The 55,526-nt window shown below is 66.5% G+C and carries 53 protein-coding genes and 1 pseudogene (1 of these 54 cut by a window edge); 33 read left to right on the top strand and 21 right to left on the bottom strand.

Annotated features, from left to right (window positions below):
• From OGL92_RS08965 to OGL92_RS08920, 10 genes are all read left to right on the top strand, one after another.
• A protein-coding gene (locus OGL92_RS08965; protein WP_263142887.1) for a DUF4389 domain-containing protein crosses the window boundary here: on the top strand, positions 1-321 show its 3' portion. The gene continues 21 nt to the left of window position 1, outside the view; only the last 321 of its 342 coding nucleotides appear in the window; the start codon falls outside the window, past its left edge; it ends in the stop codon at positions 319-321.
• Positions 318-782: a histidine phosphatase family protein gene (locus tag OGL92_RS08960; protein WP_263142886.1), complete on the top strand. Its 465-nt coding sequence runs from the start codon at positions 318-320 to the stop codon at positions 780-782. Before OGL92_RS08965 ends, OGL92_RS08960 begins: the two co-directional genes overlap by 4 nt.
• Positions 783-1,025: 243 nt before the next feature.
• Positions 1,026-2,693, top strand: a complete 1,668-nt coding sequence (locus OGL92_RS08955) for an AMP-binding protein (protein WP_263142885.1) — start codon at positions 1,026-1,028, stop codon at positions 2,691-2,693.
• 100 nt (positions 2,694-2,793) lie between these two features.
• Positions 2,794-3,240 carry a hotdog fold thioesterase gene (locus tag OGL92_RS08950; protein ID WP_263142884.1) on the top strand — a complete coding sequence of 149 codons (447 nt, stop codon included), beginning with the start codon at positions 2,794-2,796 and terminating at the stop codon, positions 3,238-3,240.
• A gap of 198 nt (positions 3,241-3,438) precedes the next feature.
• Complete coding sequence (locus OGL92_RS08945; RefSeq protein WP_263142882.1) at positions 3,439-4,245, top strand: alpha/beta hydrolase; 807 nt, start codon at positions 3,439-3,441, stop codon at positions 4,243-4,245.
• Positions 4,242-5,105: an alpha/beta hydrolase gene (locus tag OGL92_RS08940; protein WP_263142881.1), complete on the top strand. Its 864-nt coding sequence runs from the start codon at positions 4,242-4,244 to the stop codon at positions 5,103-5,105. The genes OGL92_RS08945 and OGL92_RS08940 overlap by 4 nt, the downstream gene beginning before the upstream one ends.
• An 86-nt stretch (positions 5,106-5,191) precedes the next feature.
• Positions 5,192-5,851: a glutathione S-transferase N-terminal domain-containing protein gene (locus OGL92_RS08935; protein WP_263142879.1), complete on the top strand. Its 660-nt coding sequence runs from the start codon at positions 5,192-5,194 to the stop codon at positions 5,849-5,851.
• 8 nt (positions 5,852-5,859) lie between these two features.
• Entirely contained in the window at positions 5,860-6,669 is an 810-nt protein-coding gene (locus OGL92_RS08930; protein WP_263142877.1) for a DUF4892 domain-containing protein, read from the top strand.
• A 74-nt stretch (positions 6,670-6,743) separates the two neighbouring features.
• Complete coding sequence (locus OGL92_RS08925; protein WP_263142874.1) at positions 6,744-7,802, top strand: AI-2E family transporter; 1,059 nt, start codon at positions 6,744-6,746, stop codon at positions 7,800-7,802.
• 67 nt (positions 7,803-7,869) lie between these two features.
• Positions 7,870-9,405: a YdgA family protein gene (locus OGL92_RS08920; RefSeq protein ID WP_263142869.1), complete on the top strand. Its 1,536-nt coding sequence runs from the start codon at positions 7,870-7,872 to the stop codon at positions 9,403-9,405.
• Positions 9,406-9,530: 125 nt separating this feature from the next.
• Here OGL92_RS08920 and xopAW read toward each other — a convergent pair whose 3' ends face one another.
• The 3 genes from xopAW to OGL92_RS08905 form a co-directional block, all read right to left on the bottom strand.
• Positions 9,531-10,364 carry a XopAW family type III secretion system calcium-binding effector gene (xopAW, locus tag OGL92_RS08915; protein ID WP_263142868.1) on the bottom strand — a complete coding sequence of 278 codons (834 nt, stop codon included), beginning with the start codon at positions 10,362-10,364 and terminating at the stop codon, positions 9,531-9,533.
• A gap of 115 nt (positions 10,365-10,479) precedes the next feature.
• On the bottom strand, positions 10,480-11,505 hold the full coding sequence (locus OGL92_RS08910; protein WP_263142864.1) for an ATP-binding protein: 1,026 nt from the start codon (positions 11,503-11,505) through the stop codon (positions 10,480-10,482).
• The gene (locus tag OGL92_RS08905) at positions 11,505-12,224 is read right to left on the bottom strand and encodes a response regulator (RefSeq protein ID WP_263142999.1); all 720 of its coding nucleotides are present in this window, start codon (positions 12,222-12,224) and stop codon (positions 11,505-11,507) included. The genes OGL92_RS08910 and OGL92_RS08905 overlap by 1 nt, the downstream gene beginning before the upstream one ends.
• A gap of 300 nt (positions 12,225-12,524) precedes the next feature.
• Between OGL92_RS08905 and glsB the strand changes: the two genes are divergently transcribed.
• The gene (gene glsB / locus OGL92_RS08900) at positions 12,525-13,433 is read left to right on the top strand and encodes a glutaminase B (protein WP_263142998.1); all 909 of its coding nucleotides are present in this window, start codon (positions 12,525-12,527) and stop codon (positions 13,431-13,433) included.
• 57 nt (positions 13,434-13,490) lie between these two features.
• Here glsB and OGL92_RS08895 read toward each other — a convergent pair whose 3' ends face one another.
• Positions 13,491-14,504 carry a patatin-like phospholipase family protein gene (locus tag OGL92_RS08895; RefSeq protein WP_263142863.1) on the bottom strand — a complete coding sequence of 338 codons (1,014 nt, stop codon included), beginning with the start codon at positions 14,502-14,504 and terminating at the stop codon, positions 13,491-13,493.
• Between the two features lie 235 nt (positions 14,505-14,739).
• Here OGL92_RS08895 and OGL92_RS08890 point away from each other — a divergent pair, with 235 nt between their 5' ends.
• Positions 14,740-15,018, top strand: coding sequence for a hypothetical protein (locus OGL92_RS08890; RefSeq protein ID WP_263142861.1), 279 nt, complete (start codon positions 14,740-14,742; stop codon positions 15,016-15,018).
• A complete protein-coding gene (locus tag OGL92_RS08885) occupies positions 15,019-15,627 on the top strand; it encodes a flavin reductase family protein (protein WP_263142860.1) in 609 nt (202 codons plus the stop codon).
• 7 nt (positions 15,628-15,634) lie between these two features.
• On the opposite strand, the gene OGL92_RS08880 is transcribed toward OGL92_RS08885, so the two are convergent.
• Positions 15,635-15,943: a hypothetical protein gene (locus OGL92_RS08880; protein ID WP_263142859.1), complete on the bottom strand. Its 309-nt coding sequence runs from the start codon at positions 15,941-15,943 to the stop codon at positions 15,635-15,637.
• A gap of 480 nt (positions 15,944-16,423) precedes the next feature.
• Between OGL92_RS08880 and OGL92_RS08875 the strand changes: the two genes are divergently transcribed.
• The 5 genes from OGL92_RS08875 to OGL92_RS08855 all read left to right on the top strand — a co-directional run bounded on the left by OGL92_RS08875 (position 16,424) and on the right by OGL92_RS08855 (position 22,070).
• Positions 16,424-17,341 (top strand): AAA family ATPase, encoded by a 918-nt coding sequence (locus OGL92_RS08875; RefSeq protein WP_263142857.1) that lies wholly within the window; start codon positions 16,424-16,426, stop codon positions 17,339-17,341.
• A 13-nt stretch (positions 17,342-17,354) separates the two neighbouring features.
• Entirely contained in the window at positions 17,355-18,347 is a 993-nt protein-coding gene (locus OGL92_RS08870) for a DUF58 domain-containing protein (protein WP_263142855.1), read from the top strand.
• A complete protein-coding gene (locus tag OGL92_RS08865; RefSeq protein WP_263142853.1) occupies positions 18,344-20,344 on the top strand; it encodes a DUF3488 and transglutaminase-like domain-containing protein in 2,001 nt (666 codons plus the stop codon). Before OGL92_RS08870 ends, OGL92_RS08865 begins: the two co-directional genes overlap by 4 nt.
• A 48-nt stretch (positions 20,345-20,392) precedes the next feature.
• On the top strand, positions 20,393-21,154 hold the full coding sequence (locus OGL92_RS08860) for a CHAD domain-containing protein (protein ID WP_263142852.1): 762 nt from the start codon (positions 20,393-20,395) through the stop codon (positions 21,152-21,154).
• Positions 21,155-21,272: 118 nt separating this feature from the next.
• On the top strand, positions 21,273-22,070 hold the full coding sequence (locus OGL92_RS08855; protein ID WP_263142850.1) for a thioesterase family protein: 798 nt from the start codon (positions 21,273-21,275) through the stop codon (positions 22,068-22,070).
• Between the two features lie 28 nt (positions 22,071-22,098).
• Here the strand turns inward: OGL92_RS08855 and OGL92_RS08850 are convergent, their stop codons facing one another.
• The 3 genes from OGL92_RS08850 to OGL92_RS08840 form a co-directional block, all read right to left on the bottom strand.
• Positions 22,099-22,278, bottom strand: coding sequence for a hypothetical protein (locus OGL92_RS08850; RefSeq protein WP_263142846.1), 180 nt, complete (start codon positions 22,276-22,278; stop codon positions 22,099-22,101).
• Positions 22,279-22,783: 505 nt separating this feature from the next.
• Positions 22,784-24,265 (bottom strand): methyl-accepting chemotaxis protein, encoded by a 1,482-nt coding sequence (locus OGL92_RS08845; RefSeq protein ID WP_263142845.1) that lies wholly within the window; start codon positions 24,263-24,265, stop codon positions 22,784-22,786.
• A 143-nt stretch (positions 24,266-24,408) separates the two neighbouring features.
• Positions 24,409-25,221, bottom strand: coding sequence for a TatD family hydrolase (locus tag OGL92_RS08840; protein WP_263142844.1), 813 nt, complete (start codon positions 25,219-25,221; stop codon positions 24,409-24,411).
• A 246-nt stretch (positions 25,222-25,467) separates the two neighbouring features.
• On the opposite strand from OGL92_RS08840, the gene OGL92_RS08835 reads away from it, so the two are divergent.
• Together OGL92_RS08835 and OGL92_RS08830 are read left to right on the top strand one after the other, a co-directional pair.
• On the top strand, positions 25,468-26,886 hold the full coding sequence (locus OGL92_RS08835) for a transglycosylase SLT domain-containing protein (RefSeq protein ID WP_263142839.1): 1,419 nt from the start codon (positions 25,468-25,470) through the stop codon (positions 26,884-26,886).
• A gap of 96 nt (positions 26,887-26,982) precedes the next feature.
• The gene (locus OGL92_RS08830; RefSeq protein ID WP_263142836.1) at positions 26,983-27,417 is read left to right on the top strand and encodes a DoxX family protein; all 435 of its coding nucleotides are present in this window, start codon (positions 26,983-26,985) and stop codon (positions 27,415-27,417) included.
• Positions 27,418-27,465: 48 nt separating this feature from the next.
• Here OGL92_RS08830 and OGL92_RS08825 read toward each other — a convergent pair whose 3' ends face one another.
• Both OGL92_RS08825 and OGL92_RS08820 read right to left on the bottom strand, forming a co-directional pair.
• Positions 27,466-28,506 carry a lipase secretion chaperone gene (locus tag OGL92_RS08825; RefSeq protein WP_263142835.1) on the bottom strand — a complete coding sequence of 347 codons (1,041 nt, stop codon included), beginning with the start codon at positions 28,504-28,506 and terminating at the stop codon, positions 27,466-27,468.
• Between the two features lie 52 nt (positions 28,507-28,558).
• Entirely contained in the window at positions 28,559-29,500 is a 942-nt protein-coding gene (locus OGL92_RS08820; protein WP_263142834.1) for a triacylglycerol lipase, read from the bottom strand.
• Positions 29,501-30,039: 539 nt separating this feature from the next.
• Here OGL92_RS08820 and OGL92_RS08815 point away from each other — a divergent pair.
• Positions 30,040-30,345 carry a class I SAM-dependent methyltransferase gene (locus tag OGL92_RS08815; RefSeq protein ID WP_263142833.1) on the top strand — a complete coding sequence of 102 codons (306 nt, stop codon included), beginning with the start codon at positions 30,040-30,042 and terminating at the stop codon, positions 30,343-30,345.
• A 34-nt stretch (positions 30,346-30,379) separates the two neighbouring features.
• On the opposite strand, the gene greB is transcribed toward OGL92_RS08815, so the two are convergent.
• Genes greB through OGL92_RS08800 form a run of 3 tightly spaced genes read right to left on the bottom strand, consistent with a single transcriptional unit; the run spans position 30,380 to position 34,099 of the window.
• A complete protein-coding gene (greB, locus tag OGL92_RS08810) occupies positions 30,380-30,877 on the bottom strand; it encodes a transcription elongation factor GreB (protein WP_263142832.1) in 498 nt (165 codons plus the stop codon).
• 34 nt (positions 30,878-30,911) lie between these two features.
• The gene (locus OGL92_RS08805) at positions 30,912-33,416 is read right to left on the bottom strand and encodes an FtsX-like permease family protein (protein WP_263142831.1); all 2,505 of its coding nucleotides are present in this window, start codon (positions 33,414-33,416) and stop codon (positions 30,912-30,914) included.
• A complete protein-coding gene (locus OGL92_RS08800) occupies positions 33,413-34,099 on the bottom strand; it encodes an ABC transporter ATP-binding protein (protein WP_263142829.1) in 687 nt (228 codons plus the stop codon). The genes OGL92_RS08805 and OGL92_RS08800 overlap by 4 nt, the downstream gene beginning before the upstream one ends.
• Positions 34,100-34,109: 10 nt before the next feature.
• Between OGL92_RS08800 and OGL92_RS08795 the strand changes: the two genes are divergently transcribed.
• The 3 genes from OGL92_RS08795 (at position 34,110) to OGL92_RS08785 (ending at position 36,089) form a co-directional block, all read left to right on the top strand.
• On the top strand, positions 34,110-34,718 hold the full coding sequence (locus OGL92_RS08795) for an arylesterase (protein WP_263142827.1): 609 nt from the start codon (positions 34,110-34,112) through the stop codon (positions 34,716-34,718).
• 67 nt (positions 34,719-34,785) lie between these two features.
• On the top strand, positions 34,786-35,067 hold the full coding sequence (locus OGL92_RS08790) for a hypothetical protein (protein WP_263142822.1): 282 nt from the start codon (positions 34,786-34,788) through the stop codon (positions 35,065-35,067).
• Positions 35,068-35,138: 71 nt separating this feature from the next.
• On the top strand, positions 35,139-36,089 hold the full coding sequence (locus tag OGL92_RS08785; RefSeq protein ID WP_263142821.1) for a L,D-transpeptidase family protein: 951 nt from the start codon (positions 35,139-35,141) through the stop codon (positions 36,087-36,089).
• 65 nt (positions 36,090-36,154) lie between these two features.
• Here the strand turns inward: OGL92_RS08785 and oprI are convergent, their stop codons facing one another.
• The gene (oprI, locus tag OGL92_RS08780; protein ID WP_143488243.1) at positions 36,155-36,406 is read right to left on the bottom strand and encodes an outer membrane lipoprotei OprI; all 252 of its coding nucleotides are present in this window, start codon (positions 36,404-36,406) and stop codon (positions 36,155-36,157) included.
• Positions 36,407-36,744: 338 nt separating this feature from the next.
• Between oprI and OGL92_RS08775 the strand changes: the two genes are divergently transcribed.
• Both OGL92_RS08775 and OGL92_RS08770 read left to right on the top strand, forming a co-directional pair.
• Positions 36,745-38,016 (top strand): hypothetical protein, encoded by a 1,272-nt coding sequence (locus tag OGL92_RS08775; protein ID WP_263142819.1) that lies wholly within the window; start codon positions 36,745-36,747, stop codon positions 38,014-38,016.
• A gap of 17 nt (positions 38,017-38,033) precedes the next feature.
• Positions 38,034-38,315, top strand: coding sequence for a GNAT family N-acetyltransferase (locus OGL92_RS08770; protein ID WP_263142817.1), 282 nt, complete (start codon positions 38,034-38,036; stop codon positions 38,313-38,315).
• Between the two features lie 70 nt (positions 38,316-38,385).
• Here the strand turns inward: OGL92_RS08770 and OGL92_RS08765 are convergent, their stop codons facing one another.
• Positions 38,386-39,462 (bottom strand): 3-deoxy-7-phosphoheptulonate synthase, encoded by a 1,077-nt coding sequence (locus OGL92_RS08765; RefSeq protein ID WP_263142815.1) that lies wholly within the window; start codon positions 39,460-39,462, stop codon positions 38,386-38,388.
• 421 nt (positions 39,463-39,883) lie between these two features.
• Here OGL92_RS08765 and OGL92_RS08760 point away from each other — a divergent pair, with 421 nt between their 5' ends.
• From OGL92_RS08760 to cysB, 4 genes and pseudogenes are all read left to right on the top strand, one after another.
• Entirely contained in the window at positions 39,884-40,228 is a 345-nt protein-coding gene (locus OGL92_RS08760) for a thioredoxin family protein (protein WP_263142997.1), read from the top strand.
• Positions 40,228-41,195 (top strand): annotated as a pseudogene (locus tag OGL92_RS08755) (putative 2-dehydropantoate 2-reductase). The gene OGL92_RS08760 and the pseudogene OGL92_RS08755 overlap by 1 nt, the downstream one beginning before the upstream one ends.
• Before the next feature lie 192 nt (positions 41,196-41,387).
• The gene (locus OGL92_RS08750) at positions 41,388-41,888 is read left to right on the top strand and encodes a universal stress protein (RefSeq protein ID WP_263142814.1); all 501 of its coding nucleotides are present in this window, start codon (positions 41,388-41,390) and stop codon (positions 41,886-41,888) included.
• A gap of 155 nt (positions 41,889-42,043) precedes the next feature.
• Positions 42,044-43,018 (top strand): HTH-type transcriptional regulator CysB, encoded by a 975-nt coding sequence (cysB, locus tag OGL92_RS08745; protein WP_263142812.1) that lies wholly within the window; start codon positions 42,044-42,046, stop codon positions 43,016-43,018.
• Positions 43,019-43,082: 64 nt separating this feature from the next.
• Here cysB and OGL92_RS08740 read toward each other — a convergent pair whose 3' ends face one another.
• A complete protein-coding gene (locus OGL92_RS08740) occupies positions 43,083-43,703 on the bottom strand; it encodes a phosphoadenosine phosphosulfate reductase family protein (protein WP_263142809.1) in 621 nt (206 codons plus the stop codon).
• 146 nt (positions 43,704-43,849) lie between these two features.
• Here OGL92_RS08740 and thrH point away from each other — a divergent pair, with 146 nt between their 5' ends.
• Positions 43,850-44,467, top strand: a complete 618-nt coding sequence (gene thrH, locus OGL92_RS08735) for a bifunctional phosphoserine phosphatase/homoserine phosphotransferase ThrH (RefSeq protein WP_263142808.1) — start codon at positions 43,850-43,852, stop codon at positions 44,465-44,467.
• Positions 44,468-44,539: 72 nt separating this feature from the next.
• On the opposite strand, the gene pabB is transcribed toward thrH, so the two are convergent.
• The gene (gene pabB, locus OGL92_RS08730) at positions 44,540-45,892 is read right to left on the bottom strand and encodes an aminodeoxychorismate synthase component I (protein WP_263142807.1); all 1,353 of its coding nucleotides are present in this window, start codon (positions 45,890-45,892) and stop codon (positions 44,540-44,542) included.
• A gap of 260 nt (positions 45,893-46,152) precedes the next feature.
• On the opposite strand from pabB, the gene OGL92_RS08725 reads away from it, so the two are divergent.
• Complete coding sequence (locus tag OGL92_RS08725) at positions 46,153-48,756, top strand: LuxR C-terminal-related transcriptional regulator (RefSeq protein WP_263142994.1); 2,604 nt, start codon at positions 46,153-46,155, stop codon at positions 48,754-48,756.
• Positions 48,753-51,458 (top strand): LuxR C-terminal-related transcriptional regulator, encoded by a 2,706-nt coding sequence (locus tag OGL92_RS08720; RefSeq protein ID WP_263142802.1) that lies wholly within the window; start codon positions 48,753-48,755, stop codon positions 51,456-51,458. Before OGL92_RS08725 ends, OGL92_RS08720 begins: the two co-directional genes overlap by 4 nt.
• Before the next feature lie 358 nt (positions 51,459-51,816).
• On the opposite strand, the gene OGL92_RS08715 is transcribed toward OGL92_RS08720, so the two are convergent.
• The 4 genes from OGL92_RS08715 to OGL92_RS08700 form a co-directional block, all read right to left on the bottom strand.
• On the bottom strand, positions 51,817-52,314 hold the full coding sequence (locus tag OGL92_RS08715) for a DUF934 domain-containing protein (protein ID WP_263142798.1): 498 nt from the start codon (positions 52,312-52,314) through the stop codon (positions 51,817-51,819).
• Complete coding sequence (locus OGL92_RS08710; RefSeq protein ID WP_263142796.1) at positions 52,298-53,956, bottom strand: nitrite/sulfite reductase; 1,659 nt, start codon at positions 53,954-53,956, stop codon at positions 52,298-52,300. Before OGL92_RS08710 ends, OGL92_RS08715 begins: the two co-directional genes overlap by 17 nt.
• A gap of 479 nt (positions 53,957-54,435) precedes the next feature.
• Entirely contained in the window at positions 54,436-54,654 is a 219-nt protein-coding gene (locus OGL92_RS08705; protein ID WP_263142795.1) for a DUF2970 domain-containing protein, read from the bottom strand.
• 82 nt (positions 54,655-54,736) lie between these two features.
• Positions 54,737-55,498, bottom strand: coding sequence for an SDR family oxidoreductase (locus tag OGL92_RS08700; protein WP_263142793.1), 762 nt, complete (start codon positions 55,496-55,498; stop codon positions 54,737-54,739).
• Positions 55,499-55,526 lie beyond the last annotated feature (28 nt).

Below are 55,526 nucleotides of genomic sequence, written 5' to 3'. Positions count from 1 at the left end.
CAGCATTCCGAAACCCTCCTGCTGCGCATCCTGTGGATGGTGATTTTCGTCATTGTCTGGCAAGTGGCCGAACTGGTGCTCGTCGCCGTGGTCCTGCTGCAGTTGGGCCATCGCCTGATCTACGCCGCGCCCAACGCGGGGCTGCTCGGGTTCGGCGACAGCCTCAGCCAGTACCTGGCGCAGATCGGCCGCTTCGGCACCTTCAATACCGAGCGCAAACCCTGGCCGTTCGCCGACTGGCCCGCGCCGCGCCCGGTCGACGGCGATGCCGGCCAGCCGCCGCCCGCCGTTCCGGCGGCGGACGAGGCGCCCCGCCCATGACGGTCAAGCTCTGGCTGTTACGCCATGGGGAAGCCGAGGCGCAGGCGCGCAGCGACGCCGAGCGCCGCCTCACGCCCGCCGGCCGCGCGGCGGTGCTGCGCAGCGCGCGCCACCTGGAGGGCCGGCCGTTGCAGGCGATCTTCGCCAGCCCCTACGTGCGTGCCCAGCAGAGCGCGGCGCTGGTCCGCGAAGCCCTGGGCTTCCGCGATGCGGTGGTGACCCTGCCGTGGATCACCCCGGAGAGCGTGCCGCGCCAAGCGCTGGACCGGCTCGCCGAGTATCGTGCCGGGGAATGGTTGCTGGTCACCCATCAGCCCTTCGTCGGGTCTCTGCTGAGCTTGCTGTTGCACGGCCATGTGCAACAGCCGCTCCCCATGGGCACCGCCGACCTGGCCGAGCTGAGCGGCGAACTGCTGCTGGCTGGCGGCATGGATTTGCAGGCGCTGCATTCGCCTGACTGAGCCTGGTCCACCCTCCCTGTTCTGCCCGCCGTCCTTCCCCGACTCCGGGGATCGATCGGCCTGCGCAGCGCGCCTCCGTCAAAGGCGCCGTGCACGGCTGACTTGCCTCGATCCCCGCGCAGCGCCAGGCATCGGCAGCCTGCGGGCGGGCTACATTTCGTAACTTGCGCCTCCCTGGCCTGCGTGGAATATTCGCCCGAGCAGTTGCTCGGTCATCCCACAAAAATAACAAGGAGGACGCCTGTGAACCCATCACCCCGGTTGCCGTTGGACGTGTTCTACCAACGCGAAGCCCGCCATCCCCGCAAACGCTTTCTCGTCCAGCCTCTTGCCGATGGACGGGTGGAGGAGCTGAGCTGGGGCGAGGTCGGCGAACAGGCCCGGCGAGCCGCTTGCTGGCTGCGTGGACGCGAACTGCCCGCGGGCAGCCGGATCGCCCTGCTGTCGAAGAACTGCGCGCACTGGATCGTCGCCGACCTGGCGATCTGGATGGCCGGGCACGTCTCGGTCCCGCTCTACCCGAACCTCACCGCCGAGGCGATGCGCCAGGTGCTCGAGCATTCCGAGTCGGCGCTGGTGCTGATCGGCAAGCTCGACGACTGGCCGGCGATGGCGCCGGGCATGCCGGAGGGCCTACCCAGCGTGGCGCTGCCGCTGCACCCCGAGGGCCATTTCGATCACCACTGGGAGGCGTTGCAGGTCTGCGCGCCGATCCGCGACAACCCCAGCCCACCGGGCAATCGCCTCGCCACGCTGATCTATACCTCCGGCACCACCGGCATGCCCAAGGGAGTGATGCACGCCTTCGGTAACCTGGGTTTCGCCGCCGGGCACGCCACCGAACTCTTCGGAGTCGGCGAGGACGACCGCCTGTTATCGTACCTGCCGCTGTGCCACGTGGCCGAGCGCATGGTGGTGGAAATGGGCGCGCTGTACGCCGGCGAGACGATCTTCTTCGCCGACAGCCTGGATACCTTCCTGGAAGACTTGCGACGTGCTCGGCCGACGCTGATCTTCGGCGTCCCAAGGATCTGGAGCAAATTGCAGCAGGGGGTGTACGCCAAGGTCTCGGCGCGCCGGCTGGACCGGCTGTTGAGGCTGCCGATCATCGGCCGCCTGGTCGGCCGCAAGGTGCTCGCCGGCCTGGGCCTGGACCAATTGCGCTACGCCCTGTGCGGCGCCGCGCCGGTCCCCCAGGCGTTGTTGGAATGGTACCGGCGACTGGGGCTGGACGTGCTGGAGGTCTACGGCATGACCGAGAACTGCGGCTACTCCCACCTCTGCCTGCCGGGCCGGCAGAAGGCCGGCTGGATCGGCCAGAACTGTCCCGGCGTGGAGGTGCGCATCGCCGAGGACGGCGAGGTGCAGGTACGCAGCGGCACGGTGATGCAGGGCTACTACAAGGAGCCCTTGAAGACCGCCGAGGCCCTCACCGACGACGGCTTCCTGCGCACCGGCGACAAGGGCGAGCAGGACGCCGATGGCAACCTGAGGCTGACCGGGCGGATCAAGGAAATCTTCAAGACCAGCAAGGGCAAGTACGTCGCCCCCGCGCCCATCGAGAACCGCCTGGCCGCCCACACGCGGATCGAGCAGGTATGCGTGGTGGGCGATGGCATGCCGCAACCCCTGGCGCTTTGCGTGCTCTCCGAGGTCGGCCGGCGAGAGGCCGCCAACGCCGGGCGCGGCGCGCTGGAGAGCAGCCTCAAGGGCCTGCTCGACGAGGTCAATCGCGCCCTGGAAAAACACGAGCGGCTCCAGGGCCTGGTGCTGGTGCCGGACATCTGGGGCGTGGACAACGGTTTCCTCACGCCAACCCTGAAGATCAAACGCAACGTGGTGGAAACCGCCTATGGTGGCCGTTTCCAGGAATGGCAGGAACGTCGCGAGGCGGTGCTCTGGCATGAGTGAGCGCTGGCCGCTTGCCGCCCAGGCGCGGCATCATGTCCGGCTGGAGGGGACTGGCTGCCCCGACACCCTTCGGCAACCCGGTTTCTAGAGGAACGACCCCATGAGCCTGTGGCGACAAACCCCCGATCTCGATTCGCTCAACGCCTTGCAGAAAAACACCATCGGCGAGCGACTGGATATCCGTTTCGAGGCCTTCGACGAGCAGTCCCTCACCGCGAGCATGGCGGTGGACGCCCGTACCCACCAACCCTATGGGCTGTTGCACGGCGGCGCCTCGGTGGTTCTCGCGGAAAGCCTGGGCTCCAGTGCCAGCTACCTGTGCATCGACAGCAGTCGGTTCTATTGCGTCGGCCTGGAGGTCAACGCCAATCACCTGCGCGGCCTGCGCAGCGGGCGGGTGACGGCGGTGGCGCGGCCGGTACACGTCGGCCGTACCACCCATGTGTGGGACATCCGTCTGAGTGGCGACGATGGCAAGCTCAGTTGTATCTCGCGCCTGACCGTGGCGGTGGTGCCCCTCGGCGAGCAACCGCCGGCGCGGGACTGACCACAGCCTGCCGTCGCGAGGGCAGGCGGCGAGGTCCGCCGTGTGGCGGACCCTGATCGCCGTCCGCTCTCGCGACGCCGAACCGGCCTTCGACCATTGGATTTGGCCTTTGCGCCCTCATCAGTGGCAGTTACGGACGTTGCCTGGGCCCGGTGCCTGCTGGACAATCGCGGCAGCCTATCGAGCAGAAGTCCGATCATGTCCGAACCGATTTTCTTCGCCCACGCCAACGGGTTTCCCTCGGCCACCTACGGCAAGCTGTTCGCCGCCCTGGCGCCGGATTTCCACGTGCATCACCTGCCGCAGCATGGCCACGACCCGCGGTTTCCGGTGGACGACAACTGGGAGGGCCTGGTGGAGGAACTGCTGCTGCATCTGTCGGCGTTGGGCGAGCCGGTGTGGGGCGTGGGGCATTCCCTCGGCGGCGTGCTGCACTACCATGCCGCGTTGCGCCGGCCCGACCTCTACCGGGGCGTGGCGATGCTCGATTCCCCGGTGCTGACCTTCGCCGATCGCCTGGTGATCCGCGCCGCCAAACGCTTCGGCTTCATCGACCGCATCACCCCGGCGGGACGCACCCTGGGGCGTCGCGAGGTGTTCGCCGACCTCGACGAGGCGCGCCGCTACTTCGCCGGCAAGAGCCTGTTCCGCGCCTTCGACCCGGATTGCCTGGAGGCCTACGTGCGTCACGCCCTAGCGCCGCGAGCCGGGCAGCTTCGGCTGACCTTCGACCCGGAGACCGAAATCCGCATCTACCGCAGCGTGCCCCATCGCAGCCCCGGCCGACCGCGCCAGCTCAAGGTGCCGCTGGCGGTGGTGCGCGGCCATCACAGCCGGGTGGTATTGCCGCACCACGCACGGCCGGTGGCGCGCATTCCCCATGGCGAATACCTGACGCTGCCCGGTGGGCACATGTTCCCGCTCGAGCGGCCGCAGGAAACCGCCGAACTGCTCAAGGCGCTGTTCGGCCGCTGGCAAGGGCGTAACCAGGAGGCGACGGCATGAGCACCGTGGTCGAGGAAGTCCGCCTGAACCTGCCCCACATCGAACTGGCCGCGCGGCTCTATGGGCCCGAGCACGGCAAACCGGTGATCGCCCTGCACGGCTGGCTGGACAACGCCGCCAGCTTCGCCCGCCTGGCGCCGAAGCTGCAAGGCGTGCGCATCCTCGCCCTGGACTTCGCCGGCCATGGCTATTCCGCCCATCGCCCGGTGGGTTGCAGCTATTCCTTCTGGGACAACGTCCACGACGTGCTGGAAGTGGCGGCGTTCCTCGGCTGGGAGCGGTTCTCCCTGCTGGGGCATTCGATGGGCGCCATCGTCTCGGTGATGCTCGCCGCGGCGCTGCCCGAGCGGGTCGAACGCCTGGCTTTGATCGACGGCCTGATACCGCCCACCGGCGAGGCCGACCAGACGTCGCGCCGGCTCGGCGACGCATTGCGGGCGCAACTGGCCCTGCCCGGCAAGCGCAAGCCCATCTATGCGGAGCTGGAACACGCCGTGACCGCGCGGATGAAGTCCACCGGTGCGGTCAGTCGCGAGGCCGCCGAATTGCTCGCCCAGCGCGGGCTGATGGCGGTGGCCGGCGGGTATACCTGGCGCAGCGACCCGCGGCTGACCTTACCGTCGCCGCTGCGACTCACCCACGCCCATGCGCTGGCGCTGCTCGATGCCTTGCGCTGTCCGGCCCGGTTGGTGGTGGCGGAGCGGGGCATCCTGCTGGAGGAACCGCGGGTCGCCGGTTTGCTCGAGGGCTTGTCGATGGACATGCGCCGGGTGCCCGGCGGGCACCATCTGCACCTCGACGACGAGGCCGGCGCCGAAGCGGTGGCCGCCTGTTTCGAGGGCTTCTTCGAAGGCGCCTAGGCGGACAGGAAAAACCCTGTGGCAAAGGCGCCTTGACTTGCCTGGGGCAAGTGCGGAGGCTGGCGGCTCGGACAGGAGAGCCCCCGATGATCGACCTCTATACCGCCGCCACGCCCAATGGCCAGAAGATTTCCATCGCCCTCGAAGAGTTGGGATTGCCCTACGAGGTGCATGCGTTGTCGTTCGACAAGCAGGAGCAGAAGACCCCCGCCTTCCTGCGCATCAACCCCAACGGGCGCATCCCGGCCATCGTCGATCGCGAGGAAGACTTTGCAGTGTTCGAGTCCGGCGCCATCCTGCTGTACCTGGCGGAGAAGACCGGGCACCTGTTGCCGAGCGATCCCAAGGGCCGTTCCCGGGCGGTGCAGTGGCTGATGTTCCAGATGGGCGGGGTGGGCCCGATGCAAGGCCAGGCCAACGTGTTCTTTCGTTATTTCCCGGAAAAGCTCCCCGCCGCCATCGCCCGCTACCAGAACGAGACCCGGCGCCTCTACGAGGTTCTCGACGGGCGCCTGGCGGAAGCCGAATACCTCGCCGACAGCTACGGCATCGCCGACATCGCCACCTATCCCTGGGTACGGTTGCACGGCTGGGCCGGCGTCTCGTTGGAAGGCCTCGACCACCTGCAGCGCTGGATAGCGGCGATCGACGCGCGGCCGGCGGTGCAGCGTGGCCTGCAGATTCCCAAGCCGCTACAAGCGAGCGACGAGCTGGTTGCCAGCGCACAAACCATCCTGACGCGCTGAGGAGCACCATGCGTTCATACTTGCCGGCCCTGCTGGGGCTGCTGTCGCTCGCTTCGGTACAAGCGGCCGAGCCGCCGGGCAGCCACGACCCGGAGACGTTGCCGCGTTATCCCCAGGCGGAAATCGCCGTCTTCAAGGAAGGCGACGCGGTGGAGCGAATCTATCCGCTCGGGCCGATCCGCCGCATCAGCAACCAATTGCGCTACGAGCGGAAAGTCGATGTGCAGGGCCGGCAGACCGCCGTGACCTACCTGCTGCCGAGCGGGCATTCGGCCACCGAGGCCTTCGATTTCGCCCGCCAGGCGCTGCTCGCCCAGGGTGCGGAGCCGCTGTACTGGTGTCAGGGCCGCGACTGCGGATCGAGCAGCCTGTGGGCCAACACGGTCTTCGGCAATCCCATACTCTATGGTTCCGACGACGAACAGGCCTATCTGCTCCTGCGTCTGGCCAGCCCGCGCCAGGACAGCCTGCTGGCCCTCTACTCGATCACCCGGGGCAACCGCCGGGCCTACCTGCATGCCGAGCAACTGGATGCCAGCGCGCCCCTGGGCGACCTGCTGCCCAACGCCGCGACATTGCTGCGCGAGCTGCGCGCCAGCGGCACCCTGACCTTGCAGCAGGCCACGGGCGAGCCGGAGGCGCCCTGGCTGGAACTGCTCGCGCAAACCCTGCGCACCGACACTTCCCTGCGCGTGGCCATCGCCGGTCCGGCAGCCGAGCGCTGGCGCGAGGCATTGGTGGAGGCGGGTGTGCGCAGCGCCCGGCTGGAGCTGGACGAAACGCCCAGCGAGCGCCTTCGCTTGACCTGGTTGCGCTGATCGAGACCTGTGTCCCCCCTGGCGATGGCTAAGCCGCTAGCATAGCCCCGCCTTTCCGCCGCCCCGGAGCCATCATGTTCAATAACGACCGTCTGCTGGTGCAGATCCTGCTGCTTGGCCTTCTCGGCGCGTGCGTGTGGGTCCTGGCGCCGTTCTGGTCGGCGCTGTTCTGGGCCGCCGTGCTGGCGTTCGCCAGTTGGCCGCTGATGCGCCTACTGACCCGCGCGCTGGGCGGCCGGCACACCGCCGCGGCGGCGCTGCTCACCGCCGGCTGGACGCTGCTGGTGGCGCTGCCGCTGGTGTGGCTGGGGTTCAACCTGGCCGACCACATCCGCGACGCCACCGAGCTGGTGAAGAACATCCAGGTGGACGGCTTTCCGCAGCCGCCGGACTGGCTCGCCGGCGTTCCCCTGGTCGGGGGGCGGCTGGTGCAGCTGTGGCAGACCATCGACGAACAGGGCGCGGCGTTCTTCGCCAGCCTGAAGCCTTACATGGGGTTGATGGGCAACTGGCTGCTGGCGCGCAGCGCGCAGATCGGCGGCGGCATGTTGGAACTCGGCCTGAGCCTGGCCCTGGTGTTCTTCTTCTACCGCGACGGCCCGCGCATGGCCGAGCTGGTGCGCCGCGCCCTCGAACGCCTGATCGGCGAGCGCGCCGAACATTACCTGGCGCTGGTGGCCGGTACCGTGCAGCGCGTGGTCAACGGTGTCATAGGCACCGCCGCCGCCCAGGCCGCGCTGGCGCTCATCGGTTTCTGGATCGCCGGCATCCCCGGTGCCCTGGTTCTGGGCATCCTGACCTTCCTGCTCAGCCTGATCCCCATGGGACCGCCGCTGGTCTGGGTACCCGCCACCGCCTGGCTGTTCTGGCACGGCGAATACGGCTACGCGATCTTCCTCGGGATCTGGGGCACCTTCATCGTCAGTGGCGTGGATAACGTGCTCAAGCCCTACCTGATCAGCCGCGGCGGCAACCTGCCCCTGGTGGTGGTGCTGCTGGGCGTGTTCGGCGGGATCCTCGCGTTCGGCTTCATGGGGCTGTTTCTCGGCCCGACGCTGTTGGCCGTCGCCTACAGCCTGATCACCGACTGGCTGGCCGGAGAGCCGCGCCAATCGCTGCCGCCCACCGCGTGAGCGGCCCAACGCCGGCGCGTCCGCGCGGGCGTCCATCACCTCCAATGGAAACGTTCAGAGTCCTTTCATGAATAAATCAGCAGGAATCGCTGTAGGGATCATCGTAGTCGCCGGCGCGGCCATCACCGCCGCAGCCTGGTACACCGGCAGCCGCCTGGAAGGGGTGCTGCAGACCTCGCTCGTCCAGGCGAACCAGGCGCTGCAAGGTGTCATGCCGGGCGCCGGCCTCCAGCTGACCTCGCTGGAGACCGGCGTTTTCGGCAGCACCGCGCACTATCGCTTCACCTACAAGGGCGAGTTGAAGGGCGAAATGCGCGACGTCGAGCTCCTGCTCGTCGATGAGATCGACCACGGTCCCTTCCCGCTGTCGCGGCTGAAAGCCCTCAAGCTGATGCCGGTGATGGCCGCCAGCAACTATCGCCTGGAGCGCAATCCCCTGGTGGACAAGTGGTTCGAGGCCACCGGTGGAGCGTCGCCGCTGGTCGGGCAGGCGAGCATCGGCTACGACGAATCCGTGGAAGGCACAGGCAAGCTGCTGCCCTTCGACAGCGATCTCGATGCGCAGACCCACCTGACGCTTTCCGGCCTCGAGGTGACCCATTCCAACACCCGCGAGGCCCAGCGGATGAAGTTCGACGCCCGCATGGACAGCCTGCGTATGACGGCCCAGGAGTCGACCACCGGCCCGGTGGACCTCGCGATCAGCGGCTTGCAGCTGAGCAGCGACTACAGCAAGGGCCTCCAGGATCTCTACCTGGGTGCCAGCGAGGTGCGGATCAAGCAGGCGCAGATCGCCGCCCAGGGCAAGCCGCCGATCACCTTCCGCGATTTCGTCGAGAACGACAGCTTGCAGCAGGAAGGCGACAAGGTCGCCGCGCGGATGGGCTACGACATCGGCATGCTCGGCTACGACGGCAAGGACGTCGGCGCCCTGCAGATGATCTGGAGCCTGAAGAACCTGGACGGCGCGGCGCTGAAGTCCCTCGGCGAACTCTATACGGCGTACGCGGCGCAGACTCAGGTGAAGGGGCAAGAAAACGCCGAGCTCAGCGCCGAGCAAAAGGTCCGCCTGCAAGCGGACCTCAAGCGTCTGCTGGCCGCCAAGCCGAGCGTCGCCCTGGAGACGCTGTCGCTGAAAACCCCCCACGGGGAAAGCCGCTTCAACCTGTCGCTGAACCTGGCGCAGCCCGATTCCTTCGAGCAGCCCGCCGACCGCTTGGCCAAGCAGATCATCGAGAAGCTGGATGCGCGGTTGTCGGTGGCCAAGGGAAGCATCGGCGACCTGGCCGCCTTGCAGAGCGACAGCAGCGACCCGCAGGCCATCGCCCAGGAGGCTGCGGCGGCGACCGAGATGGCCAGCGGCATGGCGTTGGCCACCGGCATGGCGACCCTGCAAGGCGAAGACTTGGTGTCCAGCCTCGCCTACGCCGACGGCCAGGTGGATTTCAATGGCAATCGCTCCAGCCTGCAGGCTTTCCTCGACACCTTCCTGGGCATGGCCGGCGCGCCGGCCGGCGTCCTCCCGCAGGGCGCCGATGAAGACAGCGGCGAAGAACCCGACGAGCCGCCCTACGAAGACGAAGCGGCGCCGGAAGCCGAGTGACGGCTAAGCCGCGAACACCCGGCCGGACCTGAAGCGTCCGCTGGCGAAGCCTGGGGTAGGCGAAGGTCGGGACCCTTCCGTCGCGACCTTCGGGGCGGCACTCGTTTCACCATCTCCCGCCCACGTCAGGCCGACAGGTTCAACTGGCTACCCAGGCTGACCGCGCTATCGACGTCGCTCTGGTAGTGCTTGACCAGATTGGCCAGCAGCTTGGCGTAGGCCGAGCCTTCCTGGGAGGCGCTGCCGCTCTCATCCGTGCCGGCCGACGCGCCGCTGCCACTACCGCTGCCGCCGAACAGGCTGCCCAGCTCGTCCTGGCTGACGCTGCCACTGCCGTCGCTGTCCAGGGCGCTGAACAACTTGGACAAGCCGTCACTGTCCAGGCCGTTCGCGCTGGCATCCCGGGCGGGCGGCGGGGGAGGCGGTGCGTTCAACGCAGCGCTTTCGGTCTGACTCAGGCTGCCGTCGCTGTCGGTGTCGAGGGCGGCGAACAGCGAGGCGGCGTCGTTGTCGTCGCTGGCCACGCCCAGCGCGCTGCTCAACTCGTCCTGGCCGATGCCGCCGCTGCCGTCGGCGTCCAGGGCGGCAAACAGGTCCTGGTCGGCCTGCCCGCCATCGCGCGGCGGGGGTGGAGGCGGCGCCAGGGCGGCGGTCTCCGAGGTGTCGAGGCTGCCGTCCTGGTTCGCATCGAGCTGGCTGAACAGATCGTCGATATCGACGCTCAGGCTGCTGTCGCTCTTTTGAGCCGCGTCGATGGCGCTGCTCAATTCATCCTTGGCGACCGTGCCGTCGCTGTTGCTGTCCAGCAGGGCGAACAGCTTTTCCTGGATTTTTCCTCCTCCCGAACCGGACGCGCTGGTATTGCCGGTATTCGCGGCAGAGCGCGCCGTGGACGAGAGATTCGCGAGGGTCGAGCGATAGGCGCCGTACCCCGAACTGCCGCTGATACCACCGATCATGGCATTCGCTCCTCTAGACGTTGGCGAAACCGGAGAGGGTCCTCCGGTATTGCCAGGCTGCCCCCGGCGCATGTCGGCGATATGTGCAGTCTGTATCCGCTTTCATACAGGCGCCTCAGGAGCGGGGGAGGCACAGCACGGCGGTGAGGCCGCCGCAGGGGGTGTCCTCCAGGCGGATGTCGCCGCCCAGGCGCCGCGCGGCTTCGCGGGTGATGGTCAGGCCCAGGCCGACGCCCCCGGAGTTGCGATTGCGCGAGCCTTCCAGGCGGAAGAACGCCTCGAACACCGCCTCGCGCTGTGCCGCCGGGATGCCGGGGCCGTGGTCGATGACCCGCACGTCGATCCCGGCGTCGCGCTCGGCCAACTGGATGCGTACGCCGTCGCCGCCATAGCGCAAGGCATTGTCCAGCAGGTTGTTCAAACAGGAGCGCAGGGCCATGGGTTGCGCCCGCAGGGGCGCGCAGCGGCCTTCGACCTGGACGTCGAGGCCGCGCTCCTGGGCGTCCTCGGCCATCGATTCCACCAGCGCCTGCAGGTCGAACCACTGCGGCGCTTCGCTGGCGCGCTGTTCGTGCAGGTAGCTCAGGGTGGCGTCGAGCATCCCGACCATTTCATCCAGGTCCCGCGCCATGCGCTCGCGCAGCGGATCGTCGGCCACCTGTTCCACGCGCAGCTTGAGCCGCGCCAGCGGGGTACGCAGGTCGTGGGAGACGGCGGCGAGCATGCGCCCGCGTTGCTGCATCTGTTCGCGGATTCGCGTCTGCATGAGGTTGAAGGCGCGGGCCGCCTGGCGCGACTCCATCGGCCCGTCCTCCGCCAGCGCCGGGCTGTCGAGGTTCTCGCTGAGGCGTTCGGCCGCCTCGGACAGGCGTCGGATCGGCCGGCTCAGCAGGCGCGCGCCGTACCAGGCGGCAATCACCAGGGTGATCGACTGCAGCAGCAGCGGCAGCAGCGGGCCGCCCAATGGCGGCGGCGGGGGAGGCGGGCGTTGCGTCCATTCGCCCCGGAAAGCGGGCGGTGGTGGCGGGAAATGCGGCTTGGCATACAGGCTGAACCAGGCGAACGCCAGCAGGTGCGCCAGGACGATGGCCAGCAGCGAAAGGCCGAACAGGCGTGCGAACAGCGTATCGGCGGAACGCATCAGCCGATCTCGCGGGCGTCGAACAGGTAGCCTTCGCCGCGCACGGTCTTGATCAACCGCGGCGAGCGCGGATCGTCGCCGAGCTTCTGGCGCAGCCGCGACACCAGCAGGTCGATGCTGCGGTCGAAGGCCTCGATCGAGCGGCCGCGCGCCGCGTCCAGCAGTTGTTCGCGGCTCAATACGCGCCGCGGGCATTCGAGGAAGGTCCAGAGCAGGCGGAATTCGGCGTTCGACAGCGGCACCAGCAGGCCCTCCGGGGACTGCAACTGGCGCAGGACGCCGTCCAGTTGCCAGGCGTCGAAGCGGATGTGCTTGCCGTTTTCGCTGCGCGGTCCGTCGTCGCGGACGCGGCGCAGGATGGTCTGGATGCGCGCCACCAGTTCGCGAGGCTCGAACGGCTTGGCCATGTAGTCGTCGGCACCCAGTTCCAGGCCGATGATGCGGTCGGTGGGTTCGCAGCGGGCGGTGAGCATGAGGATCGGAATGCCGGATTTGCCGCGGATTTCCCGGCACAGCGCCAGGCCGTCCTCGCCTGGCAGCATCAGGTCGAGGATCACCACGTCGAAGCGGCTCTGGGCCATCGCGCGGCGCATGCCCTGGCCGTCGCCGACCGCCTCGCTGTCGATACTGAAGCGGCTCAGGTAGCCGCCGAGCAGTTCGCGCAGCTCGACGTTGTCGTCGACGATCAGCGCGCGGGTGGTTCTCGGGTTTTCCACAATGCCGAACTCCGAAGGACGCCCGCCCGAGGCGGGGCGGCTGGATGAGAAGCGGTTTCCTCGGCCCAGGAACCGGGTCGCGCGACTTCATGCTGTTGCGTCCAGGTATCCTCAAGGTGTCGTCTTTGTAACCTAGCGGATACAAGATCGCGCGCCTGGAGTTTTCGCCGGACGGCGAAACCCGCGCGTTTTCGCCCGGTCCAACTCCGCCGTCGCTAGCGGGCGGCCGTGATGCGCGGATCGCGGCGGGCGTCTAGCGATGACGCGCGGGTCGGCCGCGCCGAGTCAGGATGAATGAGCAGCATGCAGCAACTGTTGAACGAAATCCTCAGCGAGGTCCGCCCGCTGATCGGGCAAGGCAAGGTCGCCGACTACATTCCGGCGTTGGGGCGGGTGGAGGCGAGCCAACTGGGCATCGCTGTGTACAGCAACGACGGCGAGCTCTACAGCGCGGGCGACGGGCTGGTGCCCTTTTCCATCCAGAGCATTTCCAAGGTGTTCAGCTTGGTCCAGGCGATCCAGCATTCCGGCGAGGACATTTGGCGGCGCCTGGGCCACGAGCCTTCCGGGCAGCCCTTCAATTCCCTGGTGCAGTTGGAGTTCGAGCGCGGCATTCCGCGCAATCCCTTCATCAATGCCGGCGCCCTGGTGATCTGCGACATCAACCAATCGCGCTTCGCCGCGCCGGCGCAGTCCATGCGCGACTTCGTCCGGCGCCTGAGCGGCAACAGCCATGTGGTTTCGGACGAAGGCGTGGCGCGCTCGGAGTACCAGTTCCGCGCGCGCAACGCAGCGATGGCTTACCTGATGCAGGCCTTCGGCAATTTCAACAACGACGTCGAGGCCGTGCTGCGCAGCTATTTCCACCATTGCGCGTTGCGCATGAGCTGCGCGGACCTGGCGCGCGCCTTTTGCTTCCTGGCCAACCAAGGCTACTGCATGCACAGCGGCGAACAGGTGCTCAGCCCCCGCCAGGTCAAGCAGGTCAATGCGATCATGGCCACCAGCGGCCTGTACGACGAGGCCGGCAACTTCGCCTACCGGGTGGGGCTGCCGGGCAAGAGCGGGGTCGGGGGCGGCATCGTCGCCGTGGTGCCGGGGCGCTTCACCGTCTGCGTGTGGTCGCCGGAATTGAATCCATCCGGTAATTCGCTGGCCGGGCTTGCGGCCCTGGAGAAGCTGTCCAGCCGGATCGGCTGGTCGATCTTCTGAGCTTCATCGGTCTGGCAACGCCGGGCCGGCTCGCCCAGGCAGGCGTGTCCCGGCCGGTCAGTGATTGAGTTCGTAGGCGTCCAGGGTGTCGCGGGCGACCTGACGGCCTAGCTGGATCAGCTCGGGCGCCTTGTAGAACTCGAAGAAGCGGCAGACCCGTTTCGGCACGTTGATCAGGATGTCCGGGGGATAACCGGCGATCTTGTATTGCGCCAGGGACGTCTGCATCACCTCGAAACTCTGGTTGATCAGCTCCAGCAGCGAGGCCGGCCCGATGATGTCGGCGACCCGCGACCCGCTGGCGGATTTGGGAGCGCCTTCCCGTTGCGGGGCAGCGGCCGGTTGCTGGGCCAGGGGCGAGGCGGGTTCGTCCAGCCAGGGATTCGGCGCGACGACCCCGGCTCCGTCCAGCTCCTGTTCCCGGCGCAGGAAGGGCAGACGCGAGCCCAGCGAGCCGACCAGCAGGTCGATGCGGCTCTTGATCGCCGGCGGGCGCTCCAGCACCGGCAGGCGGTAGTGCTTCGGGTTGGTGGCGTTGAGGTTGACCGCGACGATCAGGTCGCAATGGCTGGACACCACCGGCACGATGGGCAGGGGATTCAGCAGGCCGCCGTCCACCAGCATGCGCGAGCCCTGGATCACCGGGGTGAACAGGCTGGGGATCGCCGCTGAGGCGCGCATGGCTTGGTGCAGGCAGCCTTCCTGGAACCAGATTTCCTGCTGGTTGGTGAGGTCGGTGGCGACCGCGGTATAGGGGATGCGCAGGTCCTCGATATCGATTTCGCCGACGATGTCGCGGATGCGCCCGAAGACTTTTTCGCCGCGTATCGCCCCCAGGCGGAAACTGACGTCGATCAGGCGCAGCACGTCGAGGTAATCCAGGCTTTCGGTCCACTCGCGGTATTCGCGCAATTTGCCGGCGGCGTAGATGCCGCCCACCACCGCGCCCATGGAGCAGCCGGCGATGCAGTCGATGCGGTAGCCGCGAGCCTCCAGTTCTTCGATCACGCCGATGTGCGCGTAGCCGCGCGCGCCGCCCGAGCCCAGTACCAGCGCCACTCGCTTGCCCATCTTCGCCCCCCTTGGTAAAGCGCTCGACCATACGCGCCCGCGCGTGGCCCGCCAAGGGTGGGGCCGGCCGACCTTGGTCGCGGGCGGATTCCCTGCGCGGGGTTTTCGCCCGCGCGGAACGTATCGGGCAGGCTCCAGTCAGAGACAGGCTGGCTCCCGGCCAGGCTTCCAGGCTGTACTGACCGTCATCGGACAGCGGCCGTTTTCCGTTTTCCGATACCGAAGGAGTGTCTCGATGAAATCCTGGATCGCGTTGTCGCTGGTCGCCCTGGTGCTGGGCGGCTGTTCGGCGAGAACGGCTTACCGCGACAGTTGTGCCAGCCAATTGGACAGCGCCTGGCAAGAACTGGACCTGGCCAAGGCCGAGGGCTTCGCCGGCACCATCAGCTATTCCAAGGCGCTGTCCCTGCTCACCGGGGCCAAGACCCAGCAGCAGTTCGAGCGCTTCGAAGGCTGCACCCAGAAGGCCGAGAAGGCGCGCTTCTATATCCGCGAATCCAGGGCGGGCCGCTGAATGCGTCTCGACTTCGCCTCCCTCTCGCCCCTGGACGCCTATCGCTGGCTGGCGTCCACCGTCACGCCCAGGCCGATCGCCTGGGTTTCCAGCCGTTCGGCGGCGGGCATCGACAACCTGGCGCCTTTCAGCTTCTTCCAGGTGATCAGCGACGAACCGCCGACCCTGATGGTCAACGTCGGCAACCGCGACGACGGTTCGCTGAAGGACACCCTGCTGAATGTGCGCGAGACCGGCGAGCTGGTAATCCAGTTGGTCGCGGCGGCTCAGGTCGAGGCGATGAATGCCAGCGCCGCTCTGCTGCCGTACGAAGTGAGCGAGTTCGAGCGTTGCGGCATCGCCACCCGCGCGGCGGAGCGGGTCGCGGCGCTAAGGGTCGAGGGAGCCGCGGTGGCCTTCGAGTGCCGGCTCGCCGAGATCCAGCCCTATCCGCGGCATGCGCCGAACTGCCACCTGATCTTCGCCGAAGTGCTGCTCGCCCATGTGGACGACGCGGTGCTGGATGCCAAGGGCCGGATCGACCCGCGCAAGCTGGATCTGGTCGGGCGCCTGGGCGGCAAGGCCTATACCTTCACCCGCGACACCTTCGAACTCGAACGGCCGGCGTGAGCCCGGCTCACCAGTAGAGGGTCACCTGGATCGGCGCGCCAGCCGTGCCGCCTTTTATGGGGTCGAGGTGGCGCTGAGCGCCGGATCGATCGATGTGCCTGCCGTCAGCGTCGTAGCGCACCCGGTAACTGCCGCGATCGGCACACGGGGGACTTCGCAGGGCGAGCCTGTCGGAGGTGGCGACGGCAGACACCTGACAGGCCTCGAGGATGGTCATGCGGATGTCCAGGTCGCCCTGGTTCTGGCCGGCCTGGCACACAGGCGCGAGGCACAGCGAGAGGGCGGCGATGATCGTCGTGAAGCGCATGGTACGCATGGTCTACTGCTCGAATTGACACTGCGGCGTCCATCCCTGTCAGGAGGGTATGGGCGGTTTTGCGCTCCCTTGCCGGTCTCCTTGACATGAAAGGCGGCACTCCCGTGCATCTGGTGCGCCTGATCGCTCCTAGCCTTGGTGCGAGAGTGAGTCTATCCATCTTCATCGGCTAATTGCCATCGTCTATACAGGTCATCGACCTTTTTTTCCCGTAACGATGTCGCCGATTGGCTTGGCCACAAGTAAGCAAACGGCTTTTTTGTAAGTGATCGACTTCAGACGGGGCGAGACTATCGCTGTACAGGCCCGAACCGCATGGCTTGCGGAAGCTGCACGAGCCGAAAAAGGCGAAACGTCCGGACTTGGCGGTTTCCAAACGAAGAGCGGCCGCGAACCCGTTTCGTGAGCAAAGGTTACATCCGGCTTTGCCCGCGGGCGGCCGGACAGTAGCATCGACAGTCTTTAACGAAGGAGCGAACGATGCGAACCAAGCTGGATGCCTGTCTGGACGCGGTGAATCGGGTGCTGCTGGGCAAGGAGCCCCAGGTCAGGCTGGCACTGGCCTGCCTGTTGGCGCGCGGCCACTTGTTGATCGAGGACCTGCCCGGCATGGGCAAGACCACCTTGAGTCACGCGCTGGCGAAGATCCTCGGCCTGAGTTTCCAGCGCATCCAGTTCACGTCGGACCTGCTGCCGGGGGACATCCTCGGCACCTCGGTGTTCGATAAGGACAGCGGCCAGTTCATCTTCCATCCGGGGCCGGTCTTCGCCGAGCTGGTGTTGGCCGACGAGATCAACCGCGCCACGCCGAAGAGCCAGAGCGCCTTGCTCGAAGCCATGGAGGAAGGCCAGGTGACCATCGAGGGCGCGACCCGGCCGCTGCCGGAGCCCTTCTTCGTGATCGCCACGCAGAACCCCGTCACCCAGGGTGGCACCTTCGCCTTGCCGGAATCGCAGTTGGATCGGTTCCTGATGCGCCTGTCCCTCGGTTACCCGGCCAAGGCCGCGGAGAAAGCCCTGCTGCTCGGCGAGGCCCGACGCGAACTGCTGCCGCGCCTGGAGCCGCTGCTCGATCATGCCGAGCTGGCGGCGCTGCAAGCCGAGGTGAGCCGCGTGCGCGCCAGCGACGCGCTGGTGGATTACGTGCTGCGCCTGGTGGAAGCCACCCGCAGCCAGGCGCAGTTCGCCTGGGGCCTCTCGCCGCGGGCGAGCCTGGCGCTGCTGGCGGCCGCGCGGGCCTGGGCGTTCCTCGGCGAGCGCGACTACGTGATCCCCGAGGACGTCCAGGCGGTACTCGGTGCGGTGGTGGGCCATCGCCTCCGTGAGCGAGCCGACGCCAGCGGGCACGGCGGGGGCGGCCTGGTGCAGTGGCTGCTGCGCGAAGTGCCGGTGCTGTGAGCCGGCCGCGTCCATGCGACCCCTGTTCCTCCCGGGGCGCGAGCCGATGGTGAACGCCCGCTTCTCGCTGCGCTGGAACCGCTGGCTGGCGCGGCGGATCCCGCCCGCGACCCGTGTCGCCCTGGATCGGCGACGCATCTTCATCATTCCCACCCGTGTGGGGGCCGCCTTCGGCCTGGCACTGCTGCTGATGCTGCTGGCGGCGATCAATTACCAGAACAGCCTGGCCTATGGCATGACCTTCCTGCTGCTGTCGGTGTTCATCGTCGCCATCCTGCACACCTATCGAAACCTGGCCACCCTGGTGCTGAAGGCCGGCGGCGGCAATGCGGTGTTCGTCGGCGAAGAGGCGCTTTTCCGCGTGCAGTTGGAGAGTGCCGGTCGAGCCCATCGGGCCATCGCCCTCGGCTGGCCGCCGCGACCCTTACAGGTCAGCGACGTGCCCCCGCGAGGCACCTGCGAATGCGTGCTCGCCTTGCCCGCGACCCGTCGCGGCTGGCTGAGGCCTGGCCGCTTGCGGGTGGAAACGCGCTTCCCGCTTGGGGTGCTGGTGGCCTGGAGCTGGGTGGATCTGGAACAGGCCGCGCTGGTTTACCCGCAGCCGATTCCAGGGGAGTTGCCGCTGGCGGCGGGTGGGCGCGACGACGATCAGGAAGGCGGAAGCCGAACCCAGGGCCAGGGCACCGACGATTACCAGGGATTGAAACTCTATCAGCCAGGCGATTCGAAACGTCGCCTGCACTGGAAGGCCTATTCCCGTGGCCAGGGGTTGCTGGTGAAGGATTTCGCCGCCTTGAGCGGCCGTGACCTGTGGCTCGACTACGACAGCCTGCAGGGCGATGCGGAGTTGCGCCTGGCCCTGTTGTGCCATTGGGTCTTGGCGTTTTCCGAGCGGGGCCAGGCGTTCGGCTTGCGCCTGCCAGGGCTGGAGCGCGCGCCGGATACCGGAGAAGCCCATCGCGACGCCTGTCTGCGGGCGCTGGCGCTGTGGGGCATCGAGTCATGAGCGCCGTACACACGATCCCGCGTGCCAGCCTGACCTGGCTGCTGGTGGCGCAATCCCTGGCGATCCTGCCGCATTTCTTGCACCTGCCGCCGTGGATGCTGCCGCTCTGGCTGGCCTGCCTGGCGTGGCGGGTGCAGATCTTCCGCATGCGCGCCGGTTATCCGACCGCCTGGGCCAAGGTCGGCCTTGTCGTTCTGGCGTGCGGCGGCGCCTATTTCAGCCGGGGAAGCCTGGTGGGACTGGACGGCGGTGTGGTGCTGCTGATCGCCGCCTTCATCCTGAAAATGGTCGAGATGCGCAGCCAGCGCGATGCCTTGGTGTTGGTCTTCCTGGGCTTCTTCGTGGTGGTCACCGCCTACCTGTTCGACGACGGTCTCCTCTCCGCGCTGTACAGCCTGCTGCCGATCACCGCCTTGCTGGCGGCCTCGATCGGCTTGCAGCAGAGCGCCGCGACCGCCGACCGGCCGACCGCGACCCTGCGCCTGGCCGCGACCCTGATGGCCCAGGCCTTGCCATTGATGTTGCTGCTGTTCGTGTTCTTCCCGCGGATGGGGCCGTTGTGGTCCTTGCCCGTGCCCAACGAAAAAGGCGTGACCGGGCTGTCCGACAACATGTCGCCCGGCGACATCGCCGAACTCAGTCGCTCGGCCGAGCTGGCCTTCCGCGCGAGTTTCGAAGGCGAGATTCCGCCGCGGCGCGAGCTCTACTGGCGTGCCCTGACCTTCGAACATTACGACGGGCGCCGCTGGTCTCAGGCCTACACGGCGCAGGCTTCCGGTCCGCCGCCCGCCTGGCGGAAACAGGGCGCGCCGTTGCGCTACAGCATCGTCATGCAGCCCAGCACGCAACCCTGGCTGTTCAGCCTGGATATCGCCGAGACCGACCTCGAGGGCGCGCGGCAGATGTCGGATTTCCGCTTGCAACGTCGTCGCCCGATGGACCGCTCGCTGCTCTACCGGGTCACCTCCTGGCCCCAGGCGGTGCGCGAAAGCGGGGTACCGGCGCAGAGCCTGCGTCGCGACCTGCAATTGCCACCCCAGGGCAATCCGCGTAGCCGAGCCTGGGCCGCTGAATTGCAGACCCGTTATCCCCAGGTCCCGCAGCGGGTGCAGGCGGTGCTGGAGCATTTCAACCGGGAGCCCTACGTCTATACCCTGCGGCCTGGCGAAAGCGGGCCGGACGACATCGACACCTTCCTCTTCGATACCCGCCGCGGTTTCTGCGCCCACTACGCCGGCGCCATGACCTTCGTCCTGCGCGCCTCGGGGGTGCCGGCGCGGGTGGTGACCGGCTATCAGGGCGGCGAACCGAACGCCTCGGGCAAGTATGTCCAGGTTCGTCAGTTCGACGCCCACGCCTGGGTCGAGTACTGGCAACCCGAGGTGGGCTGGACCAGCGTCGACCCCACCTTTCAGGTGGCGCCGGAGCGCATCGAGCTGGGCCTGGAGGAGGCGCTGGCGGCGGAAGGAAGCTTCCTCGAGGAGTCGCCGCTGTCCCCCTTGCGCTATCGCAACCTCGGTTGGCTCAACGCTGCCCGCATGGCCTGGGACGAGCTGAACTACGGTTGGCAGCGCTGGGTGCTCGGTTACCAGGGCGATCAGCAACTGGAGTTCTTCCAGCGCTGGTTCGGCGGTATGGACGCGCGGGTGCTCGCCTCGGGCCTGGTGGGCGGCGGTGGGCTGGCGCTCGGGCTGCTGGCGCTGCTGCTGTTCAAGCCCTGGCAGGGCCGCCAGGACCCGCAGGTGCGTCTGTTCCTGCGTTTCGAAAGGCTGCTGGCCCGCCACGGCCTGCATCGCCAGGCGGGCGAGGGTCCGCGCGCGTTCGCCGAGCGGGCGACCCGGGCCCTGCCGGAACAGGCGACGGCCATCCAGGCGTTCGCCGACGCCTACGAGCGGCAGCGCTACGCCGGCCAGGCGGTACGACCCCACGAACTGAAACAAGGCCTGCGTAGGCTGCGCCGGGCCTTGCCCTGGCGCCTGACCCGCATCGAGCGCTGAGCCGCCGCGCCAGGTCGCCACCGGACAATCGATACAAGGAAGACAAGTATGGCCAAGTTGATCGACTCGCTGATCGCACGGATCCTCACCGAGGAAATCCGTTTGCGCAGCTGTCGCGCCCGGTTGCGCGCCCGTACGGACGAGGAGGGCCTGCACGACCTGCGCGTGTCGCTGCGGCGCCTGCGCAGCCTGCTGCGGCCCTTGAAGAAACTGCCGATGGTGCAGCCCCTGTGCGAGGCGGCGCGCGAAGTGGGAGGCCTCGGCGGACCGCTGCGCGATCTGGAAGTGCTCACCGCGGAACTGGAACGCCATGGGCAACACGAGGCGGCGGTGCGCCGGCGGGCCCACCTGGAGCGTGGCTATCCGGTGCTGCTCTCCAGCCAGGCCTTGCAACGCCTGTTCGTGACGCTTGACGCGTTGCCGTCGTTCTGGCGCTTGATGCAACGGGAGGGCGACCTGCACGGGCTGCACAAGCGTCTGCTCAAGCACCAGTGCAAACAGCAGCTGCGCCTGCTCGATGCGCTGCATGACCCGCAGTTCGACCGGCATCACCTGCGCCTGTTGATCAAGCGGGTGCGTTACGGCGCGGAAACCTACCCCGACATCGCCGATCTGCCCGCCAGCGCGGCAGCCCTTCTGAAGAACGCCCAGGCTGCCTTGGGCGATTGGCACGATCGCCATGAATGGCTGCTGCGCGCCGATGGCGAGGCCGATCTGGCGCCCTGTCGGGCGGATTGGCAGCGGGGCATGCGCGCGGCGGAAAAGCGCGCCGACGCATCGGTGAAGGCCCTGCGCAGGGCCTTCGCTTGAGCGCTGGCGCGATACGGCGCTTTTCCCAGCCGATGTGGCGGGAGCGGCGCCTGTTGCGCCTTCCGGTGCGCTCGCCGTTTCCCCTAAGATCCAAGGATCTTTCGCAGAGCGCCTCGACATGAACTTTTCCGAACTGATCCAGGCGGTGCGCCTGACCCCGCAATCCATGGTCCTGCCCAGCGTATGGGCGCAGGGCCGGGCGAGTTTCGGCGGCCTGGTCGCCGCGCTGGTTTACGAGACCATGGCGTCCCGCGTGCCCGAGGGACGCCCGGTGCGCTCGCTGGCGATCACCTTCGTCGGTCCGGTGGAGCCGGGCGTGCCGGTGAGCTTCGAGGCTGAAGTCCTTCGCGAGGGCAAGGCGGTGAGCCAGGTGCTCGGCCGCGCAGTGCAGAACGGCCAGGTGGTGACCCTGGTGCAGGGGAGCTTCGGTGCGCCGCGGGAATCCGCGGTGCGGGTCGAAGCGGAGCCGGCGCCCTCGATGAAGGCGGTCGAGGCCTGCCAGGAGCTGCCCTACATCAAGGGCGTGACCCCGGAGTTCACCCGTTACCTGGCGATGCGCTGGGGTCTCGGCGGGATGCCTTTCAGCCACGACCGCTCGCGGGAAATGGGCGGCTGGGTGCGACTGAAGGAAGAGCACGAGGCATGCCCGGTCAGCGAAACCCACCTGCTGGCGCTGGTGGACGCCTGGCCGCCCGCGTTGCTCTCCCATCTGCGTTCGCCTGCTCCGGGGAGCTCGCTGACCTGGACCATCGAGTTCGTCCAGCCGGTGGCGACCCTGAGCACCGCCGACTGGTGCCTGTATCGCGCGATCATCGAGCACGCGGCCGACGGCTATGGGCACATCGCCTCCGGCTTGTGGTCGGCGCGTGGCGAGCTGCTGGCGATCAGTCGGCAAACGGTGACGGTGTTCGGCTAAAGGCGCCGATCGGGTCCTGGGCGCTCGCTCAACAGGTCCTGGCGGCATTCAGGCCCTGGACGGCAGCGTCGGCTTGTGTCGAACCCATTCGCAGCCCCCGGGCCGCCAACAGCGCCAGGGCACCGACCACCGAGGGCACGAAGCCCGCTTGCACTGTGCCCAGCGCCAGGCTCAGGCCTCCGAGCAGGAACAGAGGCCAGGACAGCATCCGAATGACTTCGGTGTGAAATGGCGGGATTCTTCGCGCGTGTGCATGGGCATTCGTCATGTCGTATTCCTCCTGTAGGACGCGGGCAGTCTAGGGCGGTTGCGAAGGTGGGCGAAAATCGTTCGTGGCTATCGCCTGGATAGAGAAGCGGACGCTCGGCTCGGGTGCGCTGATCGATTCCCGACTTCGCAGGGCAGATGGGCCTTTCGTCCGCCGGATCACGGGCAGGGCGGCTCGGCTTCGTCGTTGCGGATGTAGGCAGCCGTGATGGAGGGTGCGGCTCATCCACCCTACATCCTTACGCCTAGCACCCTTGGAGGCGCGCCAATATGCGGGGAGATCGATTCTTCGTGACAGGCAGGGGCGTAGTGGATGGAGAAGGTCATCCACCCTAGGGTGAGCGTCTGGGGTGGACGCGATCGGCTAAGCGTCGGGACGGTGGGGCCGTTTCGTGGCAACGGGATCGCTACCAGAGAGAGATGCCTCCACCCCGGGTTCTGCGCGGCTACAGCTTGAGCTGGCGGATCGCCTTGGTCAGCTCGGCGGCGAGGGCGGCGAGTTCGCTGCTGGTGTTGGCCGAGTCCAGTGTCTGGCGAACGGTGAGTTCGGTGACGTCGCGGATACCCACTACCGAGCGGGTCATTTCCTCCGCCACCAGGCTCTGTTGCTGGGCGGCCACGGCGATCTGGGTATTGCTTTCGCGCATCTGCGCCACCGCTTCGGTGATCGCCGACAGCGCGCTGCCGGCGGCGTGGGCCTCCTGCACGCAGTCGTCCGCCTGCAACGAACTCTCGCGCATGAATTCCACGGCATCGCTGGTGCCGGATTGCAGGGTGGCGATCATCTGGGTGATTTCGTCGGTGGAGTCCTGCACCCGCTTGGCCAGGTTGCGTACCTCGTCGGCCACCACCGCGAAGCCGCGGCCCATCTCGCCGGCGCGTGCCGCTTCGATGGCGGCGTTGAGGGCGAGCAGGTTGGTCTGTTCGGCGATGCCGTGGATCACGTTGACCACGCCGCTGATCTTGCGGCTGTGCTCGGCCAACTGGCCGATCATCTCGGCGGTCTGCTGCACGCCCTTCGACAGGCTGGCGATGGATTGCTCGACCTTGCCGACCACCTGCTGGCCGGCGCCGGCGAGGCGGTCGGCGGTCGCCGAGCGGTCGCGGGTGTCGCCCGCGTGCTGGGCGATGTGGTGCACGGTGTTGGACATTTCGTCGATGGCGGTCGCGGCCTGGTCGGTCTCGCTCTGCTGGCCGAGCATACCCTGGCGCACTTCCTTCATGCTCTCGGCGAGGCGCCCGGCGCCTTCGTCCAGGCGCGCGGCGGCCTGCATGACCGTGCCGACCACCCGTTGATAACCGATCTGCATGGCGTTGAACGCATTGGCCATCTGGCCCACTTCGTCGCGACTGTCCAGCGGCACTCGCGCGGCGAGATCGCCCGAGCGCTCCACGTGGAGCATCACGTCCTTGAGGGTGTTGAGGTGGGAAAGCAGGAAGCGGATGAGCAGTTCGGAGGCGCCGAGCAGCACCAGCATCAGCACGCAGACCGCGCCCGCATAGTGCAGGGCGCGGCCGGCGAATACCTGGGTCAGGCTCTGGCCATGGGCGAGAACCGCCAGGCGCTGACCGTTCTGCAACTCCACGACCTGGGCGCCGAGCAACGGGTCTTCGCCGAACAGGCGGTCATGGGGCAGGTCGACCCAGCCGCTGGTCCTGCCCAGTTCGGGGGAGTCGGTACCCGCCACGCGGGGGGAGGTTCCGGCGGCGAACACCAGCCAGTCGCCGCTCTGCGGCAGGGCCGACGGCGACGGCCAGCTTTTCAGCAGGTTGGCCTGGATCAGCGCGTTACGCCGGGTTTCTTCCGCACGGGCGTCCTGTTCCAGGTGCATGGCGTACAGCACCAGCGCGAGGGTGGTGAAGAAGGCCACGGCGTTGACGGCCCAGAACTTGTACTTCAGGGAAATATCGCGAATCCAAGCGCCCATGATTGTTCTTGCTCTCGGCTAGAAGGGACTGTAGGCAAGGTGCCAGCAGTCTGATGAGAAACACTGCCATCTCGTTTGATCTTTATCAACGGAAAGCCTTTCAGTCGAGGCGAACCGCTACGAAGCAGTATATCGGCCCCTATTCAAAGGGCCGCCGGCACCGGCAGGCCGAAGAAACTTCGTGCGCAGTCGCGGGTGTGGCGGGCCAGTTCCTGCTCCGTCTCGCCGCGGTGACGCGCCACCTCCCGCAGCACCTCGACGAGGAAGGCCGGTTCGTTGTGCCCGCTCTTGGGTTTCGGCCGCAAACTGCGTGGCAATAGGTAGGGCGCGTCGGTTTCCAGCATCAGGCGGCCCGCCGGGATTTCGCCCACCAACGCATGCAGGTGGGTGCCGCGGCGTTCGTCGCAGATCCAGCCGGTGATACCGATGTGCAGGTCGATATCCATGTAGCGGTACAACGCGCGTTTCTCGCCGGTGAAACAATGCACGACGGCGGCCGGTAATCCGTCGCGGAATTCGCGGAGGATCGCCAGCAGGCGTTCGTCCGCATCGCGTTCGTGCAGGAAAACCGGTTTGCGCAGCCGAACAGCCATGGCGAGTTGGGCTTCCAAGGCCTTTTCCTGCAAGGGCCGTGGAGAGAAGTCGCGGTTGAAATCCAGTCCGCATTCACCTACCGCGCGCACTTCGGGCTCGCGCAGCAGGGCATCCAGGCGTCCCGCGACAGCGTCGTTCCAGTGGCGCGCCTCATGGGGGTGGACGCCCGCGGTGCTGAACAGGCGCGCGCCATCGGAGTCGAGGGACCGGCACAGCTCCAGCGCCAATTCGCTGTCCTCGGCGTCGGTGCCGGTCAACACCATTTGCTCGACCCCGGCGGCGAAGGCCCGCTCCACCAGCGCCTGGCGCTGCCCGTCGAAGCTGGGGTGGGTCAGATTGACGCCAATGTCGATGAGTTGCATGGTGCTACCTCGAACTTGTAGCAGGGCAGCATATCAAAGCTCGGGGCGATTTTAATAAAGTCAATGTTTACAGTAGCTTGTGGACTTATCCTGATGTCATTACTGGCCCGGGACTGGTAATCGGAAACCTCCTGTGAGACCCTCCGAGCCCCGAACGCAACAGGGAATACATGGGGCAAGGACTATTTAGGGCGTGCTGTTGAGTGGGTTTCGGCCCGCGCCGGCATCTTTGGCCCTGGAGAACAGATGACCCGAACGTTACCGATCATATTCTGTGTGCTGGCGTTGCTGCCCTTTCCGGCGGCCGCCCGTCTGGTGGGCCCACCCGAGGCCTGGCAACAGCCGAGCAACGCCCGTGACCTGGCCGAGATCCGCCGCAGCGGGGTTCTCCGCGTGCTGGTCAATCAGAGCCGCAACAGCTCTGGAGAGGTCAACGGCGAGGCCATCGGTGTCGAATACCACCGCCTGCGGGCCTTCGAGCAATACCTCAACCGTGACGCCCAGGGACGCCGGATCAGCCTGAAGCTGATTCCCAAGGCCAAGGATCAACTGCTCGCCGCGCTCCAGAGGGGCGAGGGCGACGTGGTCGCGCCGGGCGAGCTCATCGGCCTGCACGGCGGCCCCGATATCCGCGCCAGCGCGCCGATTCGCCATGATGTTCCGCTGGTACTGGTCAGTCGCCAGGGCGAGCGACGCTACAAGCGGCTCGAACAGCTCGCCGGACGCACCCTGACCCTGCCCGCGGGCAGCGCCGCCGGCGATGCGGTGCGCGACGTGAACCAGCGCCTGGCCCTGCGCAAGCTGGCGCCGATCAAGGTGGAATGGGTCGATCCCAGCTTGGCGGTGGAAGACGTGCTGGAGATGGTCCAGGCCGGCATTTTCTCCGTCACGGCCGCCGAGCAACCGATCGCCGAACGTTGGGCCAAGGTGATGCCGAAGCTGCGCATCGAGCGCCATCTGGTTCTCGATAACCGCGGCGACATGGTCTGGTTCACCCGGCGCGACGCCGGCATCCTGCACGCGAGCATCGATCGTTTTCTCAACGGCTATCGCACGCCGGCGGATCAGGACGTGGTCTTCCAACGGGTCTATCGACGCCTGTACAAAGTCCATACGCCCCTGGAACGCGCCGATCGCCAGCGCCTGGAAAAATTGCGGCCGGTCCTGCAGCGTTACGCCGGGCAGAACCAGCTGGACTGGTTGAACCTGGCGGCAGTAGCCTTCAAGGAGTCCAGCCTCGATCCCAAGGCCCGGGGCGCCAGCGGCGCCACCGGCCTGATGCAGATCACCTCCAGTGCCGCCAACAGCGTGGGCGTCAACGACATCCACAGCCTGGAAAGCAACGTGCAGGCTTCTGCCAAGTACATGGCCAAGCTGCGGCGCATGTTCTTCGGCAGCCCCAAGCTCAATGAGCGCGAGCGCATGGCGTTCGTCCTGGCCGCCTACAACATGGGCCCGGAGCGGGTGCAGAGCCTGCGTGCCGAAGCCCGTCGGCGGGGCCTCAACCCCAACCAGTGGTTCTTCCAGGTCGAGCGCATCGCCGCCGAGCAGGTGGGGATGGGTGTGGTCAGCTACGTGAACAGCGTAAACAAGTACTACTTGGCGTATGACCGGGATCGCGAGCGTCTGGAACCCGCGCAGAAATTGGCCAGTCGTGACAAATGATTGAATAAGTCGATATTAGAGCCGGGTTTTTTGCGGTTTTAATATCGGCCCTCTTGAATAGAATGGCGACACATTCCCTTTCACAGGTTTTTCGCCATGTCCATCGCTCTCAAATCGCTGTTCGCCACCCGTGCCGGGTACGGCATTGCCCTGCTCCGAATCGTCACCGGGCTGACCTTCATGGCCCACGGTTCGCAGAAATTGTTCGGCTGGTTCGGCGGCTATGGCCTGGCCGGGGTCGGCCAGTGGATGGAATCCATCGGCCTGAGCCCGGGTTACCTGATGGCGTTGATGGCGGGCAGCGCCGAGTTCTTCGGTGGCTTGGCGCTGCTGGTCGGCTTGCTGGTGCGTCCGGCTGCGGTTGCCCTGATCGTGGCGATGTTGGTGGCGATCGCCAGCGTCCATTGGGCCAACGGCTTCTTCATTACCGAAAACGGCTTCGAATACGCGATGATCCTGGCGTTGATCGCCGCCACTCTCCTGGTCGAGGGCGCAGGCCCGCTGTCGCTGGATCGTCGCCTGTCCCGCTGAGTAGCGCCAGGCACACGGACGCGGGTCGCCGCGTCCGTTACCTTCGCGTCAAAGTGGGCGCGCTCTCGAGGTCGCCAGTTCCTCCGCCGCGGACAAACGCAGGCGCTCTCGCTCGTCGAAGCCTTCTTCCGCCAGACGCTGGAGGGCGGCGTTTCGATCGCTTTCGCTCAGGCCCGGGTTAGCCTGCAAGCGGGCCTTGTCGTCGCGATAGCGTTGCAGGCGCGCCTGCCAATCGCTGCGCCGACGATCCAGGGCTTCCAGGCGCACGGTTGCCTCGGCGCCCACGGCCTGCTGGCGCAGTTCGCGGATCTGCGCCGCGCTCGCGCCCTGGGCCTGCAACTCGGCGGTGCGTTGGCGCAAGTCGCTGTGCAACTGCGGCAGAACGCTGGCTTGGGCCTCCTCGGGCAGGCTCTCGCGCAAACGGTCGATGGCGGCCGCCTTCGCCTGCGGGTCCAATCGCTCGTCGTGCAGGATCGCCAGGCGTTCGAGGCTGAAGCCGTTATAGGCCTCTTCGCCGGCGAAGAACGCGCGGTGCGCTTCCTCGCTGAAAATCCGCGCGCGCAATGCCCGCACCGCGGCCTCCCGCTGGCGCAGGATATCCAGGTCGGGACGCTGGGGCAGGTCGCGCTCCAGGCCCACCAGTTCACGCTTGTAGTCGAGGTACTGACCGAGCAGTGCCTGGGCCTGCTCGCGCGCCGGAGACTGCAACTGGCGGTCGATGTGGGCGCGCAAGCGGTCGAGGCTGGTCTTCAAGGGCTCCTCGCCCATGGCGCTGAGGAAGTAATCGAAGATGTGCCGGATTTCCTCGCCGATCAGCAGGTTGCCCGCCGCGTCCAGTTGGAACTGCCCATCCACCTGGGTGCCGCTGAAGGAGGCGGGTAGGGGAGGCGCCTGTGGCTTGCCGGTTGACGCCGCCTGGACGGTTTCGCCCGTGGCGGGAGCAGGCGAGCCCGACGTGGACGGACGCGGGGCTGGGGTAGCCGAGGTGGCGGCGGGTGCCGGATTCGGCGCATCGGCGAGGGGCAGGTAAAGCAGTACGGCAAGGCTGATGCCGAACATCAGCGGAAGCAGAATCAATAGTTTTTTCACGGGCAGGGCTCGGCTAGGACGCCGGAGCCGAATCGGCTCCGGCGCTTCGGGGCTAGAGGCCTTCGTTTTTCAGGCGGTTCAGGTGCTGGCGATAAATGCTGACCGGATCGCTCTCGAACAGGCTGGTAAGGCCGAAGGTCTGGTTGACCTCGTCCAAGTGGTTCATCCGATAGTCATCGCGGATAACCTTGCCCAGGTGGGAACTGCAGCGGCCCACCAAGCCATCGTTGGCTTCCTTGAAGGTCAAGGAGGTCGCGCCCAGCAGGATGTCGCTGGGGTCGAGCACATGGGTCAGCGGACTGGTGCCGCCCCAGGAGTAGTAGCGCACGCCGTTCACCTGGTAGGCGCCTTCGCCGCAGGCGCTGGTGGGCACACCCTGCGGATACTTGGCGTTGAACGCCGCCGCCCCCACGCTGTTCAGCGATTCCAGAGAGCCCAGGGCATTCTGCGGCGTGGTGGTGGCGCTGCCGGAGAGGAAGTTGATCAGCGTACCCAGTCCGTTGACGATGCCCGCCAGCAAGGCTTCTCCGGCCGAGCCGGCAGGCACCTTGCGCAGGAAGTCGGCGGTGGCTGAGCCCTTGTGGGGCGCGCCGACGCTGCTGACGGAGGCGATCAGGTCCGGACGGATCGCGGCCACATAGCGAATGGTCGGGCCTCCGTGGCTGTGGCCGATCAGGTTGACCTTGCCCTTGCCGGTGATCGCGGTGATTTCCTCCACTTGTTCCAGTAACTCCTCGCCGCGCGCTTCGGAGGTGTTCAGTTGGCTGACTTGGGTGACGTAGACGCTGGCGCCATCCTTGCGCAAGGCCGAAGGAATGCCGTACCAGTAGTCCACGCCGAGCATGCTGTCGAAGCCGAGCATGCCGTGGGTGAGCAGAACGGGATATTTGGTTTGTGTATAGCCGGAAGACTTGGACCAGGCAGCTTGAGTCGGGACGGCGGCCGTCAGGCCTAGTCCGACGAAGAGGGCGAGCAGGGCTTTTCTATTCTTCATGGCAGTCTCATAAAAGAATGAAGGGGCTTTCCGTGCATGGCGGCGCGGCTATCCCAGCCTCGCGCTTCCAAGGCGGCAAGCGCAGAAAACATGCCAATTGCATTCAACGGCTCTGCGCTGCTGGTTTCGAACACCTACTCTTGTGGAGACGAAAGAGGCGGCCGGGATTTTGTTACGAGGCGAAACGCCCAGGCGTAGCCGAAGGAAGCCCGGTGGCGTTCCGCGTCCCGCTGGAAATCGTCGCCGAACTCAGTGCGCAAGGCGTGGAGCCGTTGGTGTGGGGCCATCGCCAAACGAAAGGTAGGGGGTAAAGCGCTGGTGAAGACCTTCGTTATTTCTCAGGCCGGGCACCCGCGTGACGCTGGCGCCTTGACAGTATCGCGTCGGCTTATCTAGGATCCCGCCATGCGCCGATTTAAACAGCTACTTGCGGGGCGCCCGGAGCTTCCTGCGAGGCACCGAAATACCGCTAAAGCGCTGGTTCGGTGTCGCCTCCCACCGCTGCCCAGCGGGTTCGACGAGGCGGAAACTTGCCATCCATGACACCCCAACCCTTCATACGCCTGGCCCCGATTACCACCGGCCTGATCCTGCGCAATCCACGCATACTCCTCGGCGGGGATCACCAACCGACGCTGCTGCGTTACCTGGACGGCTGGCCGAAGCGCTGGTCCGGCCCTTCCACCTTCCTCATCCAGTTCGTCCGCGAGGGCGAATCCCTGCGCCGTTTCCCCCGTGACAGCTTCGATCTGGCGGTGATCCAGTCACCCGACGCGGAACACCTGCACGAGGTCGTGAGCGAACTGGTAAGGGTCGCGCGCCAGGGGCTGATCACCCGGCGCTGAGCGCACGAGATGGCATTATCCTGAAGCGGTGGGCTCAGGGGTAATCGATTGCCACGACGTACCAACACTTCTCGCCATTCGGTGTGGCGACCCGCACTTCGGCGTCGAGTACCTTGCCGACCAAGGCGCGTGCCAATGGAGAGTCGATGCTGATGTGGTTGTGTTTCAGATCCAACTCGTCGGGGCCGACGATGCGATAACGGGTTTCTTCGCCTTCCTCGTCTTCCAGAGTCACCCAGGCGCCGAAATACACCTTGTTCGGATCGCTCGGGCGCTCGCACACCACTTTCAGGTTTTCCAGTCGCTTGGTGAGGAAGCGCACCCGGCTGTCGATCTCGCGCAACATCTTCTTGCCGTAAATGTATTCGGCGTTTTCCGAGCGATCGCCGAGGGCGGCGGCTTCGCTCACCGCCTGGGTCACTTGCGGTCGGCGCACGTGCCAGAGTTCGTGCAGTTCCGCCCGCAGGCGCGCCTCGCCTTCGGGGGTGATCAACGGCGTGCCGGCGGAGCGGGGCGGGCGATAGCGACTCATGGCGGTCCTGGCGGAAAGCGGAGCGCGAAGCCTATCAGGCTTCGCGCAGCACCGTCAGCGGGCTGGCGTTCAGCGCCCGGCGGGTGCCGAACACGCCGGCGCCCGCCACCAATACGGCGCCCAGCAGTGGCAACAGCAGCAGCCACGGATGGAGGTTCCAGTGCAGATCGAAGGCGTAGGTGTAGAGCAATGCACTGACCAGTTCGCACCCTACCGCTGCGAGCAGTCCGCTGGCCGCCCCGAGCAGGGCGAACTCGGTGCGGCGTGCACGTACCAGCAGGCGGCGTTCGGCGCCCAGGGCGCGTAGCAGGGCGCCTTGCCGGATGCGCTCGTCGAGGGTTGCCTGCAGGCCGGCGAACAGCACCGCCAGACCTGCCGCCAGCACGAACAGCAGGACGAACTCGATCGCCAGGGTGACCTGGGCGAGGATGCTGCGCAGTTGCGCGAGGATCGCCTCGACCTGCAGCAGGGTGACCGTCGGGAAGGCGCGCGACAGCTCGATCAGCTCGCGGTCGTGCTGGGGTGGCATATAGAAGCTGGTCATGTAGGTGGCCGGCAGGTCCGTCAGGGTGCCAGGGGCGAAGATCATGTAGAAGTTCGGCTGGAAGTTGTCCCAATTCACTTCCCGCAGGCTGGTGACCCGCACTTCCCGATCCGATCCGCCAATGCTGAAGCCCAGCCGGTCGCCCAGTTTCAGGCCGAGGTTCTCCGCCAGCTTGCTTTCCACCGAGACGCCGGGCAGGTCGCCCGGTGCAGCGGCCGTCCACCAGGTGCCGGCCGTCAGGCGGTTCTCGCTGGGCAGTTCGGCCGCCCAGGTCAGGCTGAGGTCGCGCTGGATCGCCCGTTCGCCCTGGCTGTCCTTGCTCACCCGGCGCTTCACCGGTTCGCCGTTCACCCGCACTAACCGGCCGGGTACCACGGGATAGAGCGGCGCGGGATGCGACGACAAACCGGCCACGCGAGCGGCGAAGGCATCCTTGTCGGCGGGCAGGATGTTCAGGGCGAACTGGTTGGGCGCATCAGCCGGCAATTGGGACTGCCAGGTGTCCAACAACTCGCCACGCAGCAGCGCGATCAGCGCCATCGCCAGCAGGATCAAGCCGAACGCCAGAGATTGCCCGGCCGCCGCCAGCGGGTAGCGCAGCAATTGTCCCAGTCCGAGGCGCCAGGGCAGGCTGGCGCGGGACAGCATGCGACGCAACACGCGCAGGCCGAGGAGCAACAGCCCGCCGAGCGCCAGGCTGGCGAGCAGTCCGCCGCCCAGCAGGGCCAGGGTCAGGCGCAGGTCGAGGCTCAGGCGCCACATGATCAGGCCGAGGGCCAGCAGCGCGGTGCCGTACACCAGCCAGGAGCTCGGCGGGACCGGCAGCAGGTCGCGGCGCAGCACCCGTAACGGCGGCACGCGGCCGAGGGCGGCCAGCGGCGGCAGGGCGAAACCCGCCAGGGCCACCAGACCGGTGGCGATACCCGCCGCGGCGGGCCAGAAGCCCCCGCCCGGAATGCTCGCCGGCAGCAGGTCGCCGAGCATCATGAACAGGCCCTGCTGGGCCAGCCAGCCGACTATCGCTCCGCAGAGGCTGGCCAGGCCACCGAGCAGCGCCAGTTGCAGTCCATACAACTGCAGGGCTTCGCGCCGCGATAGGCCGAGGCAGCGCAGCAGGGCACTGGCATCGAAGCGGCGCGCCGCGAAACGGTTGGCCGAGAGCGCCACCGCGACACCTGCCAGCAGGACCGCGGCCAGGCTGGCCAGGTTAAGGTAGCGTTCAGCACGCCCCAGGGCGCCACCAATCTGGCGATTGCCCTGGCGGGCGTCTTCCAGGCGCTGGTTGGCGGCCAGGCCCGGTTCGATCGCCTGGCGATAAGCACTGAGGGCCTCCGGCGTACCGCTCCAGAGTTCCCGGTAGCGTACCCGGCTGCCGGGTTGCACCACGCCGGTGGCGTCCAGGTCGGCAAGGTTGATCAGGACACGCGGGGTAAGGCTATAGAAATCGCCCGCGCGGTCGGGTTCGTAGGTGAGGACGCGACTGAGGCGCAGGGTCTTCATGCCCACCTCTATGCCGTCGCCGATCTTCAGATCGAGGGCGCTGAGCAGGCGGCCCTCCACCCAGGCTTCGCCCGGTTGCGGACCGCCTCCCGACGTTTCCACGCCGTAGGGTTGCGCGGCGCTTTTCAATTCACCGCGCAGCGGGTAGGCGCCGTCCACGGCCTTGACGCTGCTCAACTGGATACCGGCGTTGCTCGCCACCACGCTGGAGAACTCCACGGCCCGCGCCTGTTTCAAGCCCAGGCGCACGCCGCTGTCCAGCTGTTCGGTCGTTGCCGGCGCCGACCCGCTGAGCACCAGATCGGCGCCGAGAAACTCGGTCGCGCGCAAGGCCATCGCGGCGTTCAGCCGCGCGCCGAAATAACCGATGGCGGTACTGGCGGCGACCGCCACGAGCAGGGCGAAGAACAGCACGCGCAGTTCTCCGGCGCGCGCATCGCGCCCCAGTTGACGGACCGCCAGGGTCGCCAGGCGGGAAAACGGCAAGCCGGTCATCGATCCTCCACTTCGGCCACCAGGCGTCCGCCTTCCAGGCGAATCGAACGATGGCAACGCTGGGCCAGGCGTGTGTCGTGGGTCACCAGCACCAGTGTGGTGCCGCGTTCCTGGTTGAGCTGGAACAGCAGGTCGCTGATGCGTTCGCCGGTATGGCTGTCGAGGTTGCCGGTGGGCTCGTCGGCGAACAGCACGGCCGGCTCGGCGGCGAATGCCCGGGCGATCGCCACCCGCTGCTGCTCGCCACCGGACAACTGGCGTGGGTAATGGCTCAGGCGCTGGCCGAGGCCGACCCGGGCGAGCAGGTCGGTGGCGCGGGCACGGGCGTCGTCGCGGCCTTCCAGCTCAAGGGGCAGCATGACGTTTTCCAGGGCGTTGAGGCTGTCGAGGAGCTGGAAGGACTGGAAGACGAAGCCGACGTGCTCGGCGCGCACCCGGGCGCGCTGGTCTTCGTCCAGGCGCTCCAGGGCATGGCCGGCCAACTCGACGCTGCCGGCGCTGGGCAGGTCGAGACCGGCGAGCAGGCCGAGCAGGGTGGATTTGCCCGAGCCGGAGCTGCCGATGATGGCCAGGCTATCGCCGCGCGCCAGTTCCAGGGTGAGATCGTGCAGGATGGTCAGTTCGCCTTCCGCACTGGGAACCACTTTGCTAAGGTTCCGCGCATTGAGAATGCTTGCGCCCATGGAGAATCCGATGCGTAAAGGGTTGATGCGGGGCTGCCTGGTGGCGTTCTTGTTGCTCGCGCAGCAGGCAGTGGCGGGGACCGTACTGGTCGTCGGGGATAGTATCAGCGCGGCTTTGGGCCTGGATACCAGCCAGGGTTGGGTCGCCCTGCTGGAGCAGCGCCTGCGCAAGGAGGGGTTGGAGCGCAAGGTGGTGAACGCGTCTATCAGCGGCGACACCAGTGCAGGCGGCCTCGCGCGGCTGCCGGCGCTGCTTGGCGAGCATCGGCCCGAGGTGGTGATCCTGGAACTGGGCGGCAACGATGGGCTGCGCGGGCAGCCCCCCGCGCAATTGCAACAGAATCTTGCGTCGATGATCGACGATGCGCAAAAGCAGGGTGCGCGCGTCCTGTTGCTGGGCATGCGCCTGCCGCCCAACTATGGCGCGCGCTACACTCGGGATTTCGCCCAGGTCTACCAGACATTGGCGGACGGCAAGAACGTGGCGCTGGTGCCGTTTTTTCTCGACGGCGTGGGTGGGGTTCCCGGCATGATGCAGGCCGACGGCATCCATCCGGCCGCCACGGCCCAGGCGAAGTTGCTCGACAATCTCTGGCCTACCCTGAAACCCTTGCTCTGACCCGCGCTCGAGGCTTTTCCGGGCGCGCCCTTTCGGCTAAGGTTGCGCGCCTTCCACGGAGCCTCCCATGCCACGCCCCGCCTGGTCCTTACAGGGCTATCAGTTGATCGAGCCTGACGAGCAGTTGGATCTGTTCGCCTGCCGGGAAGTGCGCCTGCACCTTGCGGCGCGGCAACTTGAGCTGGGCGGGCACGCCGATCGCACCCTTTGCGGGGGGCTGCTCCCGGCGAATCCGCGCTGGCGCCCGCTGGACCGGCAAGCCTTGGCCGATTCGCGGCTGTGCACGAATTGCCTGGCACGCCTGCAGGCGCAACGGCGGGGCGAGCGTCCGGGCTGGAGCGACGTCTGAGCCTCCCCGGGCGGGATGGCGCACGTGTACAATCGCCGTCTTTCCCGCCACCGTCATCAAGGATCTTCCGGATGTTTCCGCGCGTCCCCGTCGTCGCCCGTTGCTTCTCCCTCGCCCTGCTGTGTGTCGCCGGTACCACTTCTGCACTGGAGTTGCCTCTGCCGCCCGAAGGCGAGGACATCGTCGGTCAGGTCCGCGTGGTCAAGGCGAAATACGAAGACACCTTCGCCGATATCGGCACGGCCAACGATCTGGGCTACCTGGAAATGGTCGCCGCCAACCCGGGCATCGACCCCTGGTTGCCCGGCGAGGGCGCCGATATCGTCCTGCCGACACGCTACATCCTGCCGCCGGGTCCCCGCGAAGGCATCGTGATCAACCTGCCGGAATACCGCATGTACTACTACCCGAAAGGGCAGAACGTGGTGCACACCTATCCGCTGGGGATTGGCCGCGAGGGCTGGGGCTCGCCGATCATCACCACCTCGGTGATCGCCAAGACCAACAATCCCGCCTGGTATCCGCCGGAATCGATCCGCGAAGAGCATGCCGCCGATGGCGACCCCTTGCCCACCATCGTGCCCCCGGGTCCGGACAATCCGCTGGGGCCCTTCAAGTTCACCCTCGGCACCCCGGGTTACCTGATCCACGGTTCGAACAAGAAATTCGGTATCGGCATGCGCGTCAGCCACGGCTGCTTCCGCATGCTCAACGAAAACGTGCTGGCCCTGGCGGCAATGGCGCCGGTGGGAACGCCGGTACGCATCATCGACGAGCCCTACAAGTTCGGCATCAGCGGCGGCAAGGTCTACCTGGAGGCGCATACCCCCCTGGACGATCACGGCCAGCCATCCTCGGTGGTCGACAAGCATGCCGCGGTGGTCAATGCCCTCTTGAAGCGTGAGGACCTGGGCCGCGATCCGCGACTTGACTGGGACGTCATACGCGATGTCGTGGCGGCGGAGGATGGATTGCCGGTGGAAATCGGCGAGCCCGCAGTTGGCGCTTCGCCGGCGCCCTGATCGCCCTGCCAAAAGACAGGCAATAAAAAGCCGACCCGAAGGTCGGCTTGATAGCCCGGGGGCTATTACTTGCGGCTGGCTTTTTCCAGCATACGCAGAGCGCGCTCGTTAGCCTCGTCAGCGGTCTGCTGGGCTTTCTGAGCGGCCGACAGCGCTTCTTCGGCTTTGCGATAGGCTTCGTCGGCACGGGCTTGCGCACGGGCAGCTGCATCTTCAGTTGCAGTCAGACGAGCTTCGGTTTCTTTGGAGGCGCTGCTGCAACCGGTAGCCAGAACGGCGGCCAGGGCCAGAGCAGAGAATTTCAGAACGTTGTTCATCGTGTTCCCCTTCAAGGTGGTCTTTTCCATAAAAGCAATTCCCCGAGCGTGGGAAATTAGCCGGCATACATACTACCCGTAACCTGTAGTAAGTAAACTCACTGCGTGCAACCGGGAGGAATTTTTTCTGGATTCCCCGGCACTTGCGAACATAACGCCAAACCAGCCGGATGAAAACGGCTCGACTTGACTGTTCTTTGATCAACTTCCTTCCGGGCGGGCACGACATTAAAGCCGCGCATTGGTTTCAACTATAATGCGCGACCTTTTCATATTGCCCATCGGGCAAGCCGCCTTCCCAACGCTTCTTTTCTCGCCCGCGCCAGGAAAACCCGCCGATGTCCAAACTGCTGAAATGGGCCGTAGTGGCCGCCCTGTTGATCGCGCTGATCATCAAGTTGTCGCTCTGGCTTTCCGTTCGCTCGATCATGAACGACGCCATCGTGCGTCTGGCGCCGATCATGGACATCAGCTACGGCGGCATCACGTCCTCGTTCGATGGGCGGGTCGGCCTGGAGAAACTGAAGGTCCAGGTCCCCAGGGCGGGTGACTCGGTGACCATCGAGCACGCCGAACTGCGCTTCAAGGGGCTCGGCGACCTGCTCCGGTTCAAGGAAAGCCTGGCCGAGGGTTCATTTCCCAAGCAGTTGGCCCTGAGCCTCAAGGGCATCGCCCTGCAAGTGCATGGGCCTTTCATGCGCCAACTCTACGATCAGCCCGCGCCCCGCAGCCTGTTCACGGCGATGAGCGAGGTCGCCTGCGGCAAGGTACGCCACATCGGTACGGACGAATTGCTCGAAATGGGTTACCGCACCTTCGAAACCGATGCGGAATTGTCCTATCGCTTCGTGCCGGGCGCCAACCAACTGGTTCTCGACCTGAGCGCCGACACACGGGATACAGGAGTGCTGAAGCTGGCGCTGTCGCTGGCCAACATGTCGGACAAGCCGGGCGACCTCATCGTCAATCCGCCCCGGGTGACCCACATCCTGTTCGAAATGAACGACAACCAGTACCAGCGCAAGGTACAGGCCCTCTGTGCAGGCAGGCTGCGACAGAGCGCCGAGGTCTATCTGCAAACCGCCATCGATCAATTCGACCGGGTCATGCGCAGCCAGAGGATCGCGTTGGAGCCGGCTTTGCTGCAGGCCTATGGGCGTTATCTGAAAGATCCGCAGTCGCTGCGGGTGGAATTCGCTCCGAGCGAGAGCATGAGCTGGCAGGGGCTGGAGTTCTACCAGGCGAAGGATGTGGTCGCCATGCTGCATCCCCAGGTGATGGTCAACCGCGAGGTGGTTCAGTCGGTCGGGTTCGAATGGTTCGATCCGAACCAGGCCAAGACCTATGGCGCCACGGAAATGATCACCTCGGAACAACAGCCCAAGGAGGCGCCACGTGCCTCTGCGCAATATGAATTCGTCAAAGTGACGGATTTGCCGCAATATGCGGGGAAACGCCTGCAGTTCATCACCTATGATGGCGCCTATTATCAAGGCATCCTGCGCAAGGTGCAGAACGGCAAAGCTTTCATCAGTGTCCAAATGGGCACGGGTTCGGCGGAGACGTTTCTCCGCTTGGAAAAGATCAACAAAGTAAGGGTCATGTTATAGGCCCATTAGGAGCGAAGATGAGCGAGGCGATGTCCATTCACCATGACCAGGCGGGTCACCAGTTCGAGACCACCGTGGACGGTTACCGGGCTTATCTGGCTTATATGGACCTGGGCAAGCAGACGCTGGACATCTACCGCACCTTCGTTCCCAACGAGCTGCGCGGCCGCGGGATCGCCGCGGCTCTCACGGAAACCGCGCTGAAATACGCCGAGCAACGGGGCTATACCGTCATCCCCTCGTGCTCTTACGTAGAACGCTACATGGAGCGTCGCGAGGGCCAGGCGAAGGGTGCCTGATTCCGTGTTTCATGCATGAAAACGCCGGGCAAGCCCGGCGTTTTTCGTTATCTCGACCGCCGGCCGACGTTCAGCCGCGCTGGCGCTTCGGCAATACGTCTTTCAGCTTCGCGTGCATGCCTCGCAGGGTCTTCTCGGTGCTCGCCCAATCGATGCAGGCATCGGTGATCGACACGCCGTATTTCAGGTCGCCCAGGTCCTTCGGTATCGACTGACTGCCCCAGCCCAGATGGCTTTCCACCATCAGGCCGACGATGGAATTGTTGCCTTCGAGGATCTGGTTGGCGACGTTGTCCATCACCAGCGGCTGCAGGGCGGGATCCTTGTTGGAGTTGGCGTGGCTGCAATCCACCATGATGTTCAGGGGAATGCGTGCCTTGTTCAATTCCTGCTCGCAGATCGCCACGCTCACCGAGTCGTAGTTCGGCTTGCCGTTGCCGCCGCGCAGGACCACATGCCCGTAGGGGTTGCCCTTGGTGGTGACGATGGACACGCCGCCTTCCTGGTTGATGCCGAGGAACCGGTGCGGGCTGGAGACCGACTGCAAGGCGTTGATCGCCACGGTCAGGCTGCCGTCGGTGCCGTTCTTGAAACCGACCGCGGAGGACAGCCCGGAAGCCATCTCCCGATGGGTCTGGGATTCGGTGGTGCGTGCGCCGATGGCCGACCAACTGATCAGGTCCTGCAGGTATTGCGGGGAAATCGGATCCAGCGCTTCGGTGGCGGTGGGCAGGCCCATGTCCGCCAGGTCGCGTAGCAGTTGCCGCCCGATGTGCAAGCCATCCTGGATCTTGAACGAGTCGTCGAGGTAGGGATCGTTGATCAGACCTTTCCAGCCGACGGTGGTCCGCGGTTTTTCGAAGTACACGCGCATCACCAGGAACAGGCTGTCCGCCACCTCGGCGGCCAAGTTCTTGAGGCGCGCGGCGTACTCGTGGGCGGCCTTGATGTCGTGGATGGAGCAGGGGCCCACCACCACGAACAGACGATGATCCCTGCCGTCCAGGATGTCGCGAATCACCTGGCGTCCGTTCACCACGGTGCGCAGGGCGGTCTCGGTCAGCGGAATCTCGCGTTTCAGTTGCTCCGGCGTGATCAGGGTCTCGTTGGAGGCAACGTTAAGGTCGTCGATCGGTAAATCAGCCATCGTTCACTCGTCAGTCACGGGGTGCCGGCCGCCTGCCTGAACCCGTGCAGCGGAGGGCAGCGATTTTAGGCGCAACGGGAGCGGAACCTTAGCGCGTTAGGGGGCGCCTCGACAATGGCGAAAGGCTTTTACTCCGCTCCAATCAGGCGTTTCATCCGGTCGGATCCGCTGGCCGATGGTGCGGGCATTCCTTTCGGGGCCTGTCTGGCCCAACCGGACACTGGAGTCCTGTGTCGCCTTGACCATCCTCCATGCCCATGACCGGCGAGCGACCCACCGTGCCTTGCGTGCGAACGCCGCTTCGCCGATCCTCTGGTGCCTACAGGGCCAGGGTGAAGGCCCCTCCAGCGGCCCGACGGATATTCTCCTGACCATGGCGATACCTACACGCGAAACCGGCGTCATCGCTGACCTCGTCGCCATGGACTCCGTCCCCGGCTTCGAACTGAGCGATTTCGACGCGGATCGGCGTCTATTGGACTGGCGCGGCGTTTCCCTGGTGGTTTTCACCAGCCAGGGATGCAGCCGTTGCCGCTGGGCGAGGCAAGTGTTGCCACGTTTACGCTTGCCGGTGCAGCGCCTCTGCTGGATCGACGCCGGGGACAACGGCGGTCTGGTGGAGCGTTACGAGGTGCTCCAGCTACCGGCTCTGTTCCTGGTCCGCGAAGGTCGCTTCCTCGGCGCCCTGCCCATGGAATTGCAAGAGGCCTCTCTCATCCACAATCTGGCGGCGGCCTTGCAAGGAACCGCCGAGGAGCTTCCCTGATGGAGACGAAGACCACGCCGCGTATCGGTATCCTGGGCAGTGGCGCCATCGGCGGGTTCTACGGCGTAATGCTGGCGAACGCGGGATTCGACCTGCACTTCTTGTTGCGCAGCGAGTATGACGAGGTGCGCGAACGGGGTTTCCGGATCGACAGTGCCGTGCATGGCCCGCGCGTTCTGCAGCCGGCCCAGGTCTATCGCGACGCGGCGCAGATGCCTGCCTGTGATTGGCTGCTGGTCGGGACCAAAACCACCGCCAACGCCGAGCTCGTCCCTTCGATCCTGCGCGTGGCGGCGAATGGCGCGAAAGTTGTGCTGATGCAGAATGGCCTGGGGGTAGAGGACGCGCTGCGCCCGCATTTGCCGCCTTCGCTGCACCTGTTGGGCGGATTGTGCTTCATCTGCGTCCAGCGCCGCGCGCCTGGCGTGATCGAGCATCAGGCGCTGGGCGCGGTGAACCTCGCCTACCATTCCGGGCCGGCGCTCGATGATGCTTCGCGGCAGGCGCTGGTGGAGGAGGGCGCCGCGCTGTTCCGCGCCGCGGGCTGGACTCCACCGCCATGGCCGACCTGCATCAGGCGCGTTGGCAGAAACTGGTGTGGAACCTGCCCTACAACGGGCTCTCGGTATTGCTCGGCAGCGGGACCGCGGCCCTGATGGCGGATGCCCATAGTCGCGCGCTGGTCGAGGACCTGATGGAAGAGGTGGTACGGGCCGCCGGTGCCTGCGGTCAGGCGTTGCCCCAGGGATACGCCGGCAAGCTGATAGCCGCCACCGAGCGCATGCCCGACTACTTGCCCAGCATGTATCACGACTTCGCCCTGCAGCGACCGCTCGAGCTTCCCGCTCTCTATGAGGCACCGCTGGCCGCCGCGGCACGCGCGGGATGCGACATGCCCAAGGCCCGGGCCTTGTATCAGGCCCTGCGCTTCCTCGACGCACGGTCACGCGCGCCGCTCGCCGAATGAATCCGGGCATCGGTGGAAGCGAGAGGCCCCACCGAGCTGCAGGGACCGTCGCGGACTCCAGCCGGTCGGCCCTGGACCGTCGAGAGTGCTGCTGCCTTCGAGCCGATTGACCGGCGTCACCTCGCTCGACGGGCTTTCCTGTAGAACCTAAGCTCTGAGAAGGCCCGCCAGTCAGGCAGTCGAGGAGGCCGCATGATCCGTTCGATTCTCTACGCCACCGACCTTGGACTCTACGCGCCCTATGTTCTGCAGCACGCCCTGACGCTCACACGCACCTTCAACGCCGAGCTCTATGTGGTACACGCGGTCGAACCCCTGGGCCTGTTCGCCGAGTCCGTACTGCAGACCTACCTGGACGAGGGCACGCTCAAGGAACTGCGCAGCCATGGCCTTTCCCGGGTGATGGGGAGCATCGAGCAACGCGTACTGGAGGGCTTTCGCGACGAGTTGGGCGAGGCCCAGCAGGACACCCAACTGATCCGGGCGGTGCGGGTCCTGCAGGGCGATCCGGCCCAGGTGATCCTGGACGAGGCCCAGAAACTCGCGGTGGATTTGCTGGTCGTAGGCAGTCACAGCCACGGAGCCCCGCTGGATACGCCCCTGGGGCGCACCGCGGTGCGGCTGGTGCAGCTCTCCGAGGTGCCGGTGTATCTGGTGCCGATGTTGCAGCACCGGGGCCGTGGCGACTTCTAGTGGAACGCCCGATTCGTCGGGACGACTCCATTGCAGGATTTGAATCCGGCTGGGATAAGCAAAATAAAAGGTCTAGATTGTCATTCGAAACCATTATTATGGTTATATACGTCGGTCGGCACCTGTAGGCGTTGTCTCTGCTTTGAGGGGAATCTATGAAGCTTCAGCAATTGCGCTACATCTGGGAAGTCGCGCACCACGATCTCAACGTCTCGGCCACGGCGCAAAGCCTCTATACGTCCCAGCCCGGCATCAGCAAGCAGATCCGCCTGCTCGAGGATGAACTGGGCGTCGAAGTCTTCGCCCGCAGCGGCAAGCACCTGACCCGGGTGACGCCCGCGGGAGAGCGCATCATCACCACCGCGGGGGAAATCCTGCGCAAGGTGGAAAGCATCAAGCAGATCGCCCAGGAATTTTCCAACGAGAAGAAGGGCACCCTGTCCATCGCGACGACCCATACCCAGGCCCGCTACGCGCTGCCGAACGTCATCAGCGGCTTCATCAAGCAATACCCCGACGTGGCCCTGCACATGCACCAGGGCACGCCGATGCAGATCGCCGAAATGGCCGCCGACGGCACCGTGGACTTCGCCATCGCCACCGAGGGATTGGAGCTGTTCGGCGACCTGATCATGATGCCCTGCTATCGCTGGAATCGTTGCGTGATCGTGCCCCACGGCCATCCGCTGACCAAACTGGGCAAGCTGACCCTGGAGGCGCTGGCGGAAAATCCCATCGTCACCTACGTATTCGGCTTCACCGGGCGTTCCAAGCTGGACGAAGCCTTCAGCCAGCGCGGGCTGGTGCCGAAGGTGGTGTTCACCGCCGCCGACGCCGACGTGATCAAGACCTACGTGCGCCTCGGTCTGGGCGTCGGCATCGTCGCCCACATGGCGGTCGACGAGAAGCTCGACGACGATCTGGTCGCGCTGGATGCCAGCCATCTGTTCGAGTCGAGCGTAACCAAGATCGGCTTCCGCCGAGGCACCTTCCTGCGCGGCTTCATGTGCGACTTCATCGAGAAATTCGCTCCGCACCTCGATCGCGACGTGCTCGCCAAGGCTGTCCAGTGCCACAACAAGGCGGAACTGGAAGAGCTCTTCGAGGGCGCGCAACTGCCGGTGTACTGAGCCCTCCCCAGCGAAAACGAAAAAGCCTCCGCAAGGAGGCTTTTTTCATGGCGCGACGCGTGGCTCAGTGGCTCAGGTGCAAGCCGCATTCGCGGTTGTCTTCGCCCTTGGTCGGGTCGAAGTAGTCGAACTCGTTGGGGAGTTCGTACCGCGTCAGGTACTGGTAGAGATCTTTCGATGACCAATGCAGCAACGGGGCGACCTTGATCAGGCCGTCCGGGTTGAGGCTGATCGGCTGCATCTGCGCGCGCACGGCGGTGTCGGTGGCACGCAGGGCGGTGAACCACACCTCGGGCGCGGTCTCGCGCAGGGCGCGGGCGAAGGGTTCGAGCTTGACCTCTTCGGTAAAGGCGGCGTGGCGCGGATCGTCCAGCGCCGGCGTCGGGCCTTCCACGGCTTCGCGGTGGGCGCGCGAGCGTTTCGGCAGGTAGATGCTCAGATTCAGGTCGAGCTTGCGGCAGATTTCGTCCGCGCAGCGGTAGGTGGCGTCGGTGTTATAGCCGCTGTCCATCCAGATCACCGGGATCTTCGGCTCGACCCGGCTGACCATGTGCAGGATCACCGCTTCGAAGGGGCGGAAGTTGGTGGTGCAGATCGCCGTCTTGCCCAGGCCCAGCGCCCACTCCACGAGCTTCTCGGCATCGTGGCCGAGTTCGGCGTTGAGGGTGTCCAGATCGAGGCTCATGGCAGGCTCCTGTCGGTTGGCGGGTGCGGAGAAGGGCGATGGTACCAGCGCGATCCGGCGGCAACCACCGGGCGCGGGCTCGATAGCCTTCGTCCGGGTGGGCTGCTAAAGTGCCGGCCCTCGATAAACAGCCTTGGGAGACTCCCGTGGAAATCGCCTGTCTCGACCTGGAAGGGGTCCTGGTTCCGGAAATCTGGATCGCTTTCGCCGAACAAACCGGCATCGATGCGCTGAAGGCCACCACCCGGGACATTCCCGACTACGACGTGCTGATGAAACAGCGCCTGCGGATCCTCGACGAGCAGGGTTTGAAGCTCGCCGATATCCAGCGGGTGATCGCGACCCTGAAGCCCCTGGAAGGCGCGGTGGAGTTCGTCGATTGGCTGCGCGAGCGCTTCCAGGTGGTGATCCTCTCGGACACCTTCTACGAGTTCTCCCAGCCGCTGATGCGCCAGCTCGGTTTTCCGACCCTGCTCTGCCACAAGCTGATCGTCGACGAGCAGGATCGCGTGGTGGATTACCAATTGCGCCAGAAGGACCCCAAGCGCCAGTCGGTGCTGGCGTTCAAGAGCCTCTACTATCGGGTGATCGCCGCGGGCGACTCCTACAACGACACCAGCATGCTCTCCGAGGCCCACGCCGGCATCCTGTTCCATGCGCCGGATAACGTGATCCGCGAGTTTCCGCAGTTCCCGGCGGTGCATACCTACGAAGACCTCAAGCGCGAGTTCCTCAAGGCTTCGACGCGCAGCCTGAGTCTCTGAACCGCCCGGCGGCCCGTCGCGCCGTCCCTTTCGGCGCCGCGATCCGGCGCCGTCCGTACTTCCGGCGGCGCCCTAGGGCGTCTGCCCGAGGCGTTCCAGGGTCTCCAGCAGCACCTTCACCTTGGTGATCGACTCCTGGTATTCCGCCTGCCAGTCGGAGTCCGCGACGATACCCCCGCCGCCCCAGCAGCTCACCCGGCCTTCTTTCACCAGCAGGCTGCGGATGGCGATGGAGCTGTCCATTTCTCCGCGCACGTCGAGGTAGAGCAGCGAGCCGCAGTAGGGCCCCCGGCGAGTCGCTTCCAATTCGTCGATGATCTGCATGGCGCGGATTTTCGGCGCGCCGGTGATGGAGCCGCCGGGGAAGCCGCCGGCCAGCAGGTCCAGGGCGTCCTTGCCGGGCGCCAATTGCCCGGTGACGGCGCTGACCAGGTGATGGACGTTGGGGTAGGACTCCAGGGCGAACAGCTCCGGCACCGCCACCGAGCCGATCGCGCAGGTGCGGCCCAGGTCGTTGCGCAGCAGGTCGACGATCATCACATTCTCCGCCCGGTCCTTCGGGCTGCCGAGCAGCTCGGCGGCCTGGCCCGCGTCTTCCGCGGCATCGACGCGGCGGGGCCGGGTGCCCTTGATCGGGCGGGTTTCCACGCGTCCCCGACTGACACGGAAAAAGCGCTCCGGCGACAGGCTGAGCAAGGCGCCGCCGTCAGCCAGCCTGTGGTAGGCGGAGAAGGGCGTGGGGCAGGCGGCGCGCAGTGCCTGGTAGGCGCTCCAGGGATCGCCCTGGCAGCCGGCCTGGAAGCGCTGGGCGAAATTCACCTGATAGCAATCGCCCGCCTGGATGTAGCCCTGGATGCGCTGGATGGCATGGCGATAGGCGGGCGGATCGAGGTCCGCGACGAACTCCGACGTCAATCGGAACGCCGGGCCGGGGGCTGGCGCGGCCGGGTTTTCGAAGCACTCGATCAGGCGTCGGCGCTCGGCGCTCGCCATGCTGGGGTGGAACACCAGGTGACAGCGGGCTTCCTGGTGATCGCTGATCAATGCCCAGGCGTAGAGGCCGAGGGCGGCGTCCGGCAGGTGCAGGTCGTCCACGGCCAGGGCCGGCAGGCGTTCCAGGCGCCGACCGAAGTCATAGGACAGGTAGCCGATGAGGCCGCCGGCGAACGGCAGGTCGAGCGGAACCTCGGCCATACCCAGCGCGCCCAGCGCCGTGCGCAGGCGCGCGAAGTAGGCCTGGCCCGATTCGCCCTCCCCGGGCGAAAGCGCCTGCAGCGGCCAGGCGCTGATCAGGTCGTAGCGCCCGCGCTGCGCCAGGGGGCGCCCGGCGTCCAACAGGATCGCGCCCGGCGCGTGGCGCACCGCGGCGAAATAGACGGCGGGATCGGCGCGATAGGGCAGGGCGTGTAGGGAACAAGTGGGCATGCGGACGTTCAAGTGGCGCGGCGGCCGATTGTAGACCGCGACCACCGTTCATCCTAGAGCCGGCTACCCGGTTTACTCCACCTCGCTTGGCTGACTAGTATGGACAGACCTGGCCGGGAGCAGCCGGGATAACAACTAGAACAAGGACACAGGACGTGGAAGCAGTCTCCTCGCCGAACGCCGCCGATGCACCGGACGCACCCTTCGCCCCCGAACGAGCCCGGTCCGAGTATTTTCCGAGGCCCCGCGTCCAGGCCGCCCTGGCGGCCCAGCCACACGCTCGCCTGATCCTCTTCGCCGCACCCGCCGGCTTCGGCAAGACCGCCGCGCTGCGCGATCTGGCCGAGCGCCGCTGCCAGTCGGGAGAGGCGGTGGCCTGGCTGCCCCTGAGCGCCGAGGACGACCTTCCCCTGCGCTTCTGCCAACGCTTGATCGAGACCCTGGCGGACGTGTTGCCCGGCCTGGGCAAGGGCAGCCTGTGCGCCCTGCGCAACGCCCTGCCGGTGACTGTCGAGGACGTGGTCGAGAGCCTGCTGGCGGATTTCGCCCGTCAGGCGCGTCGGGTCCTGCTGGTGGTCGACGACCTGCATCTGATCACCCATCCGGAGCTGTTGGCCGCCCTGGGCCGGTTGGTCAAGCTGGGTCCCGCCAACTTCGTGCTGGCGGTCGGCAGTTGCTCGCAGCCGCCGCTCAACCTGGCCACCCTGAGGGCCAAGGATTGGCTGCTGGAGATAGGCCTGGACGAGTTGCGCCTGGAGCGGGAGGAGATCCGCGAGTACTTCGCCCTCGGCGGTCTGCCCTTGGACGAGCGCACCCTGACCCTGCTGCACGCGCAGACCGAGGGCTGGTTCACCGGCGTCCACCTAGCCCGGCTGTGGTTGCTCCAGCATCCGCAGGAGAGCGCGCAATTGGCGCAGCAACTGGGCGACCAGGCGGCGGTGGGCGATTACCTGCTGCGCACCGTGTTCGAACGCCTGCCCGGCCAACTCCAGGACGCCGTGCTGGCCCTGGCGGTGGCCAGCCAGTTCAATGCCGAGCTGGCCAGCGCGCTCACCGGGCGCGAGGACGGCCAGGCGCTCCTGGAGCATCTGGAGCGGATACAGCTTTTCCTCCTGCCCCTGGACCGGGATCGTCACTGGTATCGCTTCCACCCGCTGTTCGCCGATTTCCTCAGGGCCCGCCTGAAGGCGCAGGACCCCGAACGCTTCACCCAACTGCACTTCAATGCCAGCCTGTGGTTCACCAACCACCACATGCAGGACCTGGCGATCGAGCATGCCTGCCTGGCGGAGGACCCGGAAATGCTGGCCGCCCTGGTGGACGGCAGCGGCCTGGACCTGATCAACCGGGGCCAGTTGACCCGCATCCATCGCTGGCGCCAGCGGGTGCCGGACGAGATTGCCAAGCGCTTCCCGGTGCTGGTGCTGGCGGATGTCTGGACCAAGGCCGCGGAAATGAGCCTGCCGGAAGCCAATCGCCTGCTCGACGAACTGCTCGTCCGCTGGGGCCAGGGGCCCGCCCGTGACGCGCTGGGCGAGGGGCGTCTGGCGGCGTTGACGGTGAAAGCGATGATCGCCCTGCAGAAGGACGACCTCGAGCTCTGCGTGACCCTGGCCGGCAAGGCCGAGGCGCAGCTGGGTCGCCATGCGCCCTTTCTCGAGACCGCGCTGCTGCTGATCGGCGCGCTGGCCGAGGTGGTAATGGTCCACCCGGAGCGCGCCAGGCACCTGCTGGCCCTGGCCCACCAGCGTAACCACCTGCTCGAAGGGCGTTACCTGGGCATGCAACTGGGTAACGTCGAAATGCTCATGGTTCTGGAACAGGGCCACGTCAAACAGGCCCACATGCTGTTCATGCGCCTGCGGGAAGGGCTGATCGGCAGCTTCGGCGAAAAGTCCCGGGCGCGGGCGCTGCCGACCATCGCCGAGTCGTTGCTGGCGTATCACCAGTGCCGCCTCGACGGCCTGGAAGAACAGCTGCGCTGGGCGCTGGAACATGTCGACCTGATCAACCCGATCGACCTGTACGCCCAGGGCATGCTGGCCCTGGCGCGCACCCAGCGTCTTCGCGGCAATGCGCAGGAGGCCCTGGCCACTTTGCACGCGATGCAGGCGCTGAGCGCGCGCAACCATGCCTGGCGCTTCTACGTGGAAGCCCTCGGCGAGGAAATGGCGATGATCCTCCAGGAGCCGTCGGCCGACCGCATCAAGCGCGTGGAGCTGCGTTTGAAGGACGTGGATTGGGAGCGGTTGACGGGTCTCTACGAGCGGCGCGGCTTCAATCCGGTGCGCTGGACCCGGGGCCTGCTCAACGTGCGCCTGCAACAGGCCCGTGGCCATCACAGCGAGGCGCTGCACGGCATCTCGCAGTTGCGCGGCACCCTGCGGGTGGACTGGCACGGCCTGCAACACCTGCGCCTGGATCTGCTGGCGGCGCTCAGCTACCACCGCCTGGATTACCAGGAGCGTGCCCACGGGCTGATGGGTTCCTGCCTGGTCGATGGCGAGCGGGAGGGCGTGCGCAGCCTGTTCGTCGAGGAAGGTCCGGCGATCCACGAGTTACTGGAGCAGGTCGACGCGCTCGAAAGACAGCCGGCCCTGCAGGGGTTCATCCGCGAGCTCCTGGCCCTGTGGCCGGGGCAGGGCACGGTGTCCGCGACCGACTCCCACGAAAGCCTCACCGAACGCGAGCGCGAAGTGATCGGGCTGGCCGCCAGCGGCCTGTCCAACGAGGCGATCAGCCAGCACTTGGCGGTGGCCCTGGGCACGGTCAAGTGGCACCTGCACAACACCTACGAAAAACTCAAGGTGCGCAACCGTACCCAGGCGATTCGCCGCGCCCGTGAGCTGGGTCTGTTCGCATGAGCCCGCCGAGCCGTTCCGGCTTCGTCCCGTTGCTGCGTACCAAGCTGTTCCCGCCCGACAACCGCGGGCGGGCGCTGCTGCCCCGCGAGACGCTGATCGAGCGGTTGTACGCCGCCCGTGGACGACGCCTGATAGTGCTCAGCGCGCCCGCCGGGTTCGGCAAGAGCACCGCCTTGAGCCAACTCCGCGAGCGCCTGCATCGGGACGGTGCGAAGGTCGCCTGGCTCACCTGCGACGAAAAGGACAGCGAGCCGGCGCGCATGCTGCAGTACGTGGCGGCCGCGATCGAGGATGTGTTGCCGGGCTTCGGCCACCACACCGAGATGCTCCTGCAAGGCGACGTCAGCCTGCCGGTCGAGGCCGTGCTGGATGCCTTCATCGCCGAATTGCGGCGCGTGCCCGGCGAAATCCATCTGGTGTTCGACGATTTCCACCGGGTGCGTCATGTGGACCTGGAGACCTGCATCCGCTATTTCCTCGAACGCTTGCCGGCGAACGTGCACCTGATCGCCAGCACCCGGTTCAGCCCCCGGCTGGTGTTCGATCCCGCCATCGCCTGCGTGCTGCAAGCCGAGGAGCTGCGCCTGAGCCGACGCGAGACCGAAGGTTACCTGCGCGTGCTCAAGGGCCTCGACCTGGCGGATGCCGACATCGATCTCCTCCACGGGCGCACCGAGGGGTGGATCACCGCCTTGCACCTGGCCAGCCTGGCGCTGGCCCGCTATCCCGATCGCGCGGCGTTTCTCGCCGGCCTCTCGGGCACCGAGCGCAACATCGCCGACTACCTGGTGGAGGACGTCCTGAGCGGCCTGCCGCCGACCCTGCTGCGTTTCCTCGAACAGACGTCGGTGCTCGACGAGTTCTGCGCCGCGCTCTGCAACGCCCTGACCGGCCGCGAGGACGGCCAGGACATGCTCGAACGCCTGCAACGCGAGCAGTTGTTCCTGATCCCGCTGGATGGCCAGGGGCAGTGGTTCCGCTACCACCACCTGTTCGCCGAGTTCCTGCTCGGCCGGTTGACCCGCGAGGCCGACAGCGCGCCCCTGCTGCACGCGGCGGCTCGCTGGTGCGACACCCATGCCCTGCCGGACCGGGCGGTGAAGTACGCCCTGCGCGGACGCGACTACGCCTTCGCCGCCGAACTGCTGGAACGCCAGGGCGCAAGGATCATCGCCGGCAACCGGGTCTACGGCATCCTGGCGATGCTCAAGGCGGTGCCCGCCGAAGTGATCCGCGAACGCCCGGTGTTCCAGTTGTTCTATGCCTGGCAACTGGCCTTCGAGCAGAAATTCGCCGAGGCCGAGGCGTTGATCGAGGAGATCAGCGGCTGCCTGCTGCGCGGTTGCGGGCGAACCCTGCACATGGGCCTGGCCGAGTTGCTGGCGGTGGCCCAGGTGCTCAAGGCGCTGGTGTTGCTGTACCAGGACAAGCTGGAGGCTTGCCTGGCGCTGGTGGCGGAATGGCTGGACAAGGTTCCCGACCACCAGCCGGGGTTGCGCGCCAGCCTGTCCTGCGTGCAGGCGGTGGCCTATGCCATGCGCGGCGCGTTCTGCGACGCCGCCCGGGCCATCGCCAGGACCCGCGCCGACCTGGTTTTCGCCGAAAGCCAGTACATGAACGTGATCACCAGCCTGGTCGAGGCGCTGATCTGCAAGGAGGGCGGCGACCTGGAGCGGAGCCAGGTGATCGTCGAGGCGGAGCGCGTGCGGGTCGCGCGCGTGTTCGGTCGCCAGAGCCGGGTCAGTGGCCTGTTGGTGCTGACCTACGCCGACCTGCTCTACGAGCGCGACCGCCACCGCGGCATTCTCGCCGAGCTGCCGGTCGCCACCGCGCGGCGCGACGTCGCGACGCCCATGGAACTGATCGGCCGGGGGCGCCTGGTGGTCGATCGCGCGCGTTTCTACGCGGGCGAGACCGAGGCCGCCCTGGCCCAGCTCGACGCCTGGCTGGAAGAGCTCCAGGGGCCCGGTTACGAGCGGGTCTTCGCCCTGGGCGTGCATTGCAAGGTGCAGTTCCTGCTCTGGCTGCGGCGAACTGGTGAAGCGGAGCGCGCCTGCCAGCGCCTGCAGCACCATCTGGCCGGCCTGCCCGAGGGCCGCTATCAGGATGTGCACACCGCCGTGGCCCTGAGCGAGGCTCGGCTCGCCTTGAGCCAGCGACGCCCGGAGAAGGCTCAGTCCTGCCTGGAGGAATGTCTGGCCCGGCAGACGTCGGAGTACCAGCGCGATCGGCGCTTGCGCATGTCCCTCCTGCTGGCGGTGGCTTACTGGCGTCAGGGGCAGCATGAGCGGGCCTTCGCGTTGTTCCGACCGACCCTGGAGGAGGCCTGGCGGGGCGGCTATCGACGCCTGTTCCTCGACGACGCGCTTTGGCTGTTGCCGCTGTGGGAGGCCTGGCTGGAGAGCGTACCGGCGTTGGCGACGGCCTGGAGCGGCTTCGTCGATACCTTGCGCGAGCAGTGCCGTCGCCTGTCCATTGATCCGGTCACCGTGGACGACGGCCAGGATTTCAGCACGCGCGAGCGGGAGATTCTGCGGCTGGTGGCCGCCGGGCTGTCGAACCGCGACATCGCCCAGGTGGTGCACCTCTCCGAAGCCACCATCAAATGGCACCTGCACAAGCTGTTCGCCAAGCTCGACGTGCGCAGCCGCACCCAGGCGGTGGTCAGGGGCAAGGGGCTGGGGTTGTTCGGCGACGCCTAGCGCAGGCGACCGAGGTGAGTGGCGAACCGCTGGACGCTGCCGTGCCGAGGGACGGGGGCCGAACGGCCCGATGCGCCAGGGCGCTTTCCAGGTTTCCACGCCGGCGCGCCTTTCACCCGGGAGGCTTCCCGGTACCGATCAGAGACGAGGGAGCTGCCGCAACCACCGCGGCAGCGCCACGGTCGCCGGATACCGGGTGGGCCTGGAGCTTTGCTGGCTTGGACCTGCTGCGAGGCTCGCGTGCTCGGTGCCGGAAGGGATGGCACATGAGAAAGGCATGATGGCTGCGAGGACGCTCGGGTTCGGTTGGGGCGATTCGGCCGTGGAGCGGGGGCGCGCCGGGGCGGCCCCTCACGGCTCAGGCGCGGCGACGGAACAGCGGCAGCGGCTGGTCGCTGGAGGCCTGGTAGACCTCGGAAAAGTCCTCGAAGGCCTTCAGCGCGTCGTAGGGGTCGCGGTCCTCGCGCACGGCGAAGGCATCGAAACCGCAGCGGCGCAGGGCGAACAACTGGTCGCGCAGCACGTCGCCGATAGCGCGCACTTCGCCCTTGTAGCCATAGCGCTGGCGCAGCAGGTAGGCGGTGGAGGAGTGACGGCCATCGGTGAATGCCGGAAAATTGAGGGCGATCACCTGGAAGCTGTCCAGGGTGTCGGCGATTTCCTCGATCTCTTCGTCGGCGTCCAGCCAGACGCCCAGGCCGCCGTCGCGGGCCTTCAGCGCGTGGGCGTGTTCGCGCCACAGCGCCAGGGGCACGATGAGGTCGTCGCAATTGCTCAGGCCTTCCAGGGTCGCGTCCTTGGGCAGCAGGTGCCAGGTCTCGTCGATGACCTGGCCGTTCTTAATGATTCGCTGCATACACGCGCTCCTTGAACGGGTCGATGCCGATACGGCGATAGGTGTCGAGGAAGCTTTCGTCTTCGCTGCGTTGTTCCACGTACAGGCTGATGATCTTGCTGATCACGTCGGCCATGTCCGCCTCGGCGAAGGACGGCCCGAGGATCTGCGCCAGGCTGGCGTCGCGGCCCGCGCTGCCGCCGAGGGACACCTGATAGAACTCCTGGCCTTTCTTGTCCACCCCGAGGATGCCGATGTGGCCGACGTGGTGGTGCCCGCAGGCGTTCATGCAACCGGAGATGTTCAGGTCGATGTCGCCGATGTCGAACAGGTAGTCGAGGTCGTCGAAGCGGCGCTGGATGGCCTCGGCGATGGGAATCGACTTGGCGTTGGCCAGGGAGCAGAAGTCGCCGCCGGGGCAGCAGATGATGTCGGTCAGCAGGCCCACGTTGGGCGTGGCGAAACCCAGCTCGCGCAATTCGCCCCAGAGGCTGAACAACTGCGCCTGCTCCACGTCGGCGAGGATGATGTTCTGGTTATGGCTGTTGCGCACCTCGCCGAAGCTGTAGCGGTCGGCCAGGTCGGCGATGGCGTCGAGCTGCCGGTCGGTGACGTCGCCCGGCGCCACGCCGGTGGGTTTCAGCGACAGGGTCACCGCCACGTAGCCGGGTTTCTTGTGGGCGAAGGCATTGCGCTGGCGCCAGCGGGCGAAACCGGCCTGCTCGGCCTCCAGGGCGCGCAGGGCGGCTTCCTGGTCTTCCAGGTCCTTGTAGGCCGGGTCGACGAAGTGGGCGGATACGCGCTCGACCTCGGCCTCGGTCAGGGTGGTCGGGCCGTCCTTCAGGTGCGCCCATTCGGCATGCACGCGCTCGGCGAAGACTTCGGGGGTGAGCGCCTTGACCAGGATCTTGATCCGCGCCTTGTACTTGTTGTCCCGGCGGCCATAGCGGTTGTACACGCGCAGGATGGCTTCCAGGTAGCTCAGCAGGTGACGCCAGGGCAGGAACGCGTTGATGAAGCTGCCGACGATCGGCGTACGTCCCAAACCGCCGCCCACCGATACCCGGAAGCCCAGCTCGCCGTTGGCGTCGTATACCGCCTCCAGGCCGATGTCGTGCACCTCGATGGCTGCGCGATCCTGGGCGGAGCCGTTCACGGCGATCTTGAACTTGCGCGGCAGGTGGGCGAATTCGGGGTGGAAGGTGGACCACTGGCGGATGATCTCGCACCAGGGGCGCGGGTCGATCAGCTCGTCCTTGGCGACGCCGGCGAACTGATCGGTGGTGGTGTTGCGGATGCAGTTGCCGCTGGTCTGAATCGCGTGCATCTGCACGATGGCCAGTTCCGCGAGAATCTCCGGCACGTCTTCCAGGGCCGGCCAGTTGAACTGGACGTTCTGCCGGGTGCTGATGTGGGCGTAGCCCTTGTCGTAGTCGCGCGCGATCTGCGCCAGTTTGCGCACCTGGGTGGAGGAGAGCAGCCCGTAGGGCACGGCGACCCTGAGCATCGGTGCATAGCGTTGGATGTACAGGCCATTCTGCAGACGCAGCGGACGGAATTCCTCGCCCGACAGTTCGCCTGTCAGGTAGCGGCGGGTCTGATCGCGGAACTGCTTGACGCGGTCCTCGACGATGCGTTGATCGTATTCGTCGTATACGTACATAGGTGTCCTGTTATCAGGCTATTACTGCTTTATAGGCGCGCACGGCCACGCACTCCATCACGGAGCGGGCGAAGATAGCAGCTCGGGTTTATGCGCAAAAGTGATGTTTCAGAATATGAAAAGATCATAAAGGGATAAGAAACCCTTATCCCGTGCGTTTCCTTGAGTCGGTTCCGAGGCTGGTCTTTACTGCGGGAAGACCGCCGTAACCCAGGTCTTTCCGACAATCACAAGAAGAGGCAGGCCATGAACGACGAAACCGACATCCACGAGCGCGACAGCCTGGTCGATGCGCGCGCCATCTTCATCCTGATCCTGATCGCCGTGGCCACGGCGGTGTTCTGGGTCAGTCACCAGTAGTTCGACGCCAGGCTCGATGGCCACCGGAATCCTCCGGTGGCCATTGGCGCCGCGCAGGGATCGGTCTCGACGAGCGCACTCGAACGGGAAGAGGGCGGTTGCCGGCTGGCACGCTTGGGTCATACGCCAGCGAAATGCAGGATCAGCTTCACCAGCCCGAACAACACCGCGATGAATACCAAGGTGAACAGCAGGCCGAGCAGGAGGAAATGGCTGGGCTTGCCGTGGGTGAAATCGCGTTCGCGATTCTTCCCGCTCTGCACGCCGAAGGCGGCGGCCACCACGCTGTGCAGCATTTGCCAAAAGGTCGGCGTCTTCTCGCGAGGCTCGTCGCCCATGACCGTTCTCTCCAGGAGCGCTGCACCCGCAGCGGTTCCTTCAGCAAAGCTCAAAGCGTGGCGACTGTCGCCTTTTTTCCCCTCAGATCGCGGTGGCGCCGCCGTCCACCGCCAGGGTATGGCCCGTGGTGAAGGCCGCGGCGTCGCAGCACAGGTAGAGCACCGCGGCGGCGATTTCCTCGACCTTGCCGATGCGGCCCACCGGGTGCATGGCCGCGGCGAAGTCGGCCTTGCGCGGGTCGGCCTCGTGGGCGCGGCGGAACATGTCGGTGTCGATCACCGCCGGGCACACGGCGTTGACCCGGATGCCTTTCTTCGCGTACTCGATGGCCGCCGACTTGGTCAGGCCGACCACCGCGTGCTTGGAGGCGCTGTAGATGCTCATCTTCGGCGCCGCACCCAGGCCGGCCACCGAAGCGGTGTTGACGATGGCGCCGCCGCCCTGGGCGAGCAACGCGGGAATCTGGTGTTTCATGCACAGCCACACGCCCTTGACGTTGACGCCCATGATGGCGTCGAACTCCGCCTCGCTGCCTTCGGCCAGCTTATGTCGCTCGATCTCGATGCCGGCGTTGTTGAAGGCGTAATCCAGGCGTCCGTAGGTGTCGAGGGTAGTGGCGAGCAGGTGTGCGACATCGGCGTCGCGGGTCACGTCGCAACGCACGAACGACGCCTCGCCGCCGTTCTCGCGGATCGCGCGCACCGTGGCCTCGCCGCCCGTCTCGTCGAGGTCGGCGACCACCACCTGCAAGCCTTCGTCCGCGAATGCCAATGCCGTCGCCCGACCGATGCCGGCGGCCGCGCCGGTGACCAGGGCGACCCGCCCGGAAAAGCTCATGCCCATCTGTGATTCCTCTCGCTTGTCGATTTCG

This window comes from Pseudomonas sp. RIT-PI-AD (assembly GCF_025642785.1).
GTDB lineage: Bacteria > Pseudomonadota > Gammaproteobacteria > Pseudomonadales > Pseudomonadaceae > Pseudomonas_T.
Note: the sequence above shows the minus strand (reverse complement) of the source record. Positions and strands in the feature narration are given on the sequence as shown.

Bases quoted from the DNA above. Each gene is read 5' to 3' on its own strand.
- OGL92_RS08855 (WP_263142850.1), top strand. From the start codon at position 21,273: ATGAACTTTTCCGAACTGATCCAGGCGGTGCGCCTGACCCCGCAATCC.
- OGL92_RS08945 (WP_263142882.1), top strand. From the start codon at position 3,439: ATGTCCGAACCGATTTTCTTCGCCCACGCCAACGGGTTTCCCTCGGCC.
- OGL92_RS08875 (WP_263142857.1), top strand. From the start codon at position 16,424: ATGCGAACCAAGCTGGATGCCTGTCTGGACGCGGTGAATCGGGTGCTG.
- OGL92_RS08720 (WP_263142802.1), top strand. From the start codon at position 48,753: ATGAGCCCGCCGAGCCGTTCCGGCTTCGTCCCGTTGCTGCGTACCAAG.
- OGL92_RS08850 (WP_263142846.1), bottom strand. From the start codon at position 22,278: ATGCTGTCCTGGCCTCTGTTCCTGCTCGGAGGCCTGAGCCTGGCGCTG.
- OGL92_RS08890 (WP_263142861.1), top strand. From the start codon at position 14,740: ATGAAATCCTGGATCGCGTTGTCGCTGGTCGCCCTGGTGCTGGGCGGC.
- OGL92_RS08840 (WP_263142844.1), bottom strand. From the start codon at position 25,221: ATGCAACTCATCGACATTGGCGTCAATCTGACCCACCCCAGCTTCGAC.
- OGL92_RS08950 (WP_263142884.1), top strand. From the start codon at position 2,794: ATGAGCCTGTGGCGACAAACCCCCGATCTCGATTCGCTCAACGCCTTG.
- OGL92_RS08830 (WP_263142836.1), top strand. From the start codon at position 26,983: ATGTCCATCGCTCTCAAATCGCTGTTCGCCACCCGTGCCGGGTACGGC.
- OGL92_RS08920 (WP_263142869.1), top strand. From the start codon at position 7,870: ATGAATAAATCAGCAGGAATCGCTGTAGGGATCATCGTAGTCGCCGGC.
- OGL92_RS08815 (WP_263142833.1), top strand. From the start codon at position 30,040: ATGACACCCCAACCCTTCATACGCCTGGCCCCGATTACCACCGGCCTG.
- OGL92_RS08760 (WP_263142997.1), top strand. From the start codon at position 39,884: ATGGACTCCGTCCCCGGCTTCGAACTGAGCGATTTCGACGCGGATCGG.
- OGL92_RS08940 (WP_263142881.1), top strand. From the start codon at position 4,242: ATGAGCACCGTGGTCGAGGAAGTCCGCCTGAACCTGCCCCACATCGAA.
- OGL92_RS08820 (WP_263142834.1), bottom strand. From the start codon at position 29,500: ATGAAGAATAGAAAAGCCCTGCTCGCCCTCTTCGTCGGACTAGGCCTG.
- OGL92_RS08790 (WP_263142822.1), top strand. From the start codon at position 34,786: ATGCCACGCCCCGCCTGGTCCTTACAGGGCTATCAGTTGATCGAGCCT.
- OGL92_RS08860 (WP_263142852.1), top strand. From the start codon at position 20,393: ATGGCCAAGTTGATCGACTCGCTGATCGCACGGATCCTCACCGAGGAA.
- xopAW (WP_263142868.1), bottom strand. From the start codon at position 10,364: ATGATCGGTGGTATCAGCGGCAGTTCGGGGTACGGCGCCTATCGCTCG.
- OGL92_RS08705 (WP_263142795.1), bottom strand. From the start codon at position 54,654: ATGGGCGACGAGCCTCGCGAGAAGACGCCGACCTTTTGGCAAATGCTG.
- OGL92_RS08805 (WP_263142831.1), bottom strand. From the start codon at position 33,416: ATGACCGGCTTGCCGTTTTCCCGCCTGGCGACCCTGGCGGTCCGTCAA.
- OGL92_RS08795 (WP_263142827.1), top strand. From the start codon at position 34,110: ATGCGTAAAGGGTTGATGCGGGGCTGCCTGGTGGCGTTCTTGTTGCTC.
- OGL92_RS08935 (WP_263142879.1), top strand. From the start codon at position 5,192: ATGATCGACCTCTATACCGCCGCCACGCCCAATGGCCAGAAGATTTCC.
- OGL92_RS08710 (WP_263142796.1), bottom strand. From the start codon at position 53,956: ATGTACGTATACGACGAATACGATCAACGCATCGTCGAGGACCGCGTC.
- OGL92_RS08740 (WP_263142809.1), bottom strand. From the start codon at position 43,703: ATGAGCCTCGATCTGGACACCCTCAACGCCGAACTCGGCCACGATGCC.
- OGL92_RS08715 (WP_263142798.1), bottom strand. From the start codon at position 52,314: ATGCAGCGAATCATTAAGAACGGCCAGGTCATCGACGAGACCTGGCAC.
- OGL92_RS08765 (WP_263142815.1), bottom strand. From the start codon at position 39,462: ATGGCTGATTTACCGATCGACGACCTTAACGTTGCCTCCAACGAGACC.
- OGL92_RS08960 (WP_263142886.1), top strand. From the start codon at position 318: ATGACGGTCAAGCTCTGGCTGTTACGCCATGGGGAAGCCGAGGCGCAG.
- OGL92_RS08930 (WP_263142877.1), top strand. From the start codon at position 5,860: ATGCGTTCATACTTGCCGGCCCTGCTGGGGCTGCTGTCGCTCGCTTCG.
- pabB (WP_263142807.1), bottom strand. From the start codon at position 45,892: ATGCCCACTTGTTCCCTACACGCCCTGCCCTATCGCGCCGATCCCGCC.
- glsB (WP_263142998.1), top strand. From the start codon at position 12,525: ATGCAGCAACTGTTGAACGAAATCCTCAGCGAGGTCCGCCCGCTGATC.
- OGL92_RS08770 (WP_263142817.1), top strand. From the start codon at position 38,034: ATGAGCGAGGCGATGTCCATTCACCATGACCAGGCGGGTCACCAGTTC.
- OGL92_RS08750 (WP_263142814.1), top strand. From the start codon at position 41,388: ATGATCCGTTCGATTCTCTACGCCACCGACCTTGGACTCTACGCGCCC.
- OGL92_RS08700 (WP_263142793.1), bottom strand. From the start codon at position 55,498: ATGGGCATGAGCTTTTCCGGGCGGGTCGCCCTGGTCACCGGCGCGGCC.
- OGL92_RS08885 (WP_263142860.1), top strand. From the start codon at position 15,019: ATGCGTCTCGACTTCGCCTCCCTCTCGCCCCTGGACGCCTATCGCTGG.
- OGL92_RS08835 (WP_263142839.1), top strand. From the start codon at position 25,468: ATGACCCGAACGTTACCGATCATATTCTGTGTGCTGGCGTTGCTGCCC.
- OGL92_RS08895 (WP_263142863.1), bottom strand. From the start codon at position 14,504: ATGGGCAAGCGAGTGGCGCTGGTACTGGGCTCGGGCGGCGCGCGCGGC.
- oprI (WP_143488243.1), bottom strand. From the start codon at position 36,406: ATGAACAACGTTCTGAAATTCTCTGCTCTGGCCCTGGCCGCCGTTCTG.
- OGL92_RS08870 (WP_263142855.1), top strand. From the start codon at position 17,355: ATGCGACCCCTGTTCCTCCCGGGGCGCGAGCCGATGGTGAACGCCCGC.
- OGL92_RS08785 (WP_263142821.1), top strand. From the start codon at position 35,139: ATGTTTCCGCGCGTCCCCGTCGTCGCCCGTTGCTTCTCCCTCGCCCTG.
- OGL92_RS08800 (WP_263142829.1), bottom strand. From the start codon at position 34,099: ATGGGCGCAAGCATTCTCAATGCGCGGAACCTTAGCAAAGTGGTTCCC.
- cysB (WP_263142812.1), top strand. From the start codon at position 42,044: ATGAAGCTTCAGCAATTGCGCTACATCTGGGAAGTCGCGCACCACGAT.
- OGL92_RS08925 (WP_263142874.1), top strand. From the start codon at position 6,744: ATGTTCAATAACGACCGTCTGCTGGTGCAGATCCTGCTGCTTGGCCTT.
- OGL92_RS08845 (WP_263142845.1), bottom strand. From the start codon at position 24,265: ATGGGCGCTTGGATTCGCGATATTTCCCTGAAGTACAAGTTCTGGGCC.
- OGL92_RS08880 (WP_263142859.1), bottom strand. From the start codon at position 15,943: ATGCGTACCATGCGCTTCACGACGATCATCGCCGCCCTCTCGCTGTGC.
- OGL92_RS08775 (WP_263142819.1), top strand. From the start codon at position 36,745: ATGTCCAAACTGCTGAAATGGGCCGTAGTGGCCGCCCTGTTGATCGCG.
- OGL92_RS08910 (WP_263142864.1), bottom strand. From the start codon at position 11,505: ATGCGTTCCGCCGATACGCTGTTCGCACGCCTGTTCGGCCTTTCGCTG.
- OGL92_RS08865 (WP_263142853.1), top strand. From the start codon at position 18,344: ATGAGCGCCGTACACACGATCCCGCGTGCCAGCCTGACCTGGCTGCTG.
- greB (WP_263142832.1), bottom strand. From the start codon at position 30,877: ATGAGTCGCTATCGCCCGCCCCGCTCCGCCGGCACGCCGTTGATCACC.